Here is a 56,142-nt window from a genome sequence, read left to right as displayed (position 1 = left end):
CAGCTTAGTGAGCATAGAGAGGGGGAATAGTTCTATGTCACTGGACAAAATTATGAATGAAGCGATTAGTCCATGGATGAAGGGGGATGGCCCTGATTCTGATATTGTTTTAAGTAGTCGAATTCGTTTGGCTCGTAATTTTAAAAAATATCAATTCTCTACTATGCAAAATGAAGAAGAAGCTAAACAGATTCATGAATTATTTAAAAAGGAATTTATAAATAAAACGGTAGAACCTTTTGGAGAGTTTGAACTATTAAAAATGAATGAATTAACGCCTCTTCAAAGGAGAGTATTAGTTGAAAAGCATTTAATTAGCCCCAACCTTGCAGGTACAGAATATGGAGCATGCCTATTGTCAGAAAATGAACATATTAGTGTCATGCTTAATGAAGAAGACCATATTCGGATTCAGTGCTTATTTTCAGGGTTGCAGTTATCAGAGGCTCTTCAAAGTGCCAATCAAATAGATAATTGGATAGAGGAAGAGGTTGAATATGCTTTTGATGAATCACTTGGATATATTACGAGTTGTCCTACTAACGTCGGTACAGGATTAAGGGCTTCCGTAATGATTCACTTACCGGGACTCGTTTTAACGAAAAGAATTAGCCGTATTATACAAGTAATTCAAAAATTAGGGTTAGTAGTAAGAGGAATATACGGTGAAGGTAGCGAAGCGTTAGGTAATATATTTCAGGTGTCAAATCAAATGACGCTAGGAAAATCTGAAGAAGATATTATTGCAGATTTAAAGAGTGTCATTCAACAAATCATACAACAAGAAAAAATGGCTAGAGAATTAATTGTACAAAATTCAAGTATTGAGCTTGAAGATAAAGTTTATCGCTCTTATGGCATACTAGCAAACAGTCGGTTAATTCAATCTGCGGAAGCGGCCACCTGCTTATCAGATGTACGACTGGGTATTGATTTAGGATATATAAAAGGTGTATCGAGAAATATTTTGACTGAGCTAATGGTTCTTACACAACCAGGCATTTTACAACAATATGCAGGAGGACATTTAGGACCAGAAGAAAGAGATTATCGAAGAGCAACCTTAATCCGTGAGCGATTACGTATTGAAAAAAACTAAGCGCAAGTAGGAGGCGATTTCTATGATGTTTGGAAGATTTACAGAAAGAGCACAGAAAGTATTAGCTTTATCTCAAGAGGAAGCAATTCGTATTGGGCATAATAATATTGGAACAGAACATATTTTACTTGGGCTTGTACGCGAAGGTGAAGGAATTGCAGCAAAAGCGTTAATTGCTCTTGGGTTAAGTCCAGAGAAAGTTCAAAAAGAGGTAGAAGCGTTAATTGGACGCGGAACAGAAGCTTCTCAAACGGTACATTATACACCGCGTGCGAAAAAGGTTATTGAGTTGTCTATGGATGAAGCTCGTAAATTAGGTCATTCTTACGTTGGAACAGAACATATCTTACTTGGTTTAATCCGTGAAGGTGAAGGTGTAGCAGCACGTGTTTTAAATAACTTAGGTGTTAGCTTAAATAAGGCAAGACAACAAGTATTGCAACTTCTTGGAAGTAATGAAGCAAGTTCAGGTCACCAAGGTGGTTCTTCAACAAATGCAAATACACCAACACTTGATAGTTTAGCACGTGATTTAACAGTTGTTGCACGTGAAAATCGTTTAGACCCTGTTATTGGGCGTGGTAAAGAAATTCAACGTGTAATTGAAGTTTTAAGCCGTAGAACAAAAAACAATCCTGTATTAATTGGAGAGCCTGGTGTAGGTAAAACGGCAATTGCAGAAGGATTAGCACAACAAATTGTAAATAATGAAGTTCCTGAAACTTTAAGAGATAAGCGTGTTATGACACTAGATATGGGTACAGTGGTAGCTGGAACGAAGTATCGTGGTGAATTTGAAGATCGTTTGAAGAAAGTTATGGATGAAATCCGTCAAGCAGGAAATATTATTCTATTTATTGATGAACTTCATACATTAATTGGTGCAGGTGGAGCAGAAGGTGCTATTGATGCATCGAATATTTTAAAACCATCTTTAGCTCGCGGGGAGTTACAATGTATTGGGGCGACAACGTTAGATGAATATCGCAAATATATTGAAAAAGACGCGGCTTTAGAGAGACGTTTCCAACCAATTCACGTTGATGAGCCAAGTTTAGACGAATCAACTCAAATCTTGAAAGGTTTACGTGATCGTTACGAGGCACATCACCGTGTATCTATTACAGATGATGCAATTGATGCAGCTGTAAAGCTTTCAGACCGTTATATTACAGATCGTTTCTTACCAGATAAAGCAATTGATTTAATTGATGAAGCTGCTTCAAAGGTTCGCTTACGCTCTTATACAACACCACCAAATCTAAAAGAGCTTGAAGTGAAGCTTGAGGAAATTAGAAAAGAAAAAGATGCAGCTGTACAAAGTCAAGAATTTGAAAAAGCTGCTTCCTTACGTGATATGGAACAACGCTTACGTGAGAAGTTAGAAGATACGAAGCGTCAATGGAAAGAGCAACAAGGAAAAGAAAACTCGGAAGTGACAGTAGAAGATATTGCAAATGTCGTTTCTACGTGGACTCGTATCCCGGTTTCTAAACTTGCACAAACAGAGACTGATAAATTATTAAACTTAGAATCCATTCTTCACGATCGTGTTATTGGTCAAGATGAAGCGGTAGTAGCTGTAGCGAAAGCTGTTCGTCGTGCTAGAGCAGGATTGAAAGATCCGAAACGTCCGATTGGTTCCTTTATTTTCTTAGGACCAACAGGTGTAGGTAAAACGGAGCTAGCAAGAGCATTAGCAGAATCTATGTTCGGTGATGAGGATGCAATGATTCGCATCGATATGTCTGAGTACATGGAGAAGCATTCTACCTCTCGTTTAGTTGGATCTCCTCCAGGATATGTTGGATATGAAGAAGGCGGTCAATTAACTGAGAAGGTTCGCCGTAAGCCATATTCAGTTGTCCTATTAGATGAAGTAGAGAAAGCTCATCCTGATGTGTTTAACATTTTACTACAAGTATTAGAAGATGGTCGCTTAACGGATTCTAAAGGGCGTACAGTTGATTTCCGTAATACAATTGTTATTATGACATCTAACGTTGGTGCAGACGCGTTAAAACGTAATAAACATCTTGGATTTAACGTACAAGATGAGAGCCGCGATTATTCAGATATGAAAGGTAAAGTAATGGATGAATTGAAAAAGGCATTTCGTCCAGAATTCTTAAACCGTATTGATGAAATTATCGTGTTCCATATGCTTGAGAAAAAACATATTCAAGAGATTGTAACACTTATGGTGAATCAGTTAGTGAATCGCTTAAAAGAGCAAGAGATTGAATTGCACTTAACAGAAGGAGCGATTTCAGCGATTGCTGATAAAGGGTTTGATCGTGAGTACGGTGCTCGTCCGCTTCGTAGGGCAATTCAAAAGCATGTAGAAGATAGACTATCGGAAGAACTTTTAAAAGGTGCTATTGAGAAAGGACAAAAAGTTATCTTTGATGTAGAAGGGGAATCATTTGTCATTCATAGTGCTGAAAAGGTAAAATAAGTATAGACAAACTAAGAGGGCTATGAGATAGCCCTCTTTCTTGTACGAGAAGGATAAATGTTGATAGATGAAAGTGAAGTGAAATATAAAACGATATGGCTAAAAAGAAAACAAAATTCACATGTCAAGAATGTGGTTATCAGTCACCAAAATATATGGGTAAATGTCCAGGATGTGGTCAATGGAATACGCTTGTTGAAGAGATGGAGCCGGTTGTATCATCAAGGCGCCTTAATTATGCAAATGCAATTCAATCAGAAGTAACAAAACCAAGACGTCTTACAGAAGTAGAAACAAAGTCTGAGGCGCGTATTGAAACAAAATTTCAGGAGTTTAACCGTGTCCTTGGTGGCGGGATTGTAGATGGATCCTTAGTACTTATTGGTGGGGATCCTGGGATTGGGAAATCAACGTTGTTATTACAGATTTCATCACAATTAGCAGACGCTTCATATGATGTACTGTACATATCAGGTGAGGAGTCAGCAAAGCAGATTAAACTTCGTGCAGATCGTTTGGATGTAAAGGGTAGTAATCTATTTGTTGTAGCAGAGACTGACTTACAGCGAATTGCAGCACATATTGAAGAGATGAATCCAGCTTTTGTTGTTATTGACTCTATTCAAACGATACATTTACCTGAGGTGACGTCAGCACCTGGAAGTGTAGCGCAAGTACGTGAATGTACAGCAGAATTAATGAAACTTGCCAAAACAAAAGGAATCCCTATTTTTATCGTCGGACACGTGACAAAAGAAGGGGCAATTGCAGGACCTCGTATGTTAGAACATATGGTCGATGCAGTTCTCTACTTTGAAGGAGATCGACACCATACATATCGTATTCTACGAGCTGTTAAAAATCGTTTTGGTTCCACGAATGAAATGGGTATTTTTGAAATGAAAGAGCTTGGACTTGCGGAAGTCTTAAACCCTTCTGAAATTTTTCTTGAGGAAAGACCAGTTGGGGTCGCAGGATCAACAGTAGTTGCCTCAATGGAAGGAACAAGACCAGTTTTAGTAGAAATACAAGCATTAATCTCCCCTACTAGTTTTGGAAACCCTCGAAGAATGGCAACGGGAATTGACCATAACCGTGTATCGCTTATTATGGCAGTGCTAGAAAAAAGAACAGGTTTATTATTACAAAATCAAGATGCATATTTAAAAGTAGCAGGTGGTTTGAAATTAGATGAACCAGCAATTGATTTGGCTGTTGCTTTAAGTATAGCTTCAAGTTTTAGAGATAAATCTACGGCACCAACCGATGCAGTAATAGGAGAAGTAGGATTAACTGGAGAAATAAGAAGAGTATCAAGAATTGAACAACGTGTACAAGAAGCAGCTAAATTAGGATTTCAACGCGCTATTATTCCTAGAAAAAATTTGGGAGGATGGACAATTCCGGATGGGATTGAGGTAGTAGGTGTATCCAATTTAGGAGAAGCGCTTCGTTTGACATTAGGAGGCTAGGCTATGGAAGAAAACAAGCAACGTGTCAAAAGTATGATTAATATTTTACAACTTGTAGCCCCGGGGACACCACTGCGCGAAGGGATAGATAATGTACTTCGCGCACAAACAGGGGGACTAATTGTTCTTGGATATAATGAACAAATTAAAAGTATTGTTGATGGAGGATTTCACATTAATTGTGCATTCTCTCCTGCGAGTTTATACGAATTAGCAAAAATGGATGGGGCACTTATTTTAAATGAAACTGGAAGTAAAATTTTAATTGCAAATGCACAGTTAGTTCCAGAGGCATCTATTGATTCTATTGAAACAGGTATGCGCCACCGGACGGCAGAGCGTGTAGCAAAGCAAACAGGTAGTCTCGTTGTGGCTATTTCACAAAGACGTAACGTAATTACACTATATCAAGGGAATTTACGTTATACACTAAAGGATATAGGTGTTATTTTAACAAAGGCAAACCAAGCTATTCAAACGTTAGAAAAATATAAGGCTGTATGGAATGATGGTATTACGAATTTGGGCATTCTAGAATTTGAAGAGGTCGTTACAATGTCCGAGGTGGTTCATGTGTTACATAGTGTTGAAATGGTACTTCGTATTAAAAATGAAATATTGAGCTATATTCATGAGCTAGGAACAGAAGGTAGGTTAATTCGTTTACAACTTACAGAACTACTAGCTGATTTAGAGGCAGAGGCAGCGTTATTAATTAAAGATTATTATCAAGAAAAAACACAAGACCATCATCAAATTTTGAAAAAGTTACAAGATCTTGCGAATACACAACTTCTAGAGGATAGTGATTTAGTTAAATTACTTGGCTACCCAGGACAAATGAGTTTAGAAGAAAGTGTGACGCCGAGAGGATACCGAATCACAAGCAAAATTTCGCGCGTTCCGCCACTTATCATTGAAAATTTAATTAATCGATTTAAGACCTTGCAAGGTGTTTGTCGAGCAACTATTAATGAATTGGATGATGTGGAAGGAATTGGAGAAGTCAGGGCGAAGAAAATACGAGAAGGCCTAAAAAGAATCCAAGAGCATCTCTATATGAGTAGACACAATTAAGAATATTACATTGATTCCATAATATAACGACACTAGAACATTTTTGGTATATGATATGGTATATTGGTAAATAAAACTATTTATAAAAAAACACGTCCGCTTTTGCATTCGGCGTTTTGATTAGCGAAACAATGGTTAATAATGAGTAGGAGGTGGTTGGATGTTAAAACGGATTGTACAGCTCTTCTTTCTAGTAATTGGAGGAGCGTTAGGGATTTACTTAATCCCAAAAGTTATTAATGTATTGGACATCGGTGCTGTTCCTTTATTAGAAGGATCGTATGTTCGTGCAATTATTGGTGCAATTATTTTATTTTTAACAACATTTTGGCTTGTAGATTATATCGTTCAACTTATTAAGCATATTGAAGAGGCTCTTGTAAAGGCGCCTGTAGCAGATGTTTTATTTGGTACATTAGGGTTAATCTCTGGTCTTATTGTTGCATATTTAATTTTAATACCAATTCGTGAATTTACAATTCCAGTTATCAGTACAGTGTTGCAAGTGTTCTTTACTCTTTTACTTGGATATTTAGGATTCCAAGTAGGGTTTAAAAAGAGGAATGAATTGCTAGGATTATTTACATTACCACAACGTGGGAAGAAGAAAAATAATAATAGTGAGAATGAAGAAACTGAAACTGAGGTAGAAGAATCTACAACTCATTGGAAAATTCTCGATACGAGTGTAATTATCGATGGACGTATTGCTGATATTTGCCAAACAAAGTTTTTAGAAGGAACAATTGTGATTCCACAATTCGTGTTAGAAGAACTTCAGCATATTGCCGATTCTTCTGATGCTTTAAAGCGTAATCGTGGACGCAGAGGATTAGATATTTTAAATCGTATTCAAAAAGAGATGCCGATTCCGGTAGAAATTTATGAAGGCGATTTCGATGATATTCAAGAAGTGGATAGCAAACTTGTAAAGTTGGCGAAAATCACTGGTGGAACGGTAGTAACGAACGATTTCAACTTAAACAAAGTTTCTGAATTACAAGGGGTAACGGTGTTAAACATTAACGATTTAGCTAATGCGATTAAACCTGTTGTACTCCCAGGTGAAGAACTAAGCGTTTATGTTGTAAAAGATGGAAAAGAACAAAATCAAGGTGTTGCATATTTAGATGATGGCACGATGATTGTAGTAGAAGATGGTAGAGAATACGTAGGTTCGCAACTCGATGTACTTGTTACGAGTGTGTTACAAACATCAGCTGGTCGTATGATTTTCGCCAAACGTAAATTATTAGAAAAAGCATTATAAGTAGAGGATTATTAATATGTATACATTAATTATTCCAGCAGCTGGTCAAGGAAAGCGAATGGGTGCTGGCAAAAATAAGTTGTTCTTACTTATTAATGAAGTACCGATTATTGTGCATACGTTACGTGCTTTTGAAAAGGATAAAGCATGTAAAAATATTATCATGGCAATTAACGAAGAAGAGCGCCCATATTTTGAAGAGCTAATGCAGAAATATCCGATTGAAAAGCCAGTACAATTTATTCAGGGTGGAGCTGAAAGACAAGATAGTGTATATAATGCGATTCAGCATACGAGTGATGTTGAGTATGTTCTTGTGCATGACGGTGCGCGCCCATTTGTAACGAATAAAGTGATTCAAGATGTATTAACTGCAGCAGAAAAATATGGGGCTTCCATTTGTGCGGTGCCAGTGAAAGATACCGTTAAGAAAGTAGAGCAGGGTGTTGTTGTCGAAACGGTAGAAAGATCTCAGCTTAAAGCTGTACAAACACCGCAAGGGTTTTCTGTTTCTCTTTTGTTAGAAGCTCATAGAAGTGCGAAACAGAGTTGTTTCCTTGGTACAGATGATGCAAGTCTCGTAGAACGTATCGGGAAGCAAGTAGGTGTAGTAGAGGGGAGTTACTATAATATTAAAGTGACGACTCCAGAGGATTTACTAATTGCTGAAAGCTTTCTTCATGTTCAAAAGAAATAATAGCAATGATTATAGCGAAGAAAAGCTCGGCAACGGCCGGGCTTTTCTTTATAAGGATAAGCGATATAATATAGAATCATAAAGCTCAGTAGTTTAGCTCGAGGAGGATGTAAAAAATGTTTCGAATTGGACAAGGTTTTGATGTACATGAATTCGCGGAAGGTAGACCGTTAATTATTGGTGGAATTACAATTCCTCATGAGAAAGGATTAATCGGTCACTCTGATGCGGACGTATTGTTACATACGATCGCGGACGCATGTTTAGGTGCCATTGCAGCAGGAGATATTGGAAAGCATTTCCCTGATACAGACCCTGCCTTTAAAGATGCGGATTCAGCTGTATTGCTGCAAAAGGTTTGGGAATTTGTATGTGAACAAGGTTACGAGTTAGGGAATCTAGATTGTACAATTATTGCTCAAAAGCCAAAGATGGCACCACATATTGAAAGTATGCGTAAACGTATTAGTGAACTATTAGAAACGTCTATTGATAATATCAATGTAAAGGCAACAACAACAGAAAAATTAGGATTTACAGGTAGAGAAGAAGGAATCGCTTCTCAAGCAGTTGTTTTATTACAGAAAAAATAACGGTTTTTAATTCGTAAGATGGATAATCACATTTTTTTGGTGTACAATTATAGAATGTGTTGACATTAAGATTGGAAGGTGTACCAACTATGGAAAAGCAAGTGAGAGTGCGCTATGCGCCAAGTCCAACAGGACACTTACATATCGGAAATGCGCGTACGGCATTATTTAATTATTTATTTGCTCGTCATCAAGATGGTAAGTTTATTATTCGTATTGAAGATACTGATGTAAAACGTAATGTTGCTGGTGGAGAAGAAAGCCAATTAAAATACTTGAAATGGCTCGGTATGGACTGGGATGAAGGTGTTGATGTTGGTGGTGAATTTGGACCATATCGTCAAACAGAGCGTTTAGATATGTATAAAAAATTATATGAAGATTTATTAGAGCGTGGTTTAGCTTACAAATGTTATATGACAGAAGAAGAGCTAGAAGCAGAACGTGAAGGGCAAATCGCTCGTGGTGAAACACCTCGTTACGCAGGTAACCACCGTGATTTAACTGAAGCGCAAGTGAAAGAATTTGAAGCTGAGGGACGTATTCCGAGTATTCGTTTCCGTGTACCAGCTGACCGTGATTACACATTTAAAGATATTGTAAAAGATGAAGTTGCATTCCATTCAAATGATTTCGGTGATTTCGTTATCGTGAAAAAAGATGGAATTCCAACTTATAACTTTGCGGTAGCAGTAGATGATCACTTAATGGAAATTACACACGTACTTCGTGGTGATGATCATATTTCAAACACGCCAAAACAAATGATGATTTATGAAGCTTTCGGTTGGGATATTCCGCAATTCGGTCATATGACTTTAATTGTAAATGAAAGCCGTAAAAAATTAAGTAAGCGTGATGAATCTATTATTCAATTTATTGAGCAATATAAAGAACTTGGATATCTTCCAGAAGCAATCTTTAACTTTATTGCACTACTAGGTTGGTCGCCAGTAGGAGAAGAAGAAATCTTCTCTCAAGAAGAGTTTATCAAAATGTTCGATGCAGCTCGTTTATCAAAATCACCTGCATTATTTGATTCTCAAAAACTAAAATGGATGAACAACCAATATATGAAAAAGCAAGATTTAGATACGGTGGTAGAATTAAGCTTACCGCATCTAGTGAAAGCTGGACGTATAGGTGAAACTGTAAGTGAACAAGAACAAGCTTGGATTCGTGATGTAATTGCGTTATATCATGAACAAATGAGTTTTGGAGCTGAAATTGTAGAGCTTTCTGAAATGTTCTTCAAAGATCATGTTGATTATGAAGAAGAAGGACAAGAAGTATTAAAAGGTGAACAAGTACCAGAAGTACTTCGTGCATTTGCTGGTCAAGTAGAAGCACTAGAAGCGATGGAACCAGCAGCAATTAAGGCGGCTATTAAAGCAGTTCAAAAGGAAACAGGTCATAAAGGTAAAAACTTATTTATGCCAATCCGTGTTGCAACTACGGGTCAAACACATGGCCCAGAGCTTCCTAATGCTATTGCACTTCTTGGAAAAGAAAAAGTTTTAAATCGTCTTCAAAAAGTAATTGGTTAACATTTTCTAGGTTTAGAAATATAATAAGTATACTTAAAACCTAATAAGGAAAAGCGACGAGAAGGAGAAGTAGAAAATCAGGCTTTTTACAGAGAGAACCACCTTTAGGCTGGAAGTGGTTTATAAGCGGATTTTTGAAATGCCCCTTCGAGTCTTCTGCTGAACAGCGAATTGTTTTGTGAAACGTCTTAGGGCGTAAAGTAAGCAGAAGCGGTGTACACCGTTATCATAGATGAGTTTGAGGCTTTCTTTAGCCTAAACAGAGTGGAACCGCGCTTATAAGGCGTCTCTGTCAATATGACAGAGGCGTCTTTTTTTATACCGTAAAATGGGTATGAGTATAAGTTTTATCCCCGTGTATAAAGATTTAGGGGGATAAGTAGGGAGTTAAGGGAGTTAGTTCACTCGAAAAAGCAGCCCATAAAGGGGAGGGAACGTCGATGTTTAAGAGGCTTCGGGAAGATATTGAAGTCGTTTTTGAACAGGATCCAGCGGCAAGAAGTTATTTCGAAGTCATTTTGACTTACTCTGGATTACATGCAGTTTGGGCCCATCGAATTGCACATGCTTTTTATAAAAAGAATTTCTTCTTTATTGCACGTTGGATCTCACAAGTTAGTCGTTTCTTTACTGGTATTGAGATTCATCCAGGAGCAACAATTGGTCGTCGTTTTTTCATAGACCATGGAATGGGGGTTGTAATTGGAGAAACGTGCGAAATTGGTGATAATGTAACGATCTATCAAGGTGTTACATTAGGTGGTACGGGTAAAGAAAAGGGGAAGAGGCACCCTACAATTCAGGATAATGTATTAATTGCAACAGGTGCTAAAGTATTAGGTTCTATTACAGTTGGAGAGAATTCTAAAATTGGAGCAGGGTCTGTCGTATTAAAGGAAGTCCCTGCACATTCTACAGTTGTAGGTATACCTGGCCGAGTCGTTATTCAAAATGGAGTAAAGATCGGTCAAGAATTAAATCATTCTGACCTTCCAGACCCGATTTTTGATAAGTTAAAGGTCATGGAAGTAGAACTTGATAAATTGAAAAAACAACTTGAAGTAAAGGTAGAAAGGAAGGATAAAAATGACTATTCACATTTATAATACGTTAACGCGTCAAAAGGAAGAGTTTACTCCATTAGAAGAAAATAAGGTAAAGATGTATGTGTGCGGACCTACAGTTTATAACTATATTCACATTGGGAATGCAAGACCACCTATGGTATTTGATACGGTACGCCGTTATTTAGAATATAAAGGGTATGATGTGCAGTATGTATCTAACTTTACTGACGTAGATGATAAATTAATTAAAGCAGCAAATGAATTAGGTGAAGATGTGCCGACAATTGCTGACCGTTTCGTTGAAGCGTACTTTGAAGATGTAACGGCACTAGGTTGCAAACATGCAACGGTTCATCCGCGTGTAACGGAAAATATGGATATCATTATTGAATTTATTCAAGAACTTGTGAATAAAGGATATGCATATGAATCAGAAGGTGATGTGTACTTTAGAACGAAGGAATTCGAAGGGTACGGTAAATTATCGCATCAACCAATCGCAGACTTACGTCACGGTGCGCGTATTGAAGTAGGAGAAAAGAAACAAGACCCTCTTGATTTTGCTTTATGGAAAGCTGCCAAAGAAGGAGAAATCTTCTGGGAAAGCCCTTGGGGGAAAGGTCGTCCAGGTTGGCATATTGAATGCTCGGCCATGGCGCGTAAATACTTAGGAGATACAATCGATATTCATGCTGGTGGTCAAGACTTAGCATTTCCTCATCATGAGAATGAAATTGCGCAGTCTGAGGCGTTAACAGGAAAAACATTTGCACGTTATTGGATGCACAATGGATATATTAATATTAATAATGAGAAGATGTCTAAGTCACTGGGGAACTTCATTTTAGTTCACGATATCATTAAGCAATATGATCCACAGCTAATTAGATTCTTTATGCTATCGGTACATTACCGTCACCCAATTAATTTCAGTGAAGAGTTATTGCAAAGTACAAATAACGGACTGGAAAGAATTAAAACGGCTTACGGTAACTTAAAACACCGTATGGAAAGTAGTACTGATTTAACAGACCATAATGAGAAATGGTTAGCGGAACTGGAAAAATTCCAGACTGCATTTGAAGAAGCGATGAATGATGACTTCAACACTGCTAATGCAATCACTGAGTTATATAATGTAGCAAATCATGCAAATCAATATTTACTGGAAGAACATACGTCTACAGTTGTAATTGAAGCATACGTAAAGCAACTTGAAACATTATTTGATATTTTAGGGTTAGAATTAGCGCAAGAAGAGTTGCTTGATGAAGAAATTGAGGCACTTATTCAAAAGCGCATTGAAGCTCGTAAAAATCGTGATTTTGCATTATCAGATCAAATTCGCGATGATTTAAAAGACCGTAATATTATTTTAGAAGATACCGCTCAAGGTACAAGATGGAAAAGAGGATAAGAATGATTGATGCAAAGCAATTAAACAGCTTAGCGTTAGCATATATGGGTGATGCGGTATATGAACAATATATCCGCTATCACCTACTTCAAAAAGGGAAAGTTCGTCCCAATCAATTACATCGATTAGGGACAAGCTTTGTTTCGGCAAAAGCACAGGCGAAAGTTGTTTATCATTTATTAGAGACAGCGTTTTTAACAGAGGAAGAAGAAGCGGTACTAAGAAGAGGGCGTAATGCAAATTCAGGTACTGTTCCGAAAAATACTGATGTACAAACATATCGATATAGTACAGCCTTTGAAGCATTAATTGGCTATCATCACTTATTAAATAATCGTGAAAGATTAGACGAAATTGTGTATAAGGCAATTGCTGTTTTAGAAGAAAAGGAAGGGGGCACATCATCATGAGTAGTGAATATATTATCGGACGTAACCCTGTAATTGAAGCGTTACGATCAGGAAGAGATATTAATAAAATTTGGATCGCAGAAGGTGCTGCCAAAGGACAAGTACAAATTGTACTAGCACTAGCGAAAGAAAATAAGGTTATTTTACAACATGCACCAAAAAAGAAGTTAGATCAATTAGTTGAGGGAAACCATCAAGGTGTAATTGCTCAAGTGGCTGCATATCAATATGCTGAGCTAGAAGATCTATTTAAAGTAGCAGAGAAGCGTAACGAAGATCCGTTCTTCTTAATTTTAGATGAAATTGAAGACCCGCATAACCTAGGTTCTATTATGCGTACTGCGGATGCAACAGGGGCTCATGGAATTATTATTCCGAAGAGAAGAGCTGTGGGACTTACAGCATCAGTTGCGAAAGCATCGACTGGAGCAATTGAATATATTCCTGTTGCACGTGTAACGAATTTATCTCGTACAATCGATGAATTAAAAGAACGTGGACTTTGGATTGCTGGTACAGATGCAAAAGGGAAAACGGATTACCGTAATTTAGATGGTAAAATGCCAATTGGATTAGTAATTGGAAGTGAAGGAAAAGGTATGAGTCGTATTATTGGTGAAAAATGTGATTTCCTAATTACTTTACCGATGGTCGGTAAAGTTACATCCTTAAATGCTTCAGTAGCCGCAAGTTTGTTAATGTATGAGGTATATCGTAAGCGTCACGAAATTGGTAAATAAAAAATGAACGATATTTTAATCGTTGACGGTTACAACATTATCGGAGCTTGGGGAGATTTGAAGAAACTACGGGATGTAGATTTGCAATCATCAAGAGATGCACTGATTGATAAGATGGCGGATTACCAAGGTTACACAGGTACAAAGGTAATGATAGTCTTTGATGCTTATACGGTCCAAGGTATTGAAAAAAAGATGAAACAATCGCGTGTGGAAGTCATATTCACGAGGAAGAATCAAACTGCAGATGAAAAGATAGAGCAACTAGCGATTGAGCTTAGAAATATAAATACGCAAATATATGTTGCGACTTCTGATTATACGGAACAATGGGTTATATTTGCGCAAGGTGCTCTTCGGAAATCTGCACGTGAATTAGAGTTGGAAGTACAAGCGATGGAGCAACAAGTAAGAAGGCGTACACAAGACACAAAAGAAAAGCAACCCGCCATGCGAAAGATATTTAGTAAAGATATTACAGAAAAATTAGAAAAATTAAGAAGAGGAGAGCGTTGAAGCATTGACGCTCTTTATCTTTTTACTGTATAATATTGCTAAATAAATAGCGGTCGGAGGGATCAAGGTGGAAGCAGGCTTCGTAAGTGTAGGCGACGTTACATTTCGTGATTTAGAGGATGAGGCAATCGTTGAGTTAGTTCGAAAAGGTAATACTGACGCTCTAGAATATTTGATTCACAAATATAAGAACTTTGTTCGCGCGAAATCAAGATCTTATTTCTTAGTGGGTGCCGATCGAGAAGATATTGTTCAAGAAGGTATGATTGGATTGTTTAAAGCGATTCGTGATTATAAAGAGGACAAGCTATCTTCATTCAAAGCATTTGCTGAACTGTGTATCACTCGGCAAATTATTACCGCTATTAAAACAGCAACAAGGCAAAAACATATTCCATTAAATTCATATGTGTCTTTAGATAAGCCGATTTATGATGAGGAATCTGATCGGACATTATTAGATGTTATTTCGGAAGCGAAGGTAACGGACCCTGAAGAAATGATTATAAGTCAGGAAGAATATACAGACATAGAGTCTAAAATATCTGAATTATTAAGCGATTTAGAAAGAAAAGTGCTATCTTTATATCTAGATGGTCGTTCTTATCAAGAGATTTCGGAACAGTTAAATAGACATGTGAAATCTATTGATAACGCTTTACAGAGAGTGAAGAGGAAATTGGAACGATATATGGAAATGAGAGAGAGTACCACTTTAAATTCATAACAAATGCTACAGGTGTAAAAATCACCTGTTTTCTTTTTGTAGAGAGTACAAAAGGCATGTCATTGACATTGTCTTTTGTTGTATGATACATTTTTAGGGACATAATGTTACAAGGTTGGTGTAACTAATGAGGAAAAAAGTTGTACTCTCATGTGAAGAGTGTAAAAATCGAAACTACTCTACGATGAAAGATACGAGCTCAGTAGAGCGACTTGAAATAAAGAAATTTTGTAAAACATGCAATCAGCATACAGTTCACAAGGAAACAAAATAAATAATTGAAATAATACACTGGAGGTCCCGTAGATGCGTTTAACGAACTTTTTCGGCGATGTAGGTCGCGAAATGAAAAAAGTAAGTTGGCCTAAAAAAGATGAATTACTCCGTTCAACAGCGACTGTTATCGCTACAGTTGTCTTCTTTGCGATTTTCTTCGCAGTGGTTGATATGGGCATTTCTTCTTTAATTCGGTTAATTCTTGGTTAATTCTTGAATAAGAAGCACTTATCCATGATATAATGTTATTTATAAGAACTGTGTAAAAGCCCGGTGAACGGGTTTTTTCATTTGCGCAAAAAAATGTACGTCAGGGAGGGAAGGACGCTCGTCCTAAATGAATGGAAAAAAGTTGGTATGTTGTCCATACTTATTCTGGATATGAAAATAAAGTAAAAGCAAACCTAGAGAAACGTGTAGAATCAATGGGTATGCAAGATAAAATTTTCCGTGTTGTTGTCCCGGAAGAAGTAGAAGTAGAAATGAAAAACGGTAAAGAAAAATTAATGAAAAGAAAAGTATTCCCAGGTTATGTATTAGTAGAATTAATCATGACTGATGACTCTTGGTATGTTGTACGTAACACACCAGGTGTAACTGGGTTCGTTGGTTCTTCTGGTTCTGGATCTAAACCATCACCTCTATTAGAAGAGGAAGTTGTTACCATTATGAAACATATGGGAATGGACAACGAAGTGGTTGATTTCGACTTTGAACTTCATGAAACAGTACGTGTAAACGAGGGACCATTCGCAGATTATACAGGTGCTATCGAAGAAATTGATGTGGAGAAGAAAAAGGTTAGTGTGCTTGTGGACATGTTTGGTCGCGAGACTCCAGTTGAACTTGACTTCCATCAAATTGAAAAATTATAAAATGAAACTTGAAATGAATTGTAAAAAGTGATAATATCTTTTAAGTCAGTACGTCTTCGTTATCGGAGACGTTTTTTGAAAGATTTTATCCTTACAGATAAAATATGACGTGGGAGGGCAAATCACTGTCCAATTGACCACATCACGGACTTAAGGAGGTGTGTCTCGTGGCTAAAAAGGTAATTAAAATGGTAAAGCTTCAAATTCCTGCAGGTAAAGCTAACCCAGCTCCACCAGTTGGTCCAGCATTAGGACAAGCAGGTGTTAACATCATGGGCTTCTGTAAAGAGTTTAACGCTCGTACAGCTGATCAAGCTGGTCTTATCATCCCTGTTGAAATTACGGTATTTGAGGACCGTTCATTCACTTTCATTACTAAAACTCCTCCTGCTGCTGTTCTTCTTAAGAAAGTAGCTGGTATTGAGTCTGGTTCTGGTGAACCAAACCGTAATAAAGTGGCAACTGTTAAGCGTGATAAAGTACGCGAAATCGCTGAAACTAAAATGCCTGACCTAAACGCTGCTAGCGTAGAAGCTGCAATGCGTATGGTTGAAGGTACTGCACGCAGTATGGGCATCGTTATCGAAGACTAATTCGATTTGTTTTTAAAAAAAGGTTGCGGGTCTGGAATTCCAATTCGCAACCTTTATTATCGTAAATGATTATCGTTTTTAAATAAATGGATGGCGCGCATCCTCAGGTTATACCTGAAAATAAGCGTAAACGTGGGAGGTTATTCCGCTAAAACCACATTCGAGGAGGAAATAAAAATGGCTAAAAGAGGTAAAAAGTACGTAGAAGCTGCAAAGCTTGTTGATCGTGCAGCTGCTTACTCTGCAACAGAAGCAGTAGAATTAGTAAAGAAAACAAACACAGCTAAATTTGATGCAACTGTAGAAGCTGCATTCCGTTTAGGTGTTGACCCTAAGAAAGCTGACCAACAAATCCGTGGTGCAGTTGTTCTTCCACACGGTACTGGTAAAGTACAACGTGTATTAGTATTCGCTAAAGGTGAAAAAGCTAAAGAAGCTGAAGCTGCTGGAGCTGACTTCGTAGGCGATGCTGATTACATCGGTAAAATCCAACAAGGTTGGTTCGATTTCGATGTAGTAGTAGCAACTCCTGACATGATGGGTGAAGTTGGTAAACTTGGTCGCGTATTAGGACCTAAAGGTTTAATGCCAAACCCTAAAACTGGAACAGTTACTTTCGATGTAACTAAAGCTGTTAACGAAATCAAAGCTGGTAAAGTTGAATACCGCGTTGATAAAGCTGGTAACATCCACGTTCCAATCGGTAAAGTATCTTTCGAAGATGCTAAATTAGTAGAAAACTTCAGAACAATTGCTGACACTTTACAAAAAGTTAAGCCTGCTGCTGCAAAAGGTACTTACATGAAGAACGTAACAGTTGCTTCTACAATGGGACCTGGCGTACGTGTAGACGTTTCTACATTAGCGTAAATTTTGGAAGTTGACTTCATAAAGAAGTTTTTATATAATCATTTATGTTGTGAATTTAATTAGTGTACCGTAGACAGTAGGTGTCAATAGACTTAATTTCCTACCTAGGTGTTAATATACGAAACGGAATTTTTTTCTGTGACTATATGCCTCCATGTCTACAAGTTGGGCATGGAGGTTTTTAGTGCACTTTCGGTACATCTTCTATATAATCTACAGGAGGTGTAATAACATGAGCAAAGTAATCGAAACTAAACAACAAGTTGTAACTGAAATCGCGGACAAACTTCGTGAAAGTAAATCTACAATCGTTGTTGACTACCGTGGTTTAACAGTTTCTGAAGTAACAGAATTACGTAAAAACTTACGTGAAGCTGGCGTTGAGTTCAAAGTTTACAAAAACTCTTTAACTCGTCGTGCTGCAGAGTCTGCTGAAATGGCTGAGTTAAACGAATTCTTAACAGGACCAAACGCAATCGCGTTCAGTAACGAGGATGTAGTTGCTCCTGCGAAAGTATTAAACGACTTCGCTACAAAACATGAAGCTTTAGAAATTAAAGCTGGTGTAATCGAAGGTAAACTTGTGACACTTGATGAGGTTAAAGCTATCGCTACTCTTCCATCACGTGAAGGCTTACTTTCTATGCTTCTTAGCGTTCTTCAAGCTCCAATCCGTAACCTTGCACTTGCTACTAAAGCAGTTGCAGATCAAAAGGAAGAGCAAGGCGCTTAATTTTTTAAAAGATAATTACTTGTTATCTATAAAACAATACAAACCTATTTAAGGGAGGATATTTACAATGACTAAAGAACAAATCATTGAAGCAGTTAAATCTATGACTGTATTAGAACTTAACGACTTAGTAAAAGCTATCGAGGAAGAATTCGGCGTAACTGCTGCTGCTCCTGTAGCTGTAGCTGGTGGCGCTGGTGAAGCTGCTGCTGAGAAAACTGAATTTGACGTAGTACTTGCAAGTGCTGGCGCTCAAAAAATCAAAGTTATCAAAGCTGTACGTGAAATCACTGGTCTTGGCTTAAAAGAAGCTAAAGAATTAGTTGACAACACTCCAAAAGCAATCAAAGAAGGCGTTTCTAAAGAGGAAGCTGAAGAAATGAAAGCTAAACTTGAAGAAGTTGGCGCTGCTGTAGAAGTTAAGTAATTAACTTTTGATGCTTTAAAAAAGCTCGCTCTCATGCGAGCTTTTTTTTTAACTGTAAAGAAAAGAGGTGGCCATATGGCAGACCATTATTTTTCTAACGACCCTTCTAGTAAAAGTGATCGTAAGCGATGGGAATTTACACTTCGTGGATCTCAATTTACTTTCTTATCTGACCGTGGGGTGTTCTCGAAAAACGAAGTGGACTTTGGTTCTCGTCTTTTAATTGAAGCGTTTCAAGTGCCAGATATTAAAGGTGATATATTAGACGTAGGTTGTGGATATGGACCAATTGGTTTATCGTTGGCGAAAGAGTTTCAAGACCGTAAAGTTCACATGGTGGATGTGAATGAAAGGGCGCTTGAGCTTGCGAAAGAAAATGCCGCTAACAATAGAATTGGAAATGTACACATTTTTCAAAGTAGCGTCTATGAAAATGTAGATGGTATGTATGCTGCTATTCTATCTAATCCTCCAATTCGTGCTGGTAAAGATATCGTGCATGAGATTTTAGAAAAGGCTGTAGAGTATTTAGTTCCGGGTGGAGAGTTGTGGATTGTTATTCAAAAGAAGCAAGGTGCACCATCTGCGCTGAAGAAACTAGAGGAAGTATTTTCTGAAGTCGAAGTTGTAGAAAAGAAAAAAGGATATTATATCATAAAATCAAAAAAACGTTGACGGTTATTTTTGGCTATGTTAACATTATACAATGCCAATATATGATTTTCTGCGTTGAGAAAGATGTATATTTTTGTTTCTCTTGGAAAAGATAGTAAAATCAGCAGATTATGAAACAGAATGATGGTTTTCTTATAGAAGCCATTTTTCTTTTTTGAGCAGGTAGAAAGACTCAACGTATTTATCTTTAAGAGAAAAAAACTACGCTAATAGCAGTAGTTGTATTTATTTGTGATTTTGCACAAATTTTTTTGTGCATTTATAATACTCATGATTTGAGGGGTGAAGCAGTTGACAGGTCAACTAGTTCAATACGGACGCCACCGCCAACGAAGAAGTTATGCCCGTATTAGTGAAGTATTAGAGTTACCAAATCTTATCGAAATTCAAACCTCTTCTTATCAGTGGTTTCTTGATGAGGGTTTGCGAGAAATGTTCCAAGACATTTCTCCGATTGAAGACTTTACGGGAAATCTATCGCTTGAATTTATCGACTACAGCTTAGGTGAACCTAAATACTCTGTAGACGAATGCAAAGAGCGTGATGTGACGTATGCAGCACCACTTCGTGTAAAAGTGCGTCTAATCAACAAGGAAACTGGTGAAGTAAAAGAACAAGATGTGTTCATGGGAGATTTCCCACTCATGACAGAGACTGGAACATTCGTAATTAACGGTGCAGAACGTGTTATCGTTTCCCAGTTAGTTCGCTCTCCAAGCGTATACTATAGTGGCAAAGTGGATAAAAACGGAAAACGTGGTTTTACTGCTACTGTAATTCCAAACCGCGGAGCTTGGTTAGAGTATGAGACAGATGCTAAGGATGTTGTATATGTGCGTATTGACCGTACGCGTAAACTTCCTGTAACTGTTTTGTTACGCGCATTAGGGTTTGGCTCTGATCAAGAAATCACCGAGCTTTTAGGTGATAACGAATACTTAAGCAACACATTAGAAAAAGACAACACAGATAGCACAGAAAAAGCATTGCTTGAAATTTATGAGCGTCTACGTCCTGGTGAACCACCAACAGTAGAAAATGCAAAGAGCTTACTTGTGTCTCGTTTCTTCGATCCAAAGCGCTACGATTTAGCAAATGTAGGTCGCTATAAGATCAACAAGAAGTTACACATTAAAAACAGATTGTTTAATCAACGTTTAGCTGAAACATTAGTGGATCCAGAAACTGGTGAAATTTTAGCGGCGGAAGGAACAATCTTAGATCGTCGTACACTTGATCGCATTTTACCTTACTTAGAGAAAAACATTGGATTCAAAACAGCGAAACCAATGGGTGGAGTGGTAGAAGGCGATGTTGAGCTGCAATCTATTAAGATTTATGCTCCTGAGTCAGAAGGCGAACGCGTAATTAATGTAATTGGTAATGCAAATATTACTCGTGATGTAAAACACATCACACCAGGTGATATCCTTGCTTCTATCAGTTACTTCTTCAACCTACTATACAAAGTAGGGGATACAGATGATATCGACCACTTAGGAAACCGTCGTCTGCGTTCTGTTGGAGAACTATTACAAAATCAATTCCGTATCGGTCTTTCTCGTATGGAACGTGTTGTTCGTGAGAGAATGTCGATCCAAGATACAAATGCAATTACACCACAGGCACTAATTAATATTCGTCCTGTTATTGCATCTATTAAAGAGTTCTTCGGAAGTTCTCAGTTATCTCAGTTCATGGACCAAACAAACCCATTAGCAGAGTTAACTCACAAACGAAGACTATCTGCATTAGGACCTGGTGGTTTAACGCGTGAGCGCGCAGGCTTTGAAGTGCGTGACGTTCACTACTCTCACTATGGTCGTATGTGTCCGATTGAAACACCAGAGGGACCAAACATCGGTTTGATTAACTCATTATCATCGTTCGCGAAAGTAAATGAGTTTGGTTTCATTGAAACACCATACCGTCGTGTTGACCCAGAATCTGGTCTTGTAACAGGGCAGGTTGATTACTTAACGGCAGATGAAGAAGATAATTATGTTGTAGCCCAAGCGAATATGAAATTATCTGAAGAAGGAGAATTCCTTAGCGAAGATATCGTAGCTCGTTTCCGTGGTGAAAACATTGTCACAAATAAAGAACGCATCGACTACATGGATGTATCTCCAAAACAAGTAGTGTCGGCAGCGACAGCTTGTATTCCGTTCTTAGAAAACGATGACTCTAACCGCGCACTTATGGGAGCGAACATGCAACGTCAGGCGGTTCCGTTAATGAATCCGGAATCTCCGATTGTAGGTACAGGTATGGAGTACGTATCAGCAAAAGACTCAGGTGCTGCAGTAATCTGTAAACACCCTGGTGTTGTTGAACGCGTAGAAGCACGTGAAGTTTGGGTACGTCGCTATGTAGAAGTTGACGGTCAAACAGTAAAAGGCGACTTAGATCGCTACAAAATGCAAAAATTCATTCGTTCTAACCAAGGAACTTGCTACAACCAACGTCCAATCGTAAGTGTTGGAAATGAAGTTGTAAAAGGTGAGATCCTTGCGGATGGTCCTTCTATGGAATTAGGTGAACTAGCACTTGGACGTAACGTGCTTGTTGGCTTTATGACTTGGGACGGTTATAACTACGAGGATGCGATCATTATGAGTGAGCGCCTTGTAAAAGATGATGTGTACACTTCTATTCATATTGAAGAATATGAGTCAGAAGCTCGTGATACGAAGCTTGGACCAGAAGAAATTACACGTGACATTCCAAACGTTGGGGAAGATGCATTACGCAACCTTGACGAGCGCGGTATCATTCGCGTTGGTGCGGAAGTAAAAGATGGAGATTTACTTGTTGGTAAAGTAACGCCTAAAGGTGTTACAGAATTAACAGCTGAAGAACGTCTATTACATGCTATCTTTGGAGAAAAAGCACGTGAAGTACGCGATACATCACTACGTGTACCACACGGTGGTGGCGGTATTATCTTAGACGTAAAAGTATTCAACCGTGAAGATGGCGATGAATTGCCACCAGGTGTGAATCAACTTGTACGTGCATATATCGTTCAAAAACGTAAAATCTCTGAAGGTGACAAGATGGCCGGACGTCACGGTAACAAAGGTGTTATCTCTCGTATTTTACCAGAAGAAGATATGCCTTACTTACCAGACGGTACGCCAATCGATATCATGTTAAACCCATTAGGGGTACCATCTCGTATGAATATCGGTCAGGTATTAGAGCTTCATCTTGGTATGGCAGCAAGATACCTTGGTATTCACATTGCAACACCAGTATTCGATGGTGCTCGTGAGGAAGATGTTTGGGGCACGATTGAAGAAGCTGGTATGGCAAATGACGCGAAAACAATCCTGTATGACGGACGTACTGGTGAACCATTCGATAACCGCGTATCTGTTGGTGTCATGTATATGATCAAACTTGCGCACATGGTTGACGATAAACTTCATGCTCGTTCTACTGGACCATACTCACTTGTAACGCAGCAGCCTCTTGGAGGTAAAGCTCAGTTCGGTGGACAGCGTTTCGGTGAGATGGAGGTTTGGGCACTTGAAGCTTACGGTGCTGCTTATACTCTTCAAGAAATCTTAACAGTGAAGTCTGATGATGTTGTTGGACGTGTTAAGACGTATGAAGCAATTGTTAAAGGCGAAAATGTTCCAGAACCAGGCGTTCCTGAATCATTCAAAGTATTGATTAAAGAGCTGCAAAGTTTAGGTATGGACGTTAAAATGATGTCTAGCGACGATACAGAAATTGAAATGCGTGATACGGAAGATGACGATGATCATCAATCAGCAGATAAATTGAATGTCGAAGTTGAGACAACTAAGGAATAATTGGGATAACCTGTAGACTAAAAGGGAGGTAGGCCCCTTGATAGATGTAAATAACTTTGAATATATGAAGATTGGACTTGCTTCACCTGACAAGATTCGTTCTTGGTCATACGGTGAAGTTAAGAAACCAGAAACAATTAACTATCGTACGTTAAAGCCTGAAAAAGACGGCTTGTTCTGTGAGCGTATTTTCGGACCACAAAAGGACTGGGAATGTCATTGCGGAAAATACAAACGTGTACGTTATAAAGGTGTAGTTTGTGATCGATGTGGCGTTGAAGTAACGCGTGCAAAAGTACGTCGTGAGCGTATGGGTCATATCGAATTAGCTGCTCCTGTATCTCATATTTGGTATTTCAAAGGTATCCCGAGCCGCATGGGACTTGTCTTAGACATGTCCCCTCGCGCGCTTGAAGAAGTAATTTATTTCGCTTCTTATGTTGTAACAGAAAGTGGAGATACACCACTTGATAAGAAGCAATTACTTTCTGAAAAAGAATACCGTGCATATCGTGATCGATATGGTAGCACATTCCAAGCTGCTATGGGTGCAGAAGCTATTAAAAAGCTATTACAAGACATCGATTTAGATAAAGAAGTAGACTTCTTAAAAGAAGAATTAAAAACAGCACAAGGACAACGCCGTACTCGTGCTATTAAACGTCTAGAAGTATTAGAAGCATTCCGTAACTCTGGAAATGAGCCATCTTGGATGATCTTAGATGTTCTACCAGTAATCCCACCAGAACTACGCCCAATGGTACAGTTAGATGGTGGACGTTTTGCTACTTCTGACTTAAACGACTTATACCGTCGTGTAATTAACCGTAACAACCGTTTAAAACGTCTATTGGACTTAGGTGCACCAAGCATCATCGTTCAAAACGAAAAACGTATGTTACAAGAAGCTGTAGACGCATTAATCGATAATGGTCGTCGTGGCCGTCCAGTAACTGGACCAGGTAACCGTCCATTAAAATCACTATCTCACATGCTTAAAGGTAAACAAGGACGTTTCCGTCAAAACTTATTAGGTAAACGTGTTGACTACTCTGGCCGTTCTGTAATCGTTGTAGGACCGAACTTAAAGATGTATCAATGTGGATTACCGAAAGAAATGGCGCTTGAACTGTTCAAACCTTTCGTAATGAAAGAGTTAGTTGAAAAAGGATTAGCACACAACATTAAGAGTGCGAAACGTAAAATCGAGCGTGTACAACCTGAAGTTTGGGACGTTTTAGAATCTGTGATTAAAGAACATCCAGTACTTCTAAACCGCGCACCAACACTTCACCGTCTTGGTATCCAGGCGTTTGAACCTACATTAGTAGAAGGTCGCGCAATCCGTCTTCACCCACTTGTATGTACTGCATACAACGCGGACTTTGACGGTGACCAAATGGCGGTTCACGTTCCGTTATCATCAGAGGCACAAGCAGAAGCTCGTATTCTTATGTTAGCGGCACAAAACATCTTGAATCCAAAAGATGGAAAACCAGTTGTTACTCCATCTCAGGATATGGTATTAGGTAACTACTACTTAACACTTGAGCGTGAGGGTGCAATCGGTGAAGGTATGGTCTTCAAAGATGCAAACGAAGCAATACTTGCATACCAAAATGGATATGTACATCTGCACACACGTGTGGCAGTTGCTGCAAGTTCAGTAAATAATGTAACGTTTACTGAAGAGCAAAAGGGTAAGCTTCTATTAACAACAGTTGGTAAATTAATATTTAACGAAATCTTACCAGAGTCGTTCCCTTATATTAATGAACCAACAAACTCAAACCTTGAAAAAGAAACACCAGCGGAATATTTCGTTGAAAAAGGTGCAAACATTAAAGAAATTATTGCTAGTCGCGAAGAAGTGGCGCCATTCAGCAAGAAAATCCTTGGTAACATCATTGCGGAAGTGTTTAAACGTTTCAAAATTACAGAAACGTCTCGCATGCTTGACCGTATGAAAAACTTAGGATTCAAATACTCTACAAAAGCTGGTATTACAGTTGGGGTATCTGACATTCTTGTATTAGGTGAAAAAGATGAAATTCTCCACGAAGCACAAGCAAAAGTAGATAATGTAATTAAACAATTCCGTCGCGGTTTAATCACGGAAGAAGAGCGTTACGATCGCGTTATCTCTATTTGGAGTAATGCAAAAGATGTTATCCAAGGAAAACTGATGAAATCCTTGAATAAACGCAACCCAATCTTCATGATGAGTGATTCCGGTGCCCGTGGTAACGCATCGAACTTTACTCAGCTTGCTGGTATGCGTGGTCTGATGGCCAATCCATCTGGTCGTATCATCGAACTTCCAATCAAATCAAGTTTCCGTGAAGGTTTAACAGTACTTGAGTACTTCATCTCTACGCATGGTGCACGTAAAGGTCTTGCCGATACAGCACTTAAAACTGCCGATTCTGGTTACTTAACACGTCGTCTTGTTGACGTTGCACAAGATGTAATTGTTCGTGAAGATGATTGTGGAACAGATCGTGGTTTATTAATTGGTGCGATTAAAGAGGGTAATGAAGTTATTGAGTCATTATATGATCGTCTTGTTGGACGTTTTGCAAGAAAAACTGTAAAACATCCTGAAACAGGTGAAGTATTAGTTGCTGAAAATCAATTAATTACTGAAGATATCGCTCATATTGTTGAAAATTCGGGTGTTGAAACTGTAAACATTCGTTCAGCGTTCACGTGTAACACTCGCCACGGTGTATGTAAGAAATGTTACGGTCGTAACTTAGCTACTGGTACAGACGTAGAAGTAGGAGAAGCGGTAGGTATTATCGCAGCTCAATCTATCGGTGAGCCAGGTACACAGTTAACGATGCGTACGTTCCATACAGGTGGGGTTGCCGGAGATGATATCACTCAAGGTTTACCTCGTATCCAAGAGATCTTCGAAGCTCGTAACCCGAAAGGTCAGGCAGTTATCAGTGAAATCGATGGTGTTATCGCAGCGATCAACGATGTTAAAGATCGCCAAGAAGTAGTTGTACAGGGTGAAGTTGAAGCTCGTACGTATGCTATTCCTTACGGTGCACGTCTGAAAGTAACTCCAGGACAGCCAATTAGCCACGGTAAAGAGTTAACAGAGGGTTCTATTGATCCGAAAGAATTACTAAAAGTAACGGACATTACGGCGGTTCAAGAATACTTATTACGTGAAGTTCAAAAAGTATACCGTATGCAAGGGGTAGAAATTGGTGACAAACACGTAGAAGTAATGGTACGTCAAATGTTACGTAAAGTTCGTGTAAGTGATGCGGGTGAAACAGATGTATTACCAGGAACATTACTAGATATCCATCAGTTTACTGATGCGAATGCGAAGGTGTTACTGCAAGGTAAACAACCAGCAACGGCTAGACCTGTTCTACTTGGTATTACAAAAGCTTCACTTGAAACTGATTCATTCTTATCTGCAGCGTCGTTCCAAGAAACAACTCGTGTCTTAACTGATGCAGCAATTAAGGGTAAACGCGATGAACTTCTAGGATTGAAAGAAAATGTTATTATTGGTAAACTTGTTCCTGCTGGAACAGGTATGAATCGTTATCGCAAAGTGGATCTTGTAAAAACAACACAAGGTGACATGAATGTAGAAAACGATGAAGTTTATGTGGAACAGTAAAATTTTCCGTCATAAATTTTGTATAAAAACAGTTAATCCTAGTTGACATTGTATGAGTCAAAATGTTACTATAAGCAAGGTTGCTCCTGAACGATGCTTTGGAGGATATTTATATGTCTTATCAAAAAGTGTCAAATGCTGAAAATGTAGTCGTTGGTCATAAACGCACATTGGAGGCAATCAAAAATGGTATAGTTAAAGAAGTTGTTATTGCGGAAGATGCTGATATGCGGTTAACCCATGTTATCATTCGTACTGCATTGCAACATAACATACCCATAACAAAAGTTGAATCAGTTCGTAAACTTGGAAAAGTTTCGGGGATTCAAGTGGGAGCTTCAGCAATAGGAATAATAAGTTAAAACTGTTTTTGTGAGGAGAGAGCATTTGCTCTCCCTTGCAAAAACTTTGTTTTCAACTAATAATGAACCACCTGGATATGTGGTCATACAAACATGCGAAGGGAGGATAATCAAATGCCTACTATTAACCAATTAGTGAGAAATGGTCGTACTGATAAAGTATGGAAATCTAAATCACCTGCGTTAAACAAAGGGTTCAACTCTTTAAAGAAAAAATCAACTGATATCTCTGCACCTCAAAAACGTGGTGTATGTACTCGTGTTGGTACAATGACTCCAAAGAAACCTAACTCAGCGTTACGTAAATACGCTCGTGTACGTTTAACAAACGGTATCGAGGTTACAGCTTACATCCCAGGTATCGGTCATAACCTACAAGAGCATAGCGTAGTATTAATTCGCGGTGGTCGTGTAAAGGATTTACCGGGGGTACGTTACCACATCGTTCGTGGTGCGCTTGACACAGCTGGTGTTGACAAACGTATGCAAGGACGTTCTAAATATGGTACTAAGCGACCAAAACCTGCTAAAAAATAATAACTTTGAAATGAAAGGAGGAACTCAATATGCCTCGTAAAGGACCTGTTGCGAAACGTGACGTGTTACCAGATCCAATGTACAATTCTAAGCTAGTAACACGCCTTATCAACAAAATGATGGTTGACGGTAAAAAAGGTAAATCTCAAACAATTCTTTATAACGCTTTCGATATCGTTCGTGAACGTTCAGATAAAGAACCAATGGAAGTATTCGAGCAAGCTCTTAAGAACATCATGCCTGTTCTTGAAGTACGCGCTCGTCGTGTTGGTGGTGCTAACTACCAAGTTCCAGTTGAGGTTCGTCCAGAACGCCGTACAACTTTAGGTCTTCGCTGGTTAGTAAACTATGCTCGTCTTCGTGGTGAAAAAACTATGGAAGAGCGTCTAGCTTACGAAATCTTAGATGCAGCTAACAACGCTGGTGCATCTGTTAAGAAACGTGAAGACACTCATAAAATGGCAGAAGCTAACAAAGCATTTGCTCATTACCGTTGGTAGGATTCAACGTAAAATAAATGTAAGCATAAACCGCTTTATTTGTCGCTTATGGAAGTGTGGAGAGGGAGAATGCCTCTCCCTTTCGTTGGGCGCTCGTTTTACATAATGAGGGTACTGGACATACTGACATGTGTAACAATATAAAGTGGCTTTTTTGCTACTTAAAATAAAAAAATCCAATCCATATATGGAAGGAGCAAGACACCAAATGACAAGAGAGTTCTCTTTAGAAAACACTCGTAATATTGGTATCATGGCTCACATCGATGCTGGTAAAACAACAGCAACTGAGCGTATTCTGTATTACACAGGACGTATTCATAAAATCGGTGAAACTCATGAAGGTGCATCTCAGATGGACTGGATGGAGCAAGAGCAAGAGCGTGGTATCACAATTACTTCTGCTGCAACTACAGCTCAATGGAAAGGTCACCGTGTAAACATCATTGACACTCCAGGACACGTAGACTTCACAGTAGAAGTAGAACGTTCTTTACGCGTACTTGATGGTGCGGTAGCAGTACTTGATGCACAATCTGGTGTAGAACCACAAACAGAAACTGTTTGGCGTCAGGCTACTACTTACGGTGTACCTCGTATCGTATTCGTTAACAAAATGGATAAGATTGGTGCAGATTTCTTATACTCTGTAGGAACAATCCACGATCGTTTACAAGCAAACGCACACCCAATTCAGTTACCAATCGGTGCTGAAGATGAGTTCAATGGTATCATTGACCTTGTTGAAGAATGTGCTTACATGTACGGTAACGATTTAGGAACAGACATCGAGCGTGTTGAAATTCCTGAAGAGCACAAAGAATTAGCTGCAGAATACCGTGGAAAACTTATTGAAGCGGTAGCTGAGCTTGATGAAGAAATGATGATGAAGTACCTAGAAGGTGAAGAAATCACTGTAGAAGAGCTTAAAGCTGGTATCCGTAAGGCTACAACTTCTGTAGAATTCTTCCCAGTAATCTGTGGTTCTGCATTCAAAAATAAAGGTGTTCAAATTCTGTTAGACGCAGTTATCGACTACCTACCATCTCCATTAGACGTACCTGCTATTAAAGGTACTCTTCCGGATACAGATGAAGAAATCGAACGTAAGTCTAGCGATGAAGAACCATTCGCAGCTTTAGCATTCAAAATCATGACTGACCCTTATGTTGGTAAGTTAACGTTCTTCCGTGTGTATTCTGGTGTGTTAAACTCTGGATCATACGTGAAAAACTCAACTAAAGGTAAGCGTGAGCGTGTAGGTCGTATCCTACAAATGCACGCTAACAGCCGTGAAGAGATTTCAACAGTTTACGCTGGTGACATCGCTGCTGCTGTAGGTTTAAAAGATACTACTACTGGTGATACTCTTTGTGACGAGAAGAGCCTTGTCATCCTTGAGTCTATGGAATTCCCAGAGCCAGTTATCTCTGTAGCTATCGAACCAAAATCTAAAGCTGACCAAGATAAAATGGGTACAGCATTATCTAAGCTTTCTGAAGAAGATCCAACATTCCGTGCTCACACTGACCAAGAAACTGGCCAAACAATCATCGCTGGTATGGGTGAACTTCACCTTGATATCATCGTTGACCGTATGCGTCGTGAATTCAAAGTGGAAGCAAACGTTGGTGCTCCTCAGGTAGCATACCGTGAGACTTTCCGCGCTGCTGCGAAAGTTGAAGGTAAGTTCGCTCGTCAATCTGGTGGTCGTGGACAATTCGGTCACGTTTGGATTGAGTTTGAACCTAATGAAGAAGGTAAAGGTTTTGAATTCCAAAACAAAATCGTCGGTGGTGTAGTTCCACGTGAATACATCCCAGCTGTTGGAGCGGGTCTTGAAGACTCACTTAAAAATGGTGTACTAGCTGGTTATCCACTAGTTGACATCAAAGCTGCGTTAGTTGACGGATCTTACCATGATGTCGATTCATCTGAGATGGCTTTCAAAATCGCTGCATCTATGGCGCTTAAAGCTGCGGTTTCTAAATGTAGCCCAGTAATTCTTGAGCCAATGATGAAAGTTGAAGTTGTAATTCCTGAAGAGTACATGGGTGACATTATGGGCGACGTAACGTCTCGTCGTGGACGTGTAGAAGGTATGGAAGCTCGCGGTAACGCTCAAGTTGTTCGCGCTATGGTTCCACTTTCTGAAATGTTCGGTTATGCGACAGCATTACGCTCTAACACTCAAGGACGCGGAACATTCTCAATGACATTTGATCATTATGAAGAAGTACCGAAGTCTGTTTCTGAAGAAATTATTAAAAAAAATAAAGGTGAATAATTGATTTTTATCGATTGTTCAAGTATAACTACTTATGTAAGCTTAGAAAGTGAGACTTAAGTTTCGCTTTCTAGTCTAAATATAAAATAACCTATATAAACTAAGGAGGAATTTAGAATGGCTAAAGCTAAATTCGAACGTTCTAAACCCCATGTTAACATCGGTACAATCGGCCACGTTGACCATGGTAAAACTACATTAACTGCTGCGATCACTACAGTTCTTGCAAAAGCTGGTGGTGCTGAAGCACGCGGATACGATCAAATCGACGCTGCTCCAGAAGAAAGAGAGCGCGGAATCACAATCTCAACTGCACACGTTGAGTACGAAACTGAAACTCGTCACTATGCACACGTTGACTGCCCAGGTCACGCTGACTATGTTAAAAACATGATCACTGGTGCTGCTCAAATGGACGGCGGTATCTTAGTAGTATCTGCTGCTGATGGCCCAATGCCTCAAACACGTGAGCACATCCTTCTTTCTCGTCAAGTAGGTGTTCCTTACATCGTTGTATTCTTAAACAAATGCGACATGGTAGACGACGAAGAACTATTAGAATTAGTAGAAATGGAAGTTCGCGACCTATTATCTGAATACGGATTCCCAGGCGACGACATTCCTGTAATCAAAGGTTCTGCTCTTAAAGCTCTTCAAGGAGAAGCTGATTGGGAAGCAAAAATCATTGAATTAATGACTGAAGTTGATGCTTACATCCCAACTCCAGAACGTGAAACTGACAAACCATTCTTAATGCCTATCGAGGATGTATTCTCTATCACAGGTCGTGGTACAGTTGCAACTGGTCGTGTAGAGCGCGGTATCGTTAAAGTTGGTGACGTAGTAGAAATCATCGGTCTTGCTGAAGAAAATGCTTCTACAACTGTAACTGGTGTAGAAATGTTCCGTAAGCTTCTTGACCAAGCTCAAGCTGGAGACAACATCGGTGCTCTTCTTCGTGGGGTTGCTCGTGAAGATATCCAACGTGGACAAGTTCTTGCTAAAACTGGCTCTGTAAAAGCTCACGCTAAATTCAAAGCTGAAGTTTTCGTATTATCTAAAGAAGAAGGTGGACGTCACACTCCATTCTTCGCTAACTACCGTCCTCAGTTCTACTTCCGTACAACTGACGTAACTGGTATCATCCAATTACCAGAAGGTACTGAAATGGTAATGCCTGGTGACAACATCGAAATGACTATCGAACTTATCGCTCCAATCGCTATCGAAGAGGGAACTAAATTCTCTATTCGTGAAGGTGGACGTACAGTAGGTTACGGTGTAGTTGCTACTATCGTTGAGTAATCTTAACTGATATAAAAAAACCCAAGGGATTTTCCCTTGGGTTTTTTGTTTGTATTTATATAATGAATGAAATGATATTTTTATATTTTGACGAGTTTCTTCTATAGTAATACAAAATCAATAAACTAAAATCCAGAAACTGTAAAATGAATTCTGTGAGATGAAAACTTGAAATTCTTTAAAGTGCCATGTATAATAGCAAAAGTAGAGAAAAGCAGATGCAAACAAAAAGATGCTTGCATCTAGACGAATAACATTGTATAATAGACAATGTTGGTCTTTGACTGCGATGAAGTGGAAGGTTGCTGACACACCCGGCCGCTTTGCCATGGCATGGTGTGGGGAAATTTCCATGGAGAAGGTCTATTTTAGAAATAGGCGAACGAAGGAGGGAAAATAATGGCAAAAGAAAAAATTCGTATCCGTTTAAAAGCTTATGATCACCGTATTCTTGATCAATCAGCTGAGAAAATTGTAGAAACAGCTAAGCGTTCTGGGGCAACAGTTTCTGGTCCGATCCCATTACCAACTGAGAAGACTATTTACACAATTCTTCGTGCTGTTCATAAGTACAAAGATTCTCGTGAGCAATTCGAAATGCGCACACACAAACGTTTAATCGATATCGTGAGTCCTACTCCACAAACAGTAGATTCATTAATGCGTTTAGACTTACCGTCTGGTGTAGATATCGAAATCAAACTATAATTTATATAACTTAAAAATGTAGGAGGTGTAACTCATGACCAAAGGAATCTTAGGAAGAAAGATCGGTATGACTCAAGTATTTGCTGAGAACGGTGAGTTAATCCCAGTAACGGTAATCGCTGCTAATCCAAACGTTGTTCTTCAAAAGAAAACAACTGAAACTGATGGCTACAATGCAATCCAGTTAGGATTCGAAGATAAACGTGAAAAGTTAACTAACAAACCTGAACAAGGCCACACTGCTAAAGCATCTACAACTCCTAAGCGCTTCATTCGCGAAATCCGCGATGCAGACGTGGACGGATTAGAGGTTGGTCAAGAGGTAAAAGTTGAAGTTTTCGCTGCAGGTGAAATCGTTGACGTAACAGGAATTTCTAAAGGTAAAGGTTTCCAAGGTGTTATCAAACGCCACGGACAATCTCGCGGACCTATGTCTCATGGTTCTCGCTATCACCGTCGTCCAGGTTCAATGGGGCCAGTTGCTCCAAACCGTGTATTCAAAGGTAAAAAACTTGCTGGACGTATGGGTGGAGACCAAGTTACTATCCAAAACTTAGAAATCGTTCAAGTTGACACTGAGCGCAACTTATTACTAGTAAAAGGTAACGTTCCAGGTGCTAAGAAATCTCTTGTAGTTGTTCAAGGCGCTGTGAAGGTTAGCAAATAATTCACAATAGGAAGGAGGAATTCCAATGCCAAAAGTTACTGTATATAACCAAACTGGTTCACAGGTTGGTGAAATCGAATTAGCTGAAGCTATTTTCGGTATCGAACCAAATGAAGCTGTACTTTTCGAAGCTGTAATGATGCAACGTGCATCTTTACGTCAAGGTACACACAAAGTAAAAACTCGTTCTGAAGTTCGTGGTGGTGGTCGTAAACCATGGCGTCAAAAAGGAACTGGACGTGCTCGTCAAGGGTCTATCCGCTCTCCTCAATGGCGTGGTGGTGGTACGGTATTCGGACCTACACCAAGAAGCTATGCGTACAAACTTCCTAAGAAAGTTCGTCGTTTAGCAATCAAATCTGCATTAGCTACTAAAGTAGTTGAGAACAACATTGTAGTTCTTGAAGACCTAGTGTTAAATGCACCAAAAACAAAAGACATGCTAGCAGTACTTAAAGGATTAACTGTTGAGAAGAAAGCTCTTATCGTAACTGCTGATGCAAACGAATCTGTAGAGTTATCTGCTCGCAATATCCCTGGAGTAACAGTAATCACTGCTGATGGCGTAAACGTTTTAGACGTGCTTCATCATGATAAGCTAATCATGACAAAAGCGGCAGTGGAAAAAGTAGAGGAGGTGCTTGCATAATGAGAGATCCTCGTGATATCATTAAGCGCCCAGTTATCACTGAACGTTCTATGGAAATGATGGCTGAAAAAAAATACACGTTCGATGTGGACGTTAAATCTAATAAAACAGAAGTTAAAGATGCTCTTGAAGCGATCTTTGGTGTTAAAGTAGAAAAAGTGAACATCATGAACTACAAGCCGAAAGCAAAACGCGTTGGTCGTCACGCTGGTTTTACTAGCCGTCGTCGTAAAGCAATCGTTAAGCTAACTGCTGACAGCAAAGAAATCGAAATCTTCCAAGGCGTTTAATTCTTACTAAAGAAGGAGGGAAATTGAGATGGGAATTAAAAAGTATAATCCAACTACTAACGGTCGTCGTAACATGACTACGAATGATTTCGCTGAAATCACGACTGACAGACCCGAAAAGTCATTACTTGCTCCTTTAAGCAAGAAGGCTGGTCGTAATAACCAAGGTAAAATTACTGTACGTCATCAAGGTGGCGGACATAAGCGTCAATACCGTATCATCGACTTTAAGCGTAACAAAGATGGAATTCCAGGACGCGTTGCTACGATCGAATACGATCCAAACCGCTCTGCGAATATCGCATTAATTAACTACGTTGACGGTGAAAAACGTTACATTCTTGCTCCTAAAACTTTAGAAGTAGGTATGGAAGTTATGTCTGGCCCTGAAGCTGACATTAAAATCGGTAACGCATTACCATTAATCAACATTCCAGTAGGTACTGTTGTTCATAACATCGAGCTTAAGCCTGGTCGTGGCGGACAATTAGTTCGTTCTGCTGGTACATCTGCTCAAGTACTTGGTAAAGAAGGAAAATACGTACTTGTACGTTTAACTTCTGGTGAAGTACGTCTTGTATTATCTGCTTGTCGCGCTTCAATCGGTCAAGTTGGTAACGAACAACACGAACTTATCAAAATCGGTAAAGCAGGTCGCTCTCGCTGGTTAGGTAAACGCCCAACAGTTCGTGGTTCTGTAATGAACCCGGTTGATCACCCACACGGTGGTGGTGAAGGACGTTCTCCAATCGGACGTAAGTCTCCAATGTCTCCATGGGGTAAACCAACTCTTGGATTCAAGACTCGTAAGAAAAACAAAGCGTCTGACAAATTCATCGTTCGTCGTCGTAAAAAATAATGGGATTGTAGTACGGTTCATTTCCAGAACCGTACGCCAATCACGAAGGGAGGCACCAAAATGGCTCGTAGCTTAAAAAAAGGACCATTTGTCGATGATCACTTAATGAGCAAAATGGAAAAATTAGTTGCATCTGAGCAAAAACAAGTTGTTAAAACTTGGTCTCGCCGTTCAACAATCTTCCCTCAGTTCATCGGACACACAATCGCTGTATATGATGGTCGTAAACACGTACCTGTGTACATCACTGAGGATATGGTTGGCCATAAGTTAGGTGAATTCGCACCAACTCGTACGTATAAAGGTCACCTTGCTGACGATAAGAAAACTAGAAGATAATGAGAGGAGGCACTTCAATGCAAGCTAAAGCAGTAGCGAGAACAGTTCGTATTGCTCCTCGTAAAGTTCGTTTAGTAGTAGACTTAATCCGAGGTAAGCAAGTGGGTGAAGCGATTGCTATCCTTAACCACACACCAAAAACTGCTTCTCCAGTTGTAGAGAAAGTTTTAAAATCTGCAATCGCAAATGCAGAGCACAATTATGAGATGGATATTAACAACCTAGTTGTTGAAAAAGTTTTCGTTGACGAAGGTCCAACGTTGAAACGTTTCCGTCCACGTGCAATGGGTCGTGCAAGCCAAATTAACAAACGCACAAGCCACATTACAGTTGTGGTATCAGAAAAGAAGGAGGGATAATCGATGGGTCAAAAGGTTAATCCAATTGGTCTTCGTGTCGGCGTTATCCGTGATTGGGAATCTCGTTGGTTCGCAGAGAAAGATTACGCTACATTATTACATGAAGACATCAAAATCCGTGAGTACATTACTGTACGCTTAAAAGATTCTGCTGTTGCTAAAGTAGAAATCGAACGTGCAGCAAATCGTGTAAATGTTACAATTCACACTGCAAAACCTGGTATGGTAATTGGTAAAGGTGGTACTGAAGTTGAAGCACTTCGTAAAGCTCTTAACCAATTAACAGGCAAGCGTGTACACATCAATATTTTAGAAGTTAAGAGAGCTGATCTTAACGCTAAATTAGTAGGCGAAAACATTGCTCGTCAATTAGAAAACCGTGTATCATTCCGTCGTGCACAAAAGCAAGTTATTCAACGTGCTATGCGTGCAGGTGCTAAAGGTATTAAAACACAGGTTTCTGGTCGTCTTGGCGGAGCTGATATCGCTCGTGCAGAATCTTACAGTGAAGGAACTGTTCCACTTCATACACTTCGCGCTGATATTGACTATGCAGCAGTTGAAGCTGATACAACATACGGTAAATTAGGCGTAAAAGTATGGATCTACCGTGGAGAAGTCCTTCCTACAAAAAAGAAAGCTTCTGAGGAAGGAGGAAAATAATATGTTAATGCCAAAACGCGTAAAATATCGTAGAGAGCATCGTGGTAAAATGCGTGGTCGTGCAAAAGGTGGAACTGAAATTGCTTTCGGTGAATTCGGTTTACAAGCACAAGCTGCTTCATGGATTACAAACCGTCAAATCGAAGCTGCTCGTCGTGCAATGACTCGTTACATGAAACGTGGCGGTAAAGTATGGATTAAAATTTTCCCTTCTAAGCCTTACACTGCAAAACCTCTAGAAGTACGTATGGGTTCCGGTAAAGGGGCACCAGAAGGCTGGGTAGCAGTAGTAAAACCTGGGAAAATTATGTTCGAAATCGCGGGTGTATCTGAAGAGGTAGCACGCGAAGCATTACGTCTTGCAGCTCACAAGTTACCTGTGAAATGTAAATTCGTAAAACGTGAAGAAAATGGTGGTGAATCTAATGAAAACTAATGATATTCGTGAATTAACCACTGCCGAAATCGAAACAAAAGTTAAAGCTTTAAAGGAAGAATTGTTCAATCTTCGCTTCCAACTTGCTACAGGACAATTAGAGAATCCAACTCGCATTCGTGAAGTGCGTAAAGCAATCGCTCGTATGAAAACTGTAGTTCGTGAAAGAGAGATCGGAATTAATCGATAAATTGAGGGGAGGTTTGCATAGTGAGCGAACGTAACCAACGCAAAGTTTATACTGGTCGTGTTGTGTCTGACAAAATGGACAAAACGATTACAGTTTTAGTTGAAACTTACAAAACTCATTCCTTGTACGGAAAACGTGTTAAGTATTCTAAGAAGTACAAAGCCCATGATGAGCAAAACCAAGCGAAACTTGGCGATATCGTTAAAATCATGGAAACTCGCCCGCTTTCTGCTACTAAGCGTTTCCGTTTAGTTGAAATCGTTGAAGAAGCGGTTATTATCTAAATAGACGAATCGGAATTTTTAGTCCGAAGGGAGGTTTCATAACATGATCCAACAAGAATCTCGTTTGAAAGTTGCTGACAACTCTGGTGCACGTGAACTTTTAACAATTAAAGTATTAGGCGGCTCTGGTCGTAAATATGCTAACATTGGTGATATTATCGTTGCTACGGTAAAACAAGCAACACCAGGTGGCGTTGTTAAAAAAGGTGACGTTGTTAAAGCAGTAGTAGTACGTACGAAGAGCGGAGCTCGTCGTCCGGACGGTTCTTACATCAAATTTGATGAAAACGCAGCGGTTATCATTAAAGACGATAAGAGCCCACGTGGTACTCGTATCTTCGGACCAGTAGCTCGTGAATTACGTGATAGCAACTTCATGAAGATCGTTTCTTTAGCTCCAGAAGTTCTATAATTTAAGGTATTGCCTTGCTAAGGAGGTGCAGAATTAAGATGCATGTAAAAAAAGGTGATAAAGTACAGGTAATCACTGGAAAAGACAAAGGAAAACAAGGCGTTATCCTTGTGGCTTTCCCAAAGCAAAACCGTGTTATCGTTGAGGGTGTTAACATCGTTAAAAAACACTCTAAGCCATCTCAATTAAATCCACAAGGTGGAATTATTACTAAAGAAGCACCTATTCACGTTTCTAACGTTATGGTTTTAGATCCGAAAACAGGTGAACCTACTCGCGTAGGCTTCAAAGTAGAAGATGGTAAAAAAGTTCGTATTGCAAAAAAATCTGGTGAATTATTAGATAAATAATTTTCTTAAGAAAGGAGGTCACTTCATTGAATCGCCTTAAAGAGAAGTTCCAAAAGGAAATTACTCCTGCTCTAGTGAGCAAGTTTAACTATAAATCTGTGATGGAAGTACCGAAAATCGAAAAGATCGTAATCAACACTGGTGTTGGTGACGCGGTATCTAACTCAAAAGCTTTAGACAATGCAGTAGAAGAATTAACACAAATCGCAGGTCAAAAACCTGTTGTAACTCGTGCTAAAAAATCAATCGCTGGTTTCCGTCTTCGTGAAGGTATGCCAATCGGTGCGAAAGTAACTTTACGCGGCGAGCAGATGTATGAGTTTTTCGACAAATTAGTATCGGTTTCTTTACCACGTGTACGTGATTTCCGTGGTGTTTCTAAGAAATCATTTGATGGTCGTGGGAACTACACATTAGGTGTTAAAGAGCAACTTATCTTCCCTGAGATCGATTATGATAAAGTAAGCAAAGTCCGCGGTATGGACATCGTAATCGTTACTACAGCGAAAACTGATGAAGAAGCTCGTGAACTTTTAACACAATTCGGTATGCCATTCCAAAAATAATGGAAACCAACGCTAAGTAGAGGAGGCGAAAACGTGGCTAAAAAATCTATGATAGCGAAACAAAAGCGTACTCCTAAGTTTAAAGTACAAGAGTATACACGTTGCGAACGCTGCGGTCGTCCGCATTCTGTATACCGCAAATTTAAGCTTTGCCGTATTTGTTTCCGTGAACTTGCATATAAAGGTCAAATTCCTGGTGTTAAAAAAGCTAGTTGGTAAAACCCACAAATGGGAAGGAGGTAAAACACATGGTGATGACAGATCCAATTGCAGACATGCTTACTCGCATCCGTAATGCGAACATGGTACGTCATGAGAAATTAGAGGTTCCTGCTTCTAAAATCAAAAAAGAGATCGCTGAACTTTTAAAACGTGAAGGTTTCATTCGTGATGTAGAATACATCGAGGATAACAAACAAGGTATCCTTCGTATTTTCCTGAAATACGGTGCAAACAATGAACGTGTAATCACTGGATTAAAACGTATCAGTAAACCTGGCTTACGCGTTTACGCTAAAGCTGATGAAGTACCACGTGTACTTAACGGATTAGGTATCGCTCTTGTTTCTACATCTAAGGGAGTAATGACAGACAAAGACGCTCGTCAATTACAAACTGGTGGAGAAGTAGTAGCATACGTTTGGTAATATATATTTAAAACGAACGGAGGTGTGACCACATGTCTCGTATTGGTAAAAAGATTCTTGAAATCCCTGCAGGTGTTACTATTACAATTGCAGAAGACAATACTGTAACAGTAAAAGGCCCAAAAGGTGAATTAACTCGTAAATTCAATGCTGATATGTCTATCAAAATTGAAGAAAATACACTAACAGTTGAGCGTCCATCTGAACAGAAGGAACACCGTGCATTACACGGTACAACTCGTGCTTTAATCGGAAACATGGTTGAAGGTGTAACTACAGGTTTCGCACGCGGACTTGAATTAGTCGGTGTTGGTTACCGTGCTCAAAAACAAGGAGATAAACTTGTATTAAGCGTAGGTTATTCTCATCCAGTAGAAATGACTCCGGAAGCAGGTCTTGAAGTTGAAGTACCTGTACCAACTAAAATCGTAATCAAAGGTATCGACAAGCAACGTGTTGGCGAATTTGCTGCTAACATCCGTGCTGTACGTGCTCCTGAGCCATATAAAGGTAAAGGTATTCGTTACGAAGGCGAAGTTGTTCGTCGTAAAGAAGGTAAAACTGCTAAGTAAACCCGTTAGGTGAGAGAAAGGAGTGACAAGAATGATCACTAAAGCTGATAAAAATGCGACTCGTAAGAAAAGACATGCACGTGTACGTGCTAAACTTACTGGTACTGCAGAACGTCCACGTTTAAACGTGTTCCGTTCTAATCAACATATTTACGCTCAAGTTATTGATGATGTGAATGGTGTAACGTTAGTAAGTGCATCTACTCTTGATAAAGACCTTGCTCTTAACGGTACTAGCAATACTGAAGCTGCTACGAAAGTAGGAGAATCAGTTGCTAAGCGTGCTGTAGAGAAAGGCGTTAAAGAAGTAGTATTTGATCGCGGTGGTTACTTATACCATGGCCGTGTTAAAGCTCTAGCTGAAGCTGCTCGTGAGGCTGGATTACAATTTTAATGGTCAAAGGAGGGAAAATTGATGCATCGCATTGACCCAAGTAAATTAGAACTTGAAGAACGTGTAGTTACGATAAATCGTGTCGCGAAAGTTGTTAAGGGTGGTCGTCGTTTCCGCTTTGCTGCACTAGTTGTAGTTGGCGATAAAAACGGTCATGTTGGATTCGGTACTGGTAAAGCACAAGAGGTACCAGACGCAATCCGCAAAGCTATCGAAGACGCTAAGAAAAACTTAATCGCTGTACCATTAGTTGGTACAACAATTCCACACACAATCAACGGTCATTTTGGAGCTGGTGAAGTATTCTTAAAACCTGCTGCTGAAGGTACTGGTGTTATTGCAGGTGGACCTGTTCGTGCGGTACTTGAATTAGCTGGTGTACAAGATATTCTTTCGAAATCTCTTGGTTCTAACACACCAATCAACATGATTCGCGCTACTGTGAACGGATTAAGCGAACTTAAGCGCGCTGAAGATGTTGCAAAATTACGCGGTAAATCTGTAGAAGAGCTACTAGGTTAAGGAGGGAAAACAAATGGCGAAAAAGTTAGAAATTACCCTCACTCGTAGTGTAATTGGTCGTCCACAAGATCAACGTGCGACGGTAGAAGCTTTAGGTCTTAAAAAGTTGAATTCAACTGTAGTTAAGGAAGAAACTCCTGCTATTCTTGGTATGATCAACAAAGTTTCTCACCTTATAACTGTAAAAGAAGCTTAAGGATAACTCATTAATATAAGGAGGTGCCTGGGAATGAAACTTCATGAATTAAAACCTGCAGAAGGTTCTCGTAAAGTACGTAACCGTGTCGGTCGTGGTATCGGTTCTGGTAACGGTAAAACTGCTGGTAAAGGTCATAAAGGACAAAACGCACGTTCTGGTGGCGGTGTTCGTCTTGGCTTCGAAGGTGGTCAAACTCCATTATTCCGTCGTTTACCAAAACGCGGCTTCACAAACATTAACCGTAAAGAGTTTACTATTGTAAACTTATCAACGTTAAATCGTTTTGAAGATGGTACAGAAGTAACACCTGAATTATTGCTGGAAACTGGCGTTATCAGCAAGTTAAACGACGGTGTTAAAATTCTTGCAAGCGGAGCAGTAGAGAAAAAATTAACTGTTAAAGCGCACAAGTTCTCTTCAAGTGCTAAAGAAGCAATTGAAGCAGCTGGCGGATCAGTTGAGGTGATCTAATGTTTCGTACAATCTCCAACTTTATGCGCGTTGCTGAGATAAGACGTAAAATATTATTCACTTTAGCGATGTTAATCGTATTCAGGATTGGCACGTTTATCCCAGTGCCATTTACAAATGGAGACGTACTGAAAGCACAAGATCAATTAAATGCCTTAGGTATCCTAAATACATTTGGCGGTGGCGCCTTGAAAAACTTCTCCATCTTCGCGATGGGAATCATGCCGTATATTACAGCATCCATCATCGTGCAATTATTGCAGATGGATGTTGTTCCTAAATTTTCGGAATGGTCGAAGCAAGGTGAAATGGGCCGTCGTAAACTAACGCAATTCACGCGTTACTTTACAATTGTTCTTGCGTTTATTCAGGGGTTTGGTATGTCAATCGGTTTTAACGGTATGGTAGGTGGACAATTAATTTTGAATCCTGGTTGGAGCACTTATTTATACATTGCTACGGTACTGACTGCTGGTACTGCATTTTTAATGTGGTTAGGTGAACAGATTACAGCTAAAGGTGTAGGTAATGGTATTTCCATCCTTATCTTTGGCGGTATTGCCGCAGCGATCCCAAGTGTTATATCTCAAGTGTATCAACAACAGTTTCAAAATATCGGAGATCAATTGTTCATGAGTATCGTTAAAGTTGCGTTGATCTTACTAGCTGTGCTAGCGGTTATTGTTGGTGTTATTTTCATTCAACAGGCTGTTAGAAAGATCCCAATTCAATATGCGAAGCGTGTAACAGGAGGGAATGGGAATCATGCTGGAGCACAAAACACACATTTACCGCTTAAGGTAAATAGTGCGGGTGTTATTCCAGTCATTTTTGCTGTTTCATTCTTAATTACGCCTCCAACTATTGCACAGTTCTTCCCGAAGCATGATGTATCGCAGTGGATCATTGCAAACTTTAACTATTCTCACCCAGTGGGAATGATCATATATGTTGCGCTCATTGTAGCCTTCACATATTTCTATGCGTTTGTTCAGGTTAATCCAGAGCAAATGTCAGAGAATCTAAACAAACAAGGTGGATATGTTCCAGGTATTCGTCCGGGTAAGAATACGGAACAATATCTAACAAAAATCTTGTATCGTTTAACCTTTGTAGGATCAATTTTCCTAGCAGCGATTGCAATCTTACCAGTTATCTTTACGAAACTGGGAAATCTTCCTCCATCTGCACAGATTGGTGGAACGAGTATGTTAATCGTTGTCGGCGTTGCTTTAGAAACAATGAAGCAGCTAGAAAGCCAACTGGTAAAACGCCATTACAAAGGGTTTATCAAGCAGTGAGTAAGTGGGAAGGTTTGTCTTCCCTACATGCTCATGTACTCTGAGGGGGAACAAGGATGAACTTAATTTTAATGGGGCTTCCTGGTGCTGGTAAAGGTACACAAGCCGAACAGATTGTTGCCAAGTATAACATCCCTCACATTTCAACAGGAGATATGTTCCGTGCAGCTATGAAGGCTGAAACTGAAATGGGTCTACAAGCAAAATCTTTTATTGATAAAGGTGCGCTTGTTCCAGATGAAGTTACAATCGGAATCGTTCGTGAACGTTTAAGTCAAGAAGACTGCGTAAGAGGTTTCTTACTAGACGGTTTCCCACGAACTGTTGCACAAGCATCAGCTCTTGAAGAGATTATGAAAGATCTTGGTAAAAAAATCGACTATGTTTTAAACATTAATGTGGATTCAGGGTTGTTATTAAAACGCCTTACAGGCCGTCGCATTTGTAAAGAGTGCGGTGCGACTTACCACTTAGAATTCAATCCACCAGCAAAAGCTGATGTGTGCGATAAATGTGGTGGCGAATTATATCAACGCTCTGATGACAATGAAGAAACTGTGGCAAATCGTTTAGATGTAAATATTAAGCAAACAAAACCTTTGCTTGATTTCTACGAGGAGCTTGGTTACTTACAAAGCATTAATGGTGAGCAAGATATCAATAAAGTATTTGCTGATATCGATGTTCTCATCGGAGGCTTAGCGTAATGATCATCTGCAAAACTCCTCGCGAGATAGAAATCATGCGAGAAGCTGGCAGGATCGTTGCTTTAACTCATCAAGAGTTGAAACAGCATATTACTCCAGGAATTACAACGAAAGAGCTCGATCAAATAGCGGAAAAGACGATTCGAAAATATGGTGCTACGCCATCTTTTAAAGGATACAACGGATTTCCGGGGAGCATATGTGCTTCTGTAAATGAAGAGCTTGTACACGGAATTCCAGGGAAGCGCAAGCTCGAAGAGGGCGATATCATCAGTATCGATATTGGTGCGAAATACAATGGGTACCATGGAGATTCTGCATGGACGTATCCAGTTGGAAACATTTCTGAATCTGTTCAAAAGCTACTTGATGTCACAGAAAAATCGTTGTATCTTGGTCTAGAACAAGTAAAACCAGGCGAAAGATTATCAAATATCTCACATGCGGTTCAAACCCATGCTGAAGAGAATGGGTTCTCGATCGTTAGGGAGTATGTTGGTCACGGAATCGGGCAAGACTTACATGAGGACCCTCAAATCCCGCACTATGGTCCACCAAATAGAGGCCCTAGATTAAAGCCGGGAATGGTCATCTGTGTTGAGCCGATGGTGAATCAAGGAAGACGATATGTAAAAACACTATCTGATGACTGGACAGTGGTAACGGTAGATGGTAAATGGTGTGCCCACTTTGAGCACACGATTGCTCTTACAGAAGCAGGATACGAAATCCTTACCACTTTATAAGTAGCTGGCTCTCCGGGATTTCAGAGCAGTGTAAAATGTTACTGATTTGAAGAAGGGAGAACTATTGAATGGCTAAAGATGATGTAATTGAAGTCGAAGGTACCGTTCTTGAAACGTTGCCAAATGCTATGTTCAAAGTAGAATTAGAGAATGGGCATGTCGTATTGGCTCACGTTTCTGGTAAAATCCGTATGAACTTCATTCGTATTTTACCAGGAGACAAAGTTACGGTAGAATTATCTCCGTACGATTTAAATCGTGGTCGTATTACGTACCGTTTTAAATAATATAGCACTCCGTAATCTTTAAGGAGGTTCGAGACATGAAAGTAAGACCGTCAGTTAAACCAATCTGCGAAAAATGTAAAGTTATTCGTAGACGTGGAAAAGTAATGGTTATTTGTGAAAACCCTAAACATAAACAAAAACAAGGTTAATCAGAAGGAGGTGCATTCAGAATGGCACGTATCGCAGGTGTAGATATTCCTCGAGACAAACGCGTTGTTATTTCTTTAACTTACGTATTCGGCATTGGTCGCACAACTGCTGAAAAAATTCTTACTGAAGCTGGTATTTCTTCAGAAACACGAGTTCGTGATTTAACGGAAGACGAACTAGGACGTATCCGTGATATCATCGATCGTATTAAAGTTGAGGGAGACCTTCGTCGTGAAGTATCTCTTAACATTAAACGTCTAATGGAGATCGGTTCTTACCGTGGTCTTCGTCACCGTCGTGGTTTACCAGTTCGTGGTCAAAACTCTAAAAACAATGCTCGTACACGTAAAGGTCCACGTCGTACAGTAGCAAATAAAAAGAAATAATAAGTAAAGGAGGTTGAACTAACAATGGCACGTAAAACAAACACTCGTAAAAAACGTGTGAAAAAGAATATTGAAGCTGGTATAGCTCATATTCGTTCTACTTTCAACAACACAATCGTAACACTTACAGATACTCATGGTAACGCACTTTCTTGGTCTAGTGCTGGTGCACTTGGTTTCCGTGGATCTCGTAAGTCTACTCCATTCGCTGCGCAAATGGCTGCTGAAGCTGCTGCTAAAGTTGCAATGGAGCACGGTTTAAAAACTTTAGAGGTTACTGTTAAAGGTCCTGGTGCTGGTCGTGAAGCTGCAATTCGTGCTCTTCAAGCTGCAGGTCTAGAAGTAACAGCAATTAGAGATGTTACTCCAGTTCCTCATAATGGATGTCGTCCACCAAAACGTCGTCGTGTGTAATTTTTCTGTATAGAATTTTCCCTTTTGTCTATAATGGATATGATGCATTATCGAGAAATTTCGTACAGAAACATCGCTTGTTGTGCACAATCGGGAACTGCCTAAGGGGGACTTTCGGTTAGACAGGGGGTATCCCTTTGTTTAACCGGGGTTTCGACGTTTTGAAGGAGGGTTTAGTTAATGATTGAAATCGAAAAGCCGAAAATCGAAACGGTTGAACTTAACGAAGATGCTAAATATGGTAAATTCGTAATTGAACCGCTTGAGCGTGGATATGGTACTACTTTGGGTAACTCCTTACGTCGTATTCTTTTATCCTCACTCCCTGGTGCCGCTGTTACTGCCATCCAAATCGATGGCGTATTACATGAATTTTCAACAGTTGAGGGCGTAGTAGAAGACGTTACGACGATCATCTTAAACTTGAAAAAGTTAGCTCTTAAAATCTACTCTGAAGAAGAGAAGACGTTGGAAATTGATGTACAGGGCGAAGGTATTGTCACAGCTGCTGATATTACTCACGATAGTGATGTAGAAATCTTAAATCCAGATTTACACATTGCAACGTTAGCAAAAAATGCGCATTTCCGCATGCGTTTAACTGCAAAGCGTGGCCGTGGGTATACGCCAGCTGATGCAAATAAAAGCGAAGATCAACCAATAGGAGTAATTCCTATTGATTCTATTTATACTCCAGTATCACGTGTAACTTACCAAGTGGAAAAGACACGTGTCGGACAAGTGGCTAATTATGATAAGCTTACGCTTGATGTATGGACGGATGGAAGCATCGGGCCAAAAGAAGCTATCTCTTTAGGTGCCAAAATCTTAACTGAGCATTTAAATATCTTTGTTGGTTTAACTGATGAAGCACAAAATGCTGAGATTATGGTCGAGAAGGAAGAAGATCAAAAAGAGAAAGTTCTTGAGATGACTATCGAAGAACTAGATCTTTCTGTTCGTTCTTATAATTGCCTAAAACGTGCAGGAATTAATACTGTACAAGAGCTTGCGAACAAAACAGAAGAAGATATGATGAAAGTTCGTAACTTAGGACGTAAATCCTTAGAAGAAGTTAAACATAAACTTGAGGAATTAGGTTTAGGTTTACGTAAAGACGACTGAGGATTTAAACCCATCAACAAAGGAGGGAACTACGAATGGCATACAGAAAATTAGGCCGTACAAGTGCGCAACGTAAAGCTATGTTACGTGATTTAGCTACTGATTTAATTATCAACGAGCGCATCCAAACGACAGAAACTCGTGCAAAAGAACTTCGTTCTGTAGTGGAAAAAATGATCACTTTAGGTAAACGCGGAGATCTTCATGCTCGTCGTCAAGCAGCAGCTTTCATTCGCAATGAAGTAGCTAACGCTGAGACTGGTCAAGATGCACTTCAAAAATTATTCGCTGATGTAGCTCCACGCTATGCTGAGCGCCAAGGCGGATACACTCGTATTGCAAAAATTGGTCCACGTCGCGGAGACGCAGCACCAATGGTAATTATCGAGTTAGTATAATGATAATTAAAAGGGCAGGACAGTTCTTTTCAAGAAACTGGTCATGGCCCTTTTTTTTAAATATAAAAATAGGCTAACTTGGCAAAGGAAAGGGTGCCTTGTATTGAAAAAAGAGAAACTTCGGACAGAAAATATATCATTTCAATATCCTGGGGCAGCCAATTATGCATTAAAAGATGTTTCATTTTCCTTGTATGAGGGAGAATGGGTATCTGTTATTGGACAAAACGGTTCAGGGAAGTCTACACTTGCAAAATTATTGAATGGTTTGTTTTTGCCAGAAGCAGGGACTATTACAGTAAATGATACAATGGTTTTATCAGAGGAGACGGTATGGGATGTTCGAAAACAAATTGGGATGGTATTTCAAAATCCAGACAATCAATTTGTTGGAACGACAGTGCAAGACGATGTTGTTTTTGGCTTAGAGAATATCGGAATGCCAAGAGAGCAAATGATAGAAAGATTAGATCAGGCCCTCAAACTTGTCCGTATGGAAGATTTTCTTAATGATGAACCTCATTCGTTATCTGGTGGGCAAAAGCAGCGAGTGGCAATAGCAGGCGTTTTAGCACTTCAGCCATCTATTTTGATATTAGATGAAGCAACGTCAATGTTAGATCCTCAAGGGAGACGTGAAGTAGTAGAAACGGTTAGACAACTTGTTAATCAAAAAGGTATTACCGTGTTATCAATTACGCACGATTTAGAAGAAGCGGCACAATCAGACCGTGTCATTATTTTAAATAAGGGAGAGATATTAGAGGAAGGGATTCCAGAGCAAATTTTCAAGTCCTCTCATATGCTCCAAGAAATTGGATTAGATGTACCATTTTCTGTGAAAATAGCAGAATTATTAAAAAGAAATGAAATTCTCTTGCAAAATACGCATCTTACAATGGAAAGCTTGGTGAACGAACTTTGGAGATTACATTCCAAAAAGTAGAACATCGTTATCAATATAAAACTCCATTTGAAAGACGCGCACTTTATGATGTAGACGTGTCGTTTCCAAGTGGGGGCTATTATGCCATTATCGGTCATACTGGTTCAGGTAAGTCGACGATGATTCAACATTTAAATGGTTTATTGCAGCCGACAAATGGCACAGTTCAAATTGGTGAACATTTCATTTCGGCAGGAAAGAAAGAAAAAAAGCTAAAGCCACTACGTAAAAAGGTAGGGGTTGTCTTTCAATTCCCAGAACATCAGTTGTTTGAAGAGACTGTGGAGAAAGATATTTGTTTCGGCCCTACTAATTTTGGGATATCTGTAGAAGAAGCGAAGCAAAAGGCAAGAGAGGCAATTGAACTTGTGGGGTTAGAACCAGAACTGTTAACACGTTCACCATTTGAGTTAAGTGGTGGGCAAATGAGGCGTGTTGCGATAGCGGGCGTATTGGCGATGGAACCAGAAGTGCTTGTATTAGATGAACCTACAGCAGGATTAGATCCAAAAGGGCAGAATGAACTTATGGAGATGTTTTATAAGCTACATAAGGAGAAAAGTCTTACAGTTATTCTAGTAACGCATAATATGGAGGATGCTGCTAAGTATGCGGAGCAGATTGTAGTCATGCATAAAGGAACGGTCTTTTTGCAAGGAAGTGCAGAGGAAGTATTTTCACATGCTGATGAACTAGAGAAAATTGGTGTGGATCTTCCTATGTCTTTAAAGTATAAACGTGCAATTGAAGAGAAGTTTGGCATTTCAATCCCAAAGGCTACCTTATCTTTAGAGGATCTTACTCATGAAGTTTTGCAGGTGTTACGAAAAGGTGGTCATGAATCATGCAGCAGTTGATTATTGGAAGGTATATTCCAGGGAATTCTCTTATTCATCAACTTGATCCACGTACGAAGCTGCTGATTGTCTTTTTATATGTATTTGTTGTTTTCTTGGCAAATAATGCGATTTCATATGGATTTTTATTTTTATATGCACTCATTGCTTTATTTTTTGCAAAAGTGCCGATTCGTTATGTACTTTCGGGCTTAAAACCAATTTTATGGATTTTTCTTTTTACATTTTTCCTGCATATTTTTACAAATAAAGAGGGGGATGTACTATTCCAGCTTGGTTGGTTTTCGATACATGAAAAAGGATTAGAGCAAGGGATATACATTTCTATACGATTCTTCGTTATTATTTTAATGACGACATTATTAACGTTAACGACGACACCTATTGAAATTACAGATGGTTTGGAGACGTTATTAAAGCCATTGAAGCGTATAAAAGTCCCTGTGCATGAAATCGCACTAATGATGTCAATTTCTCTTCGATTTATCCCAACATTAATGGATGAAACGAGTAAAATTATGAAAGCACAAGCATCACGCGGTATTGATTTCGCTGGGGGACCGATAAAAGATAGGATGAAAGCTATTATCTCGCTACTCGTTCCGCTATTTATCAGTGCATTTAAGCGTGCAGAGGATTTAGCGATTGCGATGGAAGCACGTGGATATAAAAGTGGTGAAGGACGTACTAAATTTAGGCAACTACGCTGGAAAACAAGTGATACAGTAACGATTATAAGCTTACTTTGTTTAGCTTGTATTTTGGCATGGGTGCGATTGTAATGGAGAATGGAAAGATGGAAAGAATAAAATGTACGGTTGCATATGATGGCATGCATTTTTGTGGTTATCAAATTCAGCCGCAGCATCGTACTGTTCAACAAGAGATAGAGAAAGCATTGCAGAAATTGCATAAAGGAGAACTTGTTCGTGTTCAGGCATCGGGCAGAACGGATTCCACCGTTCATGCAAAAGGACAAGTAATACACTTTGATACACCTTTGTCTCTTGAAGAGTGGCAATGGGGTAATGCTTTAAATACAATGTTGCCAGATGATATTGTTATCGGACAGGTGGAGAAAAAAACAGAAGAATTTCATGCACGTTACGGTGTTGAGAGAAAAGAATATCGTTATCGTGTATTATTATCGAAGACTGCGGATGTATTCCGTAGAAATTACGTATATCAATATCCATATCCGCTCGAAATAAGCTCTATAAAAAAAGCGATTCCTTATTTTATTGGAACGCATGATTTCACTTCTTTTTGTTCGGCAAAAACTGACAAAAAAGATAAAGTGCGAACAATTTATGAAATTGAGTTAATTGAGCAAGACGATGAATTAATTTTTCGTTTTGTAGGTAATGGATTTTTATATAATATGGTCAGAATTATTGTTGGTACGTTACTTAGCGTAGGGCAAGGAAAGCTTGATCCTGATAGCATTCCAGAGATTTTAGCGAAACAAAATCGTCAGTTTGCTGGAAAGATGGCTCCAGGTCATGGACTTTACTTATGGCAGGTAAACTATAACAACTAATCCTGGTGTAACATTTGCTTGACATTAGAAACTCAAAAGTATATCATAACATATGGTATTGTTTCTAAAACCACGATTAGCCCCGGAAGGAAATCGTGTTTAAGATAAACAATAGATTTTTTCTATGGAAAAGATAACGAGGAGGGAAACACATGCGTACGACTTTTATGGCAAAAGCTAACGAAGTTGAGCGTAAATGGTATGTGGTTGATGCTGAAGGTCAAACTTTAGGTCGCCTATCTACTGAAGTAGCATCCATTTTACGTGGTAAAAACAAACCTACATTTACACCACACGTTGACACGGGTGATCATGTAATTATTATTAACGCTGAGAAAATTCATTTAACAGGTAATAAATTAAACGATAAAATTTACTACCGTCACACTAACCACCCAGGTGGACTTAAGCAAAGAACAGCTCTAGAAATGCGTACAAACTACCCTGTACAAATGTTAGAGCTTGCAATTAAAGGGATGCTTCCAAAAGGACGTTTAGGACGTCAAGTATCTAAGAAATTAAACGTGTATGCTGGAGCAGAGCATCCACACCAAGCACAAAAACCAGAAGTTTACGAACTTCGCGGATAATTAATTAAAGGAGGGCTTACTTTGGCACAGGTTCAATACTATGGCACTGGACGTCGTAAGAGTTCAGTAGCGCGCGTACGCCTAGTTCCAGGCGAAGGACGCGTTATCATTAACGGTCGTGATTTTGAAAACTATATCCCATTTGCTGCATTACGTGAAGTAGTGAAACAACCTCTAGTTGCAACAGAAACTTTAGGTAACTACGATGTACTTGTAAACGTAAATGGTGGTGGATACACTGGTCAAGCTGGTGCTATTCGTCACGGTATTTCTCGCGCTTTATTAAAAGCTGATCCAGAATACCGTCTAACACTAAAACGTGCAGGTCTATTAACTCGTGACGCACGTATGAAAGAGCGTAAAAAATACGGTCTTAAAGGCGCACGTCGTGCACCTCAGTTCTCAAAACGTTAATTTTTGCGAACTACAAACCCCAACCATTTTGGTTGGGGTTTTTTTATGTTTCATTCCTCTTTTGAAATTTTTGTAGTTTGGAATATTTTAGTGCTATTCTCTCGCGTATGCTTCTTCTTTAGAAGTTTAGACTAATACGTATTAGGGAGGTTTATAAGTACTATGAATGTCATTGTCAGCTTACAAGAAAAGCAAAAAGAAAAGCAGTTGAAATATGAACGGAAGATGCTGCGAGAATTATCATTAAAAACATTGCGCTCAAATATTCGGGATGCCTTTCAGATGCAGGAACTTCATCGTCAGTATGAAGATTACTGTATTGAATTAGGGATAGAATCGTATTTATTAGGAGCGAGATATAGTAAATTTGGTTATTATGGCGAATCGTTCTTTGATGTGAAATATAGAGCCTTAGAAGAAGAGCAACAATTAACGGAAACACTATTTCAATTTTTAACGAGCATGACTATGCGGGAAATTAAGTTACAAGATGAGGAATTACTTTTTGAATCTTGCCAGCAGTTTATTGGCTTATGGTGGCAGGAAGGATATGAAAAAGGTGAAAGAAGATATCGATTAAAGCTTCATTAAGACAAGCATAAACTTTCCTCTTGTCCCATATAAGTAATTAGAGGGACTAGCTGGAGGAGGAAAGGTATGAAGAGAATCCGAATTATCTCTTTTGCACTCGCTGCGGTTGTTTTGTTTTTTTTAGTCAAACAAGAATTTCAAATTACAAAATCGTGGCGAGCTTGGAATTTACCCTTATCAGGGAAAGTGATTGTATTAGATGCTGGGCATGGTGGGCCAGACGGAGGGGCTGTTGGTGGAAAAGATATTATAGAAAAAGATATTACGCTGGAGATTACAAAGAAGGTACAAGATTATTTACAAGAACAAGGTGCACTAGTTATTTTAACACGTGAGGGAGATTATGATTTAGCTCAGAAAGATACAAAATCATATAGTAGACGTAAAGCAGAGGATTTAAAAAAGCGTGTAGAGATTATTAATAAACCTGATGTAGACTTTTTTGCGAGTATTCATTTAAATGCTTTAACTAGTAGTGGATCGAAAGGCGCACAAACGTTCTACTACCGATCTTCGGTTGAAAATGAACGTGCTGCGAAATTTATACAAGCTGAATTGAGAACAAGTTTAGAGAATACGAATCGTTCCGCTAAAACAATTTCTCATGTGTATTTATTAAAGTATGCGAAAACACCAGGTGCTCTGATTGAAGCTGGCTTTTTATCGAATGTAAATGAAAGGTATATGTTAAATTCGGAGAAATATCAGCAAAAGGTAGCGGCTGCAGTATATCGTGGTATATTACGTTATTTCACGGAAAAAGGAAATCCTCCAGAATAAGGAGGATTTTTTGAGTTTCTCTCGTTAACGAAGTTTTCCGAAAATATGTTATACTGTAAATGTAAACGCATTTATTTCGAAAATAAAGAGAGAAAAATTTAATTAACATTACGTTATTTTTCATACAGGGGGCTGGGCTAACTATGGTAACGAAAGAGCAAGTAGTGGAAGCGTTAGAAGGGATTGTAGATCCGTTTTTACATAAAACGTTAAAAGAAACAGGTGCAATTAAAGAGGTAACAGTTAAGCCTGAGAAGGAACATGTAAGTGTTAAAATTGCAATCGTAAAAACCGGTACAGCGGAACAAATGCAATTGCAATCTGGAATTGTAAAGTTAGTAAAAGAACTAGGAGCAGCAACAGTAGGGCTTCGCTTTGCGGAATTTACAGAAGAAGAATTAGCTCAGTTTGCACCAGAACAGGAAGAAGAGCAAAATGAATCTTTATTGTCACCAAATTCAAAAACGACATTTTTAGCAGTGGCGAGTGGAAAAGGTGGAGTCGGAAAATCAACAGTTTCTGTTAACCTTGCTATTGCTCTAGCTCGTCTAGGAAAAAAGGTTGGTATTATTGATGCCGATATTTATGGTTTTAGCGTACCGGATATGATGGGGATAGAAAAACGTCCTGTTGTAAGAGGCGATAAAATTATTCCAGTGGAGCGTCTAGGTGTAAAGGTAATCTCAATGGGGTTCTTTGTAGAAGATAATGCACCGGTTATTTGGAGAGGGCCTATGCTTGGGAAAATGTTAAATCACTTCTTTACAGAAGTAGAGTGGGGCGATTTAGACTATTTAGTTTTAGATTTACCACCGGGTACAGGTGATGTTGCGCTAGACTTACATTCGATGTTGCCGGCTTGTAAAGAGATTATTGTAACGACGCCGCATCCAACGGCGGCATTTGTAGCAGCACGTGCTGGAGCCATGGCTCTACGTACAGAACATAGTATTCTTGGTGTTGTTGAAAATATGGCGTATTTTGAAAGTAAAACAACTGGTGAAAAAGAATATGTGTTTGGAAGAGGTGGAGGAGATAAATTAGCTACAGAACTTCAAACAGAAGTACTTGGCCGAATCCCGCTTCAACAACCTGATTGGAATAAAGAAGACTTTGCGCCCTCAGTATATGAAGATACACATACAACGGGGCTTATTTATCGCACGATAGCTGAGACAGTAATTGATAAAACAGCTGTTGCACAAAAATAAAATAATAATGAGTGGACGATACATATATATTGTCCACTCATTATTATCGTTATTATTTTTATTGCTGTTCCTTTTTACCGTCTTGGGAACCACCTTCACCGCCTGCTTCTTTTTTATCAGATCCACTTTTTTCCGCTTTTTGTACACCTTTACTAATAATATCAATCATCTTAGCTTGGAAGAGTGGGCTTTCAGCAGTTTCTGTGAGTACTTGTTGTAAATATTGACGGTATTCTTTGCTCTTCATTGTTTGTAACATCATTTTTTCTACTTCAGGGTTTTTCATAATTTCTATAACACCGGATTGGTATTCAGGGTCTTTCAGTAATGTTTTCATTAAGGTTGTTTGTTCTTTCCCCATACTTTTAGCGAATTTCGATGAGAACTCAGGGTCTTTAAAGAGCTTTTCCCAGAATTGTTGCCCTTTGTCGGATACCATTGCATCTTCAATCGTTTTCTTTACTACTGTTTCATCTAGTATGAGTGCTTGTTTCATTTTTTCATCAGTTAATACATCTTGAATGGCCTTCTTACCTTGGTCGGTTTTTAAAATATCAACAATCATTTTCTTCGTTTGATCATAATCAAGTTCGGACTTTGCTTCTTTTCCTTGTGCACATGCTACAAGTACAAGAAATAGAAAAGAAGAAGTCAAAACGAGCAGCATCCGTTTCATAAGTTGGAACTCCTTTCAGCACAGTTCTCTCTTTTTAATATAAATATCTTTAAGGAATTTATACATGAACATGGCTAGCTTTTTGAAATTGTCATTGATACAATTTAATTAGAAATATAAGGATAATGGGGGATGTGTTGTGAATAGCCGCAAGTGGGTACGACTATTTTTTACGACGTTGTTTCTTGGTGGGATTAGTACGGTCATTATTGGCTTTGTTTTGGAGTGGGACAAGTACGTTAAATTTTTTCAAAATTTCGACGGAAAGGAAATTCTAGCAGTTTCTTTCTGGTTGATGGGTGTAGGATTTATTTTTAGTGTTATAAGTCAAATGGGGTTCTTTGCCTATTTAACAATCCACCGTTTTGGACTAGGTATGTTCCGATCGTCTTCTTTATGGAATGCAGTCCAGCTCTTCTTTATTGCATTTGTTTTATTTGATTTCGTGTATTTAAGATCCGTACTGATTGCAAATGGGGAAGTTTCATTAGGGAATAACATACTTGTTGCTGGTGTGCTATTTGTGTTTGGGGCGATTGTTGCTTACATAAAAAGTAAAGAAACGAATAGAAAGGCATTTGTGCCCGCTCTATTCTTTATGGTTGTTGTAACGATTCTTGAGTGGGTACCAGCCCTCCGTATTAATGATACAGACTGGTTATATTTAATGGTGATACCACTTTTATTATGTAATGCATATCAGTTACTTATATTACATCGTTTAATTGGACAGACGAGTAAGTCTGCTTAACTAAGAGAGATTTTTTGAGTTTTTACGCAGAGGTAGTTGTATGAATGAAAATATCGGGATGAAAAAAGCTCTACTACCTTAAGGAAAGGTAGTAGAGCTTTTTATGTGTGAAGGCACGATGGAAGAATTACTGTACATCTTCACTTTTCGTATTTGTGTTGGAAATAAGTTGTGATACGGATATTTGCTCATATCCGTCGCTCTTTAATTTTTGCAGGAGCAGTGGTAAAGCTTTATTTGTTTGAAGGGCAGAATCGGATGCATGTAATAAGACGATATCTCCACCTTTTAAATTATGAGAGACGGTGGAAACGATATTGTTTACACCAGGGTTTTTCCAGTCGTTTGAGTTATTACTCCAATGAACGACAGTGTATCCAAGTGATTCTGCTATTTTAAGTGTTGCTTTGTTAAAGTCTCCACTAGGTGGACGCAATAATTTGATTTGTTTCACACCGAGTTTTGTAAAAACATCTTGTGCCCGCAAAAGATCTCTTCGTATTTCATTTGTCTCTAGAGAAGTGTAGGACGTGTAATTATAACCCATACTACCGATTTCATGTCCATCTTTTATGATGCGTTCGACAACATCAGGGTGTCTTTCTGCCCATGCAGCAGAAAGGAAAAAGGTTGCATTCTTAATGTCTCTTTCTTTAAGTGTATCAAGGATTGGAATTGCTTTTTTGTCTCC

72 protein-coding genes and 2 other annotated features (2 of these 74 only partly in view) are annotated in these 56,142 nt (G+C 39.1%); of the genes, 70 read left to right on the top strand and 2 right to left on the bottom strand.

Annotated features, from left to right (window positions below; all coding sequences use genetic code 11):
• From mcsA to QCI44_RS27495, 69 genes are all read left to right on the top strand, one after another.
• Window positions 1-30 carry the final stretch of a protein-arginine kinase activator protein McsA gene (gene mcsA / locus QCI44_RS27835; protein WP_016089680.1) on the top strand. 519 nt of this gene lie to the left of the window's left edge, so 30 of the gene's 549 nt are visible here — the last part of the coding sequence; its start codon lies beyond the left edge, outside the window; the stop codon is at window positions 28-30.
• Window positions 31-34: 4 nt separating this feature from the next.
• Window positions 35-1,099, top strand: a complete 1,065-nt coding sequence (gene mcsB / locus QCI44_RS27830) for a protein-arginine kinase McsB (RefSeq protein ID WP_353811514.1) — start codon at window positions 35-37, stop codon at window positions 1,097-1,099.
• Window positions 1,100-1,121: 22 nt separating this feature from the next.
• Entirely contained in the window at window positions 1,122-3,557 is a 2,436-nt protein-coding gene (gene clpC / locus QCI44_RS27825; RefSeq protein WP_016089678.1) for an ATP-dependent protease ATP-binding subunit ClpC, read from the top strand.
• 95 nt (window positions 3,558-3,652) lie between these two features.
• Window positions 3,653-5,029: a DNA repair protein RadA gene (gene radA / locus QCI44_RS27820; RefSeq protein ID WP_001085203.1), complete on the top strand. Its 1,377-nt coding sequence runs from the start codon at window positions 3,653-3,655 to the stop codon at window positions 5,027-5,029.
• 3 nt (window positions 5,030-5,032) lie between these two features.
• On the top strand, window positions 5,033-6,106 hold the full coding sequence (disA, locus tag QCI44_RS27815) for a DNA integrity scanning diadenylate cyclase DisA (RefSeq protein ID WP_000392165.1): 1,074 nt from the start codon (window positions 5,033-5,035) through the stop codon (window positions 6,104-6,106).
• Between the two features lie 160 nt (window positions 6,107-6,266).
• Window positions 6,267-7,376, top strand: a complete 1,110-nt coding sequence (locus tag QCI44_RS27810; protein ID WP_016089677.1) for a PIN/TRAM domain-containing protein — start codon at window positions 6,267-6,269, stop codon at window positions 7,374-7,376.
• A 16-nt stretch (window positions 7,377-7,392) separates the two neighbouring features.
• Complete coding sequence (ispD, locus tag QCI44_RS27805) at window positions 7,393-8,073, top strand: 2-C-methyl-D-erythritol 4-phosphate cytidylyltransferase (RefSeq protein ID WP_016089676.1); 681 nt, start codon at window positions 7,393-7,395, stop codon at window positions 8,071-8,073.
• Window positions 8,074-8,189: 116 nt separating this feature from the next.
• Window positions 8,190-8,666: a 2-C-methyl-D-erythritol 2,4-cyclodiphosphate synthase gene (ispF, locus tag QCI44_RS27800; RefSeq protein ID WP_002159614.1), complete on the top strand. Its 477-nt coding sequence runs from the start codon at window positions 8,190-8,192 to the stop codon at window positions 8,664-8,666.
• Window positions 8,667-8,755: 89 nt separating this feature from the next.
• Window positions 8,756-10,213 (top strand): glutamate--tRNA ligase, encoded by a 1,458-nt coding sequence (gltX, locus tag QCI44_RS27795; protein WP_016089675.1) that lies wholly within the window; start codon window positions 8,756-8,758, stop codon window positions 10,211-10,213.
• A gap of 47 nt (window positions 10,214-10,260) precedes the next feature.
• Window positions 10,261-10,507: a binding site (T-box leader), on the top strand.
• Between the two features lie 146 nt (window positions 10,508-10,653).
• Window positions 10,654-11,319, top strand: coding sequence for a serine O-acetyltransferase (gene cysE, locus QCI44_RS27790; protein ID WP_000476500.1), 666 nt, complete (start codon window positions 10,654-10,656; stop codon window positions 11,317-11,319).
• Entirely contained in the window at window positions 11,300-12,697 is a 1,398-nt protein-coding gene (gene cysS / locus QCI44_RS27785; protein ID WP_016089674.1) for a cysteine--tRNA ligase, read from the top strand. The genes cysE and cysS overlap by 20 nt, the downstream gene beginning before the upstream one ends.
• A 2-nt stretch (window positions 12,698-12,699) precedes the next feature.
• Window positions 12,700-13,107 carry a Mini-ribonuclease 3 gene (locus QCI44_RS27780; protein WP_000564263.1) on the top strand — a complete coding sequence of 136 codons (408 nt, stop codon included), beginning with the start codon at window positions 12,700-12,702 and terminating at the stop codon, window positions 13,105-13,107.
• Complete coding sequence (gene rlmB, locus QCI44_RS27775; protein ID WP_000093762.1) at window positions 13,104-13,847, top strand: 23S rRNA (guanosine(2251)-2'-O)-methyltransferase RlmB; 744 nt, start codon at window positions 13,104-13,106, stop codon at window positions 13,845-13,847. Before QCI44_RS27780 ends, rlmB begins: the two co-directional genes overlap by 4 nt.
• A gap of 3 nt (window positions 13,848-13,850) precedes the next feature.
• Entirely contained in the window at window positions 13,851-14,363 is a 513-nt protein-coding gene (locus QCI44_RS27770) for an NYN domain-containing protein (RefSeq protein ID WP_000997888.1), read from the top strand.
• A 67-nt stretch (window positions 14,364-14,430) separates the two neighbouring features.
• Window positions 14,431-15,090 (top strand): RNA polymerase factor sigma-70, encoded by a 660-nt coding sequence (locus tag QCI44_RS27765; protein WP_000387198.1) that lies wholly within the window; start codon window positions 14,431-14,433, stop codon window positions 15,088-15,090.
• Window positions 15,091-15,217: 127 nt separating this feature from the next.
• The gene (gene rpmG, locus QCI44_RS27760) at window positions 15,218-15,364 is read left to right on the top strand and encodes a 50S ribosomal protein L33 (RefSeq protein ID WP_002070160.1); all 147 of its coding nucleotides are present in this window, start codon (window positions 15,218-15,220) and stop codon (window positions 15,362-15,364) included.
• Window positions 15,365-15,396: 32 nt separating this feature from the next.
• Window positions 15,397-15,576, top strand: coding sequence for a preprotein translocase subunit SecE (secE, locus tag QCI44_RS27755; protein ID WP_001241321.1), 180 nt, complete (start codon window positions 15,397-15,399; stop codon window positions 15,574-15,576).
• A gap of 131 nt (window positions 15,577-15,707) precedes the next feature.
• Window positions 15,708-16,241, top strand: a complete 534-nt coding sequence (gene nusG, locus QCI44_RS27750) for a transcription termination/antitermination protein NusG (RefSeq protein ID WP_000415794.1) — start codon at window positions 15,708-15,710, stop codon at window positions 16,239-16,241.
• Between the two features lie 167 nt (window positions 16,242-16,408).
• Complete coding sequence (gene rplK / locus QCI44_RS27745; protein WP_001085872.1) at window positions 16,409-16,834, top strand: 50S ribosomal protein L11; 426 nt, start codon at window positions 16,409-16,411, stop codon at window positions 16,832-16,834.
• 177 nt (window positions 16,835-17,011) lie between these two features.
• Window positions 17,012-17,704, top strand: coding sequence for a 50S ribosomal protein L1 (gene rplA, locus QCI44_RS27740; protein ID WP_002020168.1), 693 nt, complete (start codon window positions 17,012-17,014; stop codon window positions 17,702-17,704).
• Between the two features lie 49 nt (window positions 17,705-17,753).
• Window positions 17,754-17,897, top strand: a sequence feature (ribosomal protein L10 leader region).
• A gap of 39 nt (window positions 17,898-17,936) precedes the next feature.
• A complete protein-coding gene (rplJ, locus tag QCI44_RS27735; RefSeq protein WP_000048719.1) occupies window positions 17,937-18,437 on the top strand; it encodes a 50S ribosomal protein L10 in 501 nt (166 codons plus the stop codon).
• 67 nt (window positions 18,438-18,504) lie between these two features.
• Entirely contained in the window at window positions 18,505-18,864 is a 360-nt protein-coding gene (gene rplL, locus QCI44_RS27730; protein WP_000159737.1) for a 50S ribosomal protein L7/L12, read from the top strand.
• 75 nt (window positions 18,865-18,939) lie between these two features.
• Window positions 18,940-19,539 carry a class I SAM-dependent methyltransferase gene (locus QCI44_RS27725; protein WP_000763283.1) on the top strand — a complete coding sequence of 200 codons (600 nt, stop codon included), beginning with the start codon at window positions 18,940-18,942 and terminating at the stop codon, window positions 19,537-19,539.
• A gap of 291 nt (window positions 19,540-19,830) precedes the next feature.
• Complete coding sequence (gene rpoB / locus QCI44_RS27720) at window positions 19,831-23,364, top strand: DNA-directed RNA polymerase subunit beta (protein WP_016089673.1); 3,534 nt, start codon at window positions 19,831-19,833, stop codon at window positions 23,362-23,364.
• 37 nt (window positions 23,365-23,401) lie between these two features.
• Window positions 23,402-27,013, top strand: coding sequence for a DNA-directed RNA polymerase subunit beta' (rpoC, locus tag QCI44_RS27715; RefSeq protein WP_016089672.1), 3,612 nt, complete (start codon window positions 23,402-23,404; stop codon window positions 27,011-27,013).
• A gap of 113 nt (window positions 27,014-27,126) precedes the next feature.
• Complete coding sequence (locus tag QCI44_RS27710; protein WP_016089671.1) at window positions 27,127-27,375, top strand: 50S ribosomal protein L7ae-like protein; 249 nt, start codon at window positions 27,127-27,129, stop codon at window positions 27,373-27,375.
• A 114-nt stretch (window positions 27,376-27,489) separates the two neighbouring features.
• Complete coding sequence (gene rpsL, locus QCI44_RS27705; RefSeq protein WP_001142341.1) at window positions 27,490-27,912, top strand: 30S ribosomal protein S12; 423 nt, start codon at window positions 27,490-27,492, stop codon at window positions 27,910-27,912.
• A gap of 29 nt (window positions 27,913-27,941) precedes the next feature.
• Window positions 27,942-28,412, top strand: a complete 471-nt coding sequence (gene rpsG / locus QCI44_RS27700; RefSeq protein WP_001137492.1) for a 30S ribosomal protein S7 — start codon at window positions 27,942-27,944, stop codon at window positions 28,410-28,412.
• A gap of 208 nt (window positions 28,413-28,620) precedes the next feature.
• Window positions 28,621-30,699 carry an elongation factor G gene (gene fusA, locus QCI44_RS27695; protein ID WP_000196381.1) on the top strand — a complete coding sequence of 693 codons (2,079 nt, stop codon included), beginning with the start codon at window positions 28,621-28,623 and terminating at the stop codon, window positions 30,697-30,699.
• Between the two features lie 117 nt (window positions 30,700-30,816).
• On the top strand, window positions 30,817-32,004 hold the full coding sequence (tuf, locus tag QCI44_RS27690) for an elongation factor Tu (protein ID WP_001029617.1): 1,188 nt from the start codon (window positions 30,817-30,819) through the stop codon (window positions 32,002-32,004).
• 399 nt (window positions 32,005-32,403) lie between these two features.
• Window positions 32,404-32,712 (top strand): 30S ribosomal protein S10, encoded by a 309-nt coding sequence (gene rpsJ / locus QCI44_RS27685; protein ID WP_001040595.1) that lies wholly within the window; start codon window positions 32,404-32,406, stop codon window positions 32,710-32,712.
• Between the two features lie 34 nt (window positions 32,713-32,746).
• Window positions 32,747-33,379, top strand: coding sequence for a 50S ribosomal protein L3 (gene rplC / locus QCI44_RS27680; RefSeq protein ID WP_000160209.1), 633 nt, complete (start codon window positions 32,747-32,749; stop codon window positions 33,377-33,379).
• A 25-nt stretch (window positions 33,380-33,404) separates the two neighbouring features.
• Window positions 33,405-34,028, top strand: a complete 624-nt coding sequence (gene rplD / locus QCI44_RS27675) for a 50S ribosomal protein L4 (protein ID WP_001127258.1) — start codon at window positions 33,405-33,407, stop codon at window positions 34,026-34,028.
• A complete protein-coding gene (gene rplW, locus QCI44_RS27670; RefSeq protein WP_001205558.1) occupies window positions 34,028-34,318 on the top strand; it encodes a 50S ribosomal protein L23 in 291 nt (96 codons plus the stop codon). The genes rplD and rplW overlap by 1 nt, the downstream gene beginning before the upstream one ends.
• A 28-nt stretch (window positions 34,319-34,346) precedes the next feature.
• Window positions 34,347-35,177: a 50S ribosomal protein L2 gene (rplB, locus tag QCI44_RS27665; protein WP_000511584.1), complete on the top strand. Its 831-nt coding sequence runs from the start codon at window positions 34,347-34,349 to the stop codon at window positions 35,175-35,177.
• A gap of 60 nt (window positions 35,178-35,237) precedes the next feature.
• On the top strand, window positions 35,238-35,516 hold the full coding sequence (rpsS, locus tag QCI44_RS27660; protein ID WP_000124454.1) for a 30S ribosomal protein S19: 279 nt from the start codon (window positions 35,238-35,240) through the stop codon (window positions 35,514-35,516).
• A 17-nt stretch (window positions 35,517-35,533) separates the two neighbouring features.
• Entirely contained in the window at window positions 35,534-35,875 is a 342-nt protein-coding gene (gene rplV, locus QCI44_RS27655) for a 50S ribosomal protein L22 (protein ID WP_001148024.1), read from the top strand.
• Between the two features lie 3 nt (window positions 35,876-35,878).
• The gene (gene rpsC, locus QCI44_RS27650) at window positions 35,879-36,538 is read left to right on the top strand and encodes a 30S ribosomal protein S3 (protein WP_000529958.1); all 660 of its coding nucleotides are present in this window, start codon (window positions 35,879-35,881) and stop codon (window positions 36,536-36,538) included.
• Window position 36,539: 1 nt separating this feature from the next.
• Window positions 36,540-36,974, top strand: a complete 435-nt coding sequence (gene rplP / locus QCI44_RS27645; protein ID WP_000928969.1) for a 50S ribosomal protein L16 — start codon at window positions 36,540-36,542, stop codon at window positions 36,972-36,974.
• Window positions 36,964-37,164: a 50S ribosomal protein L29 gene (rpmC, locus tag QCI44_RS27640; protein ID WP_000855718.1), complete on the top strand. Its 201-nt coding sequence runs from the start codon at window positions 36,964-36,966 to the stop codon at window positions 37,162-37,164. Before rplP ends, rpmC begins: the two co-directional genes overlap by 11 nt.
• 20 nt (window positions 37,165-37,184) lie before the next feature.
• On the top strand, window positions 37,185-37,448 hold the full coding sequence (gene rpsQ, locus QCI44_RS27635) for a 30S ribosomal protein S17 (RefSeq protein ID WP_000004106.1): 264 nt from the start codon (window positions 37,185-37,187) through the stop codon (window positions 37,446-37,448).
• Window positions 37,449-37,491: 43 nt separating this feature from the next.
• The gene (gene rplN, locus QCI44_RS27630; protein ID WP_000615912.1) at window positions 37,492-37,860 is read left to right on the top strand and encodes a 50S ribosomal protein L14; all 369 of its coding nucleotides are present in this window, start codon (window positions 37,492-37,494) and stop codon (window positions 37,858-37,860) included.
• 38 nt (window positions 37,861-37,898) lie between these two features.
• Entirely contained in the window at window positions 37,899-38,210 is a 312-nt protein-coding gene (gene rplX / locus QCI44_RS27625) for a 50S ribosomal protein L24 (protein ID WP_000558201.1), read from the top strand.
• 26 nt (window positions 38,211-38,236) lie between these two features.
• Complete coding sequence (gene rplE / locus QCI44_RS27620) at window positions 38,237-38,776, top strand: 50S ribosomal protein L5 (protein WP_001080829.1); 540 nt, start codon at window positions 38,237-38,239, stop codon at window positions 38,774-38,776.
• Window positions 38,777-38,809: 33 nt separating this feature from the next.
• Complete coding sequence (gene rpsN / locus QCI44_RS27615; protein WP_001085700.1) at window positions 38,810-38,995, top strand: 30S ribosomal protein S14; 186 nt, start codon at window positions 38,810-38,812, stop codon at window positions 38,993-38,995.
• 29 nt (window positions 38,996-39,024) lie between these two features.
• On the top strand, window positions 39,025-39,423 hold the full coding sequence (gene rpsH, locus QCI44_RS27610) for a 30S ribosomal protein S8 (protein WP_000245511.1): 399 nt from the start codon (window positions 39,025-39,027) through the stop codon (window positions 39,421-39,423).
• 32 nt (window positions 39,424-39,455) lie between these two features.
• Window positions 39,456-39,995, top strand: coding sequence for a 50S ribosomal protein L6 (gene rplF, locus QCI44_RS27605; protein ID WP_000086553.1), 540 nt, complete (start codon window positions 39,456-39,458; stop codon window positions 39,993-39,995).
• Between the two features lie 31 nt (window positions 39,996-40,026).
• Window positions 40,027-40,389, top strand: coding sequence for a 50S ribosomal protein L18 (gene rplR, locus QCI44_RS27600; RefSeq protein WP_000628818.1), 363 nt, complete (start codon window positions 40,027-40,029; stop codon window positions 40,387-40,389).
• 21 nt (window positions 40,390-40,410) lie between these two features.
• Window positions 40,411-40,911 (top strand): 30S ribosomal protein S5, encoded by a 501-nt coding sequence (gene rpsE / locus QCI44_RS27595; protein WP_000554646.1) that lies wholly within the window; start codon window positions 40,411-40,413, stop codon window positions 40,909-40,911.
• Between the two features lie 13 nt (window positions 40,912-40,924).
• Entirely contained in the window at window positions 40,925-41,107 is a 183-nt protein-coding gene (gene rpmD / locus QCI44_RS27590; protein ID WP_001085231.1) for a 50S ribosomal protein L30, read from the top strand.
• Between the two features lie 33 nt (window positions 41,108-41,140).
• On the top strand, window positions 41,141-41,581 hold the full coding sequence (gene rplO, locus QCI44_RS27585) for a 50S ribosomal protein L15 (RefSeq protein WP_000766083.1): 441 nt from the start codon (window positions 41,141-41,143) through the stop codon (window positions 41,579-41,581).
• Window positions 41,581-42,882 carry a preprotein translocase subunit SecY gene (secY, locus tag QCI44_RS27580; protein WP_000490118.1) on the top strand — a complete coding sequence of 434 codons (1,302 nt, stop codon included), beginning with the start codon at window positions 41,581-41,583 and terminating at the stop codon, window positions 42,880-42,882. Before rplO ends, secY begins: the two co-directional genes overlap by 1 nt.
• A 56-nt stretch (window positions 42,883-42,938) precedes the next feature.
• Window positions 42,939-43,589 carry an adenylate kinase gene (locus QCI44_RS27575; protein WP_001048996.1) on the top strand — a complete coding sequence of 217 codons (651 nt, stop codon included), beginning with the start codon at window positions 42,939-42,941 and terminating at the stop codon, window positions 43,587-43,589.
• Window positions 43,589-44,335: a type I methionyl aminopeptidase gene (map, locus tag QCI44_RS27570; RefSeq protein ID WP_000582542.1), complete on the top strand. Its 747-nt coding sequence runs from the start codon at window positions 43,589-43,591 to the stop codon at window positions 44,333-44,335. Before QCI44_RS27575 ends, map begins: the two co-directional genes overlap by 1 nt.
• 68 nt (window positions 44,336-44,403) lie before the next feature.
• Complete coding sequence (gene infA / locus QCI44_RS27565) at window positions 44,404-44,622, top strand: translation initiation factor IF-1 (protein WP_001029884.1); 219 nt, start codon at window positions 44,404-44,406, stop codon at window positions 44,620-44,622.
• Window positions 44,623-44,657: 35 nt separating this feature from the next.
• Entirely contained in the window at window positions 44,658-44,771 is a 114-nt protein-coding gene (gene rpmJ, locus QCI44_RS27560; RefSeq protein ID WP_000868344.1) for a 50S ribosomal protein L36, read from the top strand.
• Between the two features lie 21 nt (window positions 44,772-44,792).
• Window positions 44,793-45,158 (top strand): 30S ribosomal protein S13, encoded by a 366-nt coding sequence (gene rpsM, locus QCI44_RS27555; protein ID WP_000090790.1) that lies wholly within the window; start codon window positions 44,793-44,795, stop codon window positions 45,156-45,158.
• 24 nt (window positions 45,159-45,182) lie between these two features.
• Window positions 45,183-45,572 (top strand): 30S ribosomal protein S11, encoded by a 390-nt coding sequence (gene rpsK, locus QCI44_RS27550; protein ID WP_000101797.1) that lies wholly within the window; start codon window positions 45,183-45,185, stop codon window positions 45,570-45,572.
• A 180-nt stretch (window positions 45,573-45,752) separates the two neighbouring features.
• On the top strand, window positions 45,753-46,697 hold the full coding sequence (locus QCI44_RS27545) for a DNA-directed RNA polymerase subunit alpha (protein ID WP_000569644.1): 945 nt from the start codon (window positions 45,753-45,755) through the stop codon (window positions 46,695-46,697).
• 35 nt (window positions 46,698-46,732) lie between these two features.
• Window positions 46,733-47,095, top strand: coding sequence for a 50S ribosomal protein L17 (rplQ, locus tag QCI44_RS27540; RefSeq protein WP_000331490.1), 363 nt, complete (start codon window positions 46,733-46,735; stop codon window positions 47,093-47,095).
• 103 nt (window positions 47,096-47,198) lie between these two features.
• On the top strand, window positions 47,199-48,041 hold the full coding sequence (locus QCI44_RS27535; protein WP_016089670.1) for an energy-coupling factor ABC transporter ATP-binding protein: 843 nt from the start codon (window positions 47,199-47,201) through the stop codon (window positions 48,039-48,041).
• Window positions 48,017-48,898 carry an energy-coupling factor ABC transporter ATP-binding protein gene (locus QCI44_RS27530; protein ID WP_016089669.1) on the top strand — a complete coding sequence of 294 codons (882 nt, stop codon included), beginning with the start codon at window positions 48,017-48,019 and terminating at the stop codon, window positions 48,896-48,898. Before QCI44_RS27535 ends, QCI44_RS27530 begins: the two co-directional genes overlap by 25 nt.
• A complete protein-coding gene (locus tag QCI44_RS27525) occupies window positions 48,886-49,680 on the top strand; it encodes an energy-coupling factor transporter transmembrane component T family protein (RefSeq protein WP_016089668.1) in 795 nt (264 codons plus the stop codon). The genes QCI44_RS27530 and QCI44_RS27525 overlap by 13 nt, the downstream gene beginning before the upstream one ends.
• A 14-nt stretch (window positions 49,681-49,694) precedes the next feature.
• Window positions 49,695-50,438, top strand: coding sequence for a tRNA pseudouridine(38-40) synthase TruA (gene truA / locus QCI44_RS27520; RefSeq protein WP_016089667.1), 744 nt, complete (start codon window positions 49,695-49,697; stop codon window positions 50,436-50,438).
• A 152-nt stretch (window positions 50,439-50,590) separates the two neighbouring features.
• On the top strand, window positions 50,591-51,028 hold the full coding sequence (gene rplM, locus QCI44_RS27515) for a 50S ribosomal protein L13 (protein ID WP_001260795.1): 438 nt from the start codon (window positions 50,591-50,593) through the stop codon (window positions 51,026-51,028).
• A gap of 21 nt (window positions 51,029-51,049) precedes the next feature.
• Window positions 51,050-51,442, top strand: coding sequence for a 30S ribosomal protein S9 (gene rpsI, locus QCI44_RS27510; RefSeq protein WP_000079986.1), 393 nt, complete (start codon window positions 51,050-51,052; stop codon window positions 51,440-51,442).
• Window positions 51,443-51,604: 162 nt separating this feature from the next.
• Window positions 51,605-52,033: a YbaK family protein gene (locus QCI44_RS27505; protein ID WP_001101006.1), complete on the top strand. Its 429-nt coding sequence runs from the start codon at window positions 51,605-51,607 to the stop codon at window positions 52,031-52,033.
• Between the two features lie 66 nt (window positions 52,034-52,099).
• Window positions 52,100-52,813, top strand: coding sequence for an N-acetylmuramoyl-L-alanine amidase CwlD (cwlD, locus tag QCI44_RS27500; RefSeq protein ID WP_000822446.1), 714 nt, complete (start codon window positions 52,100-52,102; stop codon window positions 52,811-52,813).
• A 143-nt stretch (window positions 52,814-52,956) separates the two neighbouring features.
• The gene (locus QCI44_RS27495; protein WP_016089666.1) at window positions 52,957-54,024 is read left to right on the top strand and encodes an Mrp/NBP35 family ATP-binding protein; all 1,068 of its coding nucleotides are present in this window, start codon (window positions 52,957-52,959) and stop codon (window positions 54,022-54,024) included.
• A gap of 58 nt (window positions 54,025-54,082) precedes the next feature.
• On the opposite strand, the gene gerD is transcribed toward QCI44_RS27495, so the two are convergent.
• Window positions 54,083-54,700: a spore germination protein GerD gene (gene gerD, locus QCI44_RS27490; protein WP_016089665.1), complete on the bottom strand. Its 618-nt coding sequence runs from the start codon at window positions 54,698-54,700 to the stop codon at window positions 54,083-54,085.
• Window positions 54,701-54,839: 139 nt separating this feature from the next.
• On the opposite strand from gerD, the gene kbaA reads away from it, so the two are divergent.
• The gene (gene kbaA, locus QCI44_RS27485; RefSeq protein ID WP_088083151.1) at window positions 54,840-55,451 is read left to right on the top strand and encodes a KinB signaling pathway activation protein KbaA; all 612 of its coding nucleotides are present in this window, start codon (window positions 54,840-54,842) and stop codon (window positions 55,449-55,451) included.
• A gap of 127 nt (window positions 55,452-55,578) precedes the next feature.
• Here kbaA and pdaB read toward each other — a convergent pair whose 3' ends face one another.
• A protein-coding gene (pdaB, locus tag QCI44_RS27480; RefSeq protein ID WP_016089663.1) for a polysaccharide deacetylase family sporulation protein PdaB crosses the window boundary here: on the bottom strand, window positions 55,579-56,142 show its 3' portion. Its footprint extends 201 nt past the window's final position; 564 of the gene's 765 nt are visible here — the last part of the coding sequence; its start codon lies beyond the right edge, outside the window; its stop codon occupies window positions 55,579-55,581.

Origin of the sequence: Bacillus cereus group sp. RP37 (assembly GCF_040459695.1) — a bacterium.
GTDB lineage: Bacteria > Bacillota > Bacilli > Bacillales > Bacillaceae_G > Bacillus_A.
This window is presented reverse-complemented; position numbering and strand designations above follow the sequence as displayed.

Excerpts from the sequence above, each read along its gene's own strand:
- rplP (WP_000928969.1), top strand. The coding sequence starts at position 36,540 with ATGTTAATGCCAAAACGCGTAAAATATCGTAGAGAGCATCGTGGTAAA.
- tuf (WP_001029617.1), top strand. The coding sequence starts at position 30,817 with ATGGCTAAAGCTAAATTCGAACGTTCTAAACCCCATGTTAACATCGGT.
- QCI44_RS27545 (WP_000569644.1), top strand. The coding sequence starts at position 45,753 with ATGATTGAAATCGAAAAGCCGAAAATCGAAACGGTTGAACTTAACGAA.
- QCI44_RS27710 (WP_016089671.1), top strand. The coding sequence starts at position 27,127 with ATGTCTTATCAAAAAGTGTCAAATGCTGAAAATGTAGTCGTTGGTCAT.
- truA (WP_016089667.1), top strand. The coding sequence starts at position 49,695 with ATGGAAAGAATAAAATGTACGGTTGCATATGATGGCATGCATTTTTGT.
- rpsS (WP_000124454.1), top strand. The coding sequence starts at position 35,238 with ATGGCTCGTAGCTTAAAAAAAGGACCATTTGTCGATGATCACTTAATG.
- rplA (WP_002020168.1), top strand. The coding sequence starts at position 17,012 with ATGGCTAAAAGAGGTAAAAAGTACGTAGAAGCTGCAAAGCTTGTTGAT.
- rplV (WP_001148024.1), top strand. The coding sequence starts at position 35,534 with ATGCAAGCTAAAGCAGTAGCGAGAACAGTTCGTATTGCTCCTCGTAAA.
- QCI44_RS27505 (WP_001101006.1), top strand. The coding sequence starts at position 51,605 with ATGAATGTCATTGTCAGCTTACAAGAAAAGCAAAAAGAAAAGCAGTTG.
- rpsJ (WP_001040595.1), top strand. The coding sequence starts at position 32,404 with ATGGCAAAAGAAAAAATTCGTATCCGTTTAAAAGCTTATGATCACCGT.
- rpsK (WP_000101797.1), top strand. The coding sequence starts at position 45,183 with ATGGCACGTAAAACAAACACTCGTAAAAAACGTGTGAAAAAGAATATT.
- rplL (WP_000159737.1), top strand. The coding sequence starts at position 18,505 with ATGACTAAAGAACAAATCATTGAAGCAGTTAAATCTATGACTGTATTA.
- rplW (WP_001205558.1), top strand. The coding sequence starts at position 34,028 with ATGAGAGATCCTCGTGATATCATTAAGCGCCCAGTTATCACTGAACGT.
- rplX (WP_000558201.1), top strand. The coding sequence starts at position 37,899 with ATGCATGTAAAAAAAGGTGATAAAGTACAGGTAATCACTGGAAAAGAC.
- clpC (WP_016089678.1), top strand. The coding sequence starts at position 1,122 with ATGATGTTTGGAAGATTTACAGAAAGAGCACAGAAAGTATTAGCTTTA.
- ispD (WP_016089676.1), top strand. The coding sequence starts at position 7,393 with ATGTATACATTAATTATTCCAGCAGCTGGTCAAGGAAAGCGAATGGGT.
- rpmJ (WP_000868344.1), top strand. The coding sequence starts at position 44,658 with ATGAAAGTAAGACCGTCAGTTAAACCAATCTGCGAAAAATGTAAAGTT.
- QCI44_RS27810 (WP_016089677.1), top strand. The coding sequence starts at position 6,267 with ATGTTAAAACGGATTGTACAGCTCTTCTTTCTAGTAATTGGAGGAGCG.
- rpsC (WP_000529958.1), top strand. The coding sequence starts at position 35,879 with ATGGGTCAAAAGGTTAATCCAATTGGTCTTCGTGTCGGCGTTATCCGT.
- QCI44_RS27780 (WP_000564263.1), top strand. The coding sequence starts at position 12,700 with ATGATTGATGCAAAGCAATTAAACAGCTTAGCGTTAGCATATATGGGT.
- map (WP_000582542.1), top strand. The coding sequence starts at position 43,589 with ATGATCATCTGCAAAACTCCTCGCGAGATAGAAATCATGCGAGAAGCT.
- nusG (WP_000415794.1), top strand. The coding sequence starts at position 15,708 with ATGGAAAAAAGTTGGTATGTTGTCCATACTTATTCTGGATATGAAAAT.
- rplN (WP_000615912.1), top strand. The coding sequence starts at position 37,492 with ATGATCCAACAAGAATCTCGTTTGAAAGTTGCTGACAACTCTGGTGCA.
- rplM (WP_001260795.1), top strand. The coding sequence starts at position 50,591 with ATGCGTACGACTTTTATGGCAAAAGCTAACGAAGTTGAGCGTAAATGG.
- disA (WP_000392165.1), top strand. The coding sequence starts at position 5,033 with ATGGAAGAAAACAAGCAACGTGTCAAAAGTATGATTAATATTTTACAA.
- rpsM (WP_000090790.1), top strand. The coding sequence starts at position 44,793 with ATGGCACGTATCGCAGGTGTAGATATTCCTCGAGACAAACGCGTTGTT.
- infA (WP_001029884.1), top strand. The coding sequence starts at position 44,404 with ATGGCTAAAGATGATGTAATTGAAGTCGAAGGTACCGTTCTTGAAACG.
- cysE (WP_000476500.1), top strand. The coding sequence starts at position 10,654 with ATGTTTAAGAGGCTTCGGGAAGATATTGAAGTCGTTTTTGAACAGGAT.
- gerD (WP_016089665.1), bottom strand. The coding sequence starts at position 54,700 with ATGAAACGGATGCTGCTCGTTTTGACTTCTTCTTTTCTATTTCTTGTA.
- rpmC (WP_000855718.1), top strand. The coding sequence starts at position 36,964 with ATGAAAACTAATGATATTCGTGAATTAACCACTGCCGAAATCGAAACA.
- QCI44_RS27575 (WP_001048996.1), top strand. The coding sequence starts at position 42,939 with ATGAACTTAATTTTAATGGGGCTTCCTGGTGCTGGTAAAGGTACACAA.
- rpmG (WP_002070160.1), top strand. The coding sequence starts at position 15,218 with ATGAGGAAAAAAGTTGTACTCTCATGTGAAGAGTGTAAAAATCGAAAC.
- rplO (WP_000766083.1), top strand. The coding sequence starts at position 41,141 with ATGAAACTTCATGAATTAAAACCTGCAGAAGGTTCTCGTAAAGTACGT.
- secY (WP_000490118.1), top strand. The coding sequence starts at position 41,581 with ATGTTTCGTACAATCTCCAACTTTATGCGCGTTGCTGAGATAAGACGT.
- rpsE (WP_000554646.1), top strand. The coding sequence starts at position 40,411 with ATGCATCGCATTGACCCAAGTAAATTAGAACTTGAAGAACGTGTAGTT.
- rplQ (WP_000331490.1), top strand. The coding sequence starts at position 46,733 with ATGGCATACAGAAAATTAGGCCGTACAAGTGCGCAACGTAAAGCTATG.
- rplD (WP_001127258.1), top strand. The coding sequence starts at position 33,405 with ATGCCAAAAGTTACTGTATATAACCAAACTGGTTCACAGGTTGGTGAA.
- rpsG (WP_001137492.1), top strand. The coding sequence starts at position 27,942 with ATGCCTCGTAAAGGACCTGTTGCGAAACGTGACGTGTTACCAGATCCA.
- QCI44_RS27495 (WP_016089666.1), top strand. The coding sequence starts at position 52,957 with ATGGTAACGAAAGAGCAAGTAGTGGAAGCGTTAGAAGGGATTGTAGAT.
- fusA (WP_000196381.1), top strand. The coding sequence starts at position 28,621 with ATGACAAGAGAGTTCTCTTTAGAAAACACTCGTAATATTGGTATCATG.
- ispF (WP_002159614.1), top strand. The coding sequence starts at position 8,190 with ATGTTTCGAATTGGACAAGGTTTTGATGTACATGAATTCGCGGAAGGT.
- rpsH (WP_000245511.1), top strand. The coding sequence starts at position 39,025 with ATGGTGATGACAGATCCAATTGCAGACATGCTTACTCGCATCCGTAAT.
- rplC (WP_000160209.1), top strand. The coding sequence starts at position 32,747 with ATGACCAAAGGAATCTTAGGAAGAAAGATCGGTATGACTCAAGTATTT.
- QCI44_RS27525 (WP_016089668.1), top strand. The coding sequence starts at position 48,886 with ATGCAGCAGTTGATTATTGGAAGGTATATTCCAGGGAATTCTCTTATT.
- rplB (WP_000511584.1), top strand. The coding sequence starts at position 34,347 with ATGGGAATTAAAAAGTATAATCCAACTACTAACGGTCGTCGTAACATG.
- rlmB (WP_000093762.1), top strand. The coding sequence starts at position 13,104 with ATGAGTAGTGAATATATTATCGGACGTAACCCTGTAATTGAAGCGTTA.
- QCI44_RS27725 (WP_000763283.1), top strand. The coding sequence starts at position 18,940 with ATGGCAGACCATTATTTTTCTAACGACCCTTCTAGTAAAAGTGATCGT.
- rpmD (WP_001085231.1), top strand. The coding sequence starts at position 40,925 with ATGGCGAAAAAGTTAGAAATTACCCTCACTCGTAGTGTAATTGGTCGT.
- cwlD (WP_000822446.1), top strand. The coding sequence starts at position 52,100 with ATGAAGAGAATCCGAATTATCTCTTTTGCACTCGCTGCGGTTGTTTTG.
- rplJ (WP_000048719.1), top strand. The coding sequence starts at position 17,937 with ATGAGCAAAGTAATCGAAACTAAACAACAAGTTGTAACTGAAATCGCG.
- mcsB (WP_353811514.1), top strand. The coding sequence starts at position 35 with ATGTCACTGGACAAAATTATGAATGAAGCGATTAGTCCATGGATGAAG.
- secE (WP_001241321.1), top strand. The coding sequence starts at position 15,397 with ATGCGTTTAACGAACTTTTTCGGCGATGTAGGTCGCGAAATGAAAAAA.
- rpsL (WP_001142341.1), top strand. The coding sequence starts at position 27,490 with ATGCCTACTATTAACCAATTAGTGAGAAATGGTCGTACTGATAAAGTA.
- gltX (WP_016089675.1), top strand. The coding sequence starts at position 8,756 with ATGGAAAAGCAAGTGAGAGTGCGCTATGCGCCAAGTCCAACAGGACAC.
- rplF (WP_000086553.1), top strand. The coding sequence starts at position 39,456 with ATGTCTCGTATTGGTAAAAAGATTCTTGAAATCCCTGCAGGTGTTACT.
- rplR (WP_000628818.1), top strand. The coding sequence starts at position 40,027 with ATGATCACTAAAGCTGATAAAAATGCGACTCGTAAGAAAAGACATGCA.
- QCI44_RS27770 (WP_000997888.1), top strand. The coding sequence starts at position 13,851 with ATGAACGATATTTTAATCGTTGACGGTTACAACATTATCGGAGCTTGG.
- radA (WP_001085203.1), top strand. The coding sequence starts at position 3,653 with ATGGCTAAAAAGAAAACAAAATTCACATGTCAAGAATGTGGTTATCAG.
- cysS (WP_016089674.1), top strand. The coding sequence starts at position 11,300 with ATGACTATTCACATTTATAATACGTTAACGCGTCAAAAGGAAGAGTTT.